Raw genomic sequence first — 57,671 nt, 5'->3', positions numbered from 1 at the left:
CAGGTGGCGGCCGGAGCCTGGATCGAGCCCGCCCGGTGCGGCACCCCGGTGTCCGGGTCGATGTCGAACCAGGTCACGTCGCCCGAGCGCTCGTTGGCGGCGTAGAGTCTGCGCCCGGCCGGGTCCAGGGCCAGGTCGCGCGGCCAGTGCCCACCGCAGGGGACGGTGGTGACCAGCTCCATACCCGCGCCGTGCGGCTCCAGGGCCAGTACGGCGATGCTGTCGTGTCCGCGGTTGGCCGCCCAGGCCCAGCGGCCGTCGGCGGAGACCACCAGTTCCGAGGGGTGGTTCCCCCCTTCCGCTCCGGAGCCCGCCGGCAGCGTGCCGGCCTCCCCCGCGGGTTCCAGAACACCGCTCGCCCGGTCCCAGCGGCAGCAGACCACGGTGGAGACCAGTTCGTTGACGACGTACGCCCGGTCGCCGCGCGGGTGGAAGGCCAGGTGCCGGGGTCCGCTGCCGGGCCGCAGCGGTGTCCGCCCGTGCGGGCGGAGCGCGGCGGCGGCGTGGTCGAGCCGGTAGACCCACACCGTGTCGGCGCCGAGGTCGACCGCCAGCAGCCAGCGCCACGAGGCGTCGGCGACCACGGCGTGGGCGTGCGGCCCCTCCTGCCGCCCGCGCACCGGTCCGCGGCCGCTGTGGGACAGTACGGCCGGCTGCGCGCCGAGGGTTCCGTCGGGCCGCAGCGGCAGCGAACTGACGCTTCCCGAGGTGTAGTTGGCGGTGATCAGCTGTCCGGCCGCGCAGGTCAGGTGGGCGGGGCCGGCGCCTTCGACGGACACCGGCGCCCCGGCGGGGCTCGGCCGGTCGGGGTCGGCCAGGGACAGCGCGGCGGCGCGGCCGTCCTCGGTCTCGCTCACCGCGTAGAGCATCCCCCCGCCCGGCCCCGGCACGAGGTAGGAGGGGTCGGGCACCGCGTCCGTGTGGTGCAGCACCGTCAGCGCCCCGGTGTCCGGGTCGACGGCGGCCGTGGTGATGCCGCGCCCGCCCGCCGAGGTGTAGGACCCGATGTACGCCCGCCGTCCGCCGCCCGCACCGTCCACTGCGCCGCCCCTCTCCTGGTCTTCCCCGCCGAAACGCCGCCCGGCCCCCGGGCGCCGGGGTGACCGTAGCATTGGCCTGGACCAGACTGGGAGGGCTCCCAGCATTCCGGTCCGGCTCTGCCCCGGCCCGGCGACGCGGTCAGCCCAGGAAGGACAGCCGCACCCGCCGGTCGGGGTTGTCGCCGTTGGTGTCCACCAGGCAGACCGACTGCCAGGTGCCCAGCTCCAGCCGCCCGCCGATCACCGGCAGGGTGGCGTGCGGCGGGACGAGGGCCGGCAGGACGTGGTCGCGGCCGTGGCCGGGGCTGCCGTGCCGGTGGCTCCACCGGCCGTCGGCGGGCAGCAGGTCGCGCAGCGCGGCGAGCAGGTCGTCGTCGCTGCCCGCCCCGGTCTCGATGACCGCGATGCCGGCCGTGGCGTGCGGGACGAAGACGTTGAGCAGCCCGTCGCGGCCGCCGGCGACTTCGGCCAGGAATCCCTCGCATTCGCGGGTGAGGTCGGCGACGGTCTCGTCCGAGCCGGTGGTGATGTGAAGGGTACGGGTGCTGAAGTGATCGCTCATGCTTCCATCCTGGGGCCTGTCCCCGCCCGGGGAAGCATCCGGCCCCGCCCGTGGTTGGCCGGGGTATGGAGTTCTCCGAGGTGGATGTCGTGGTCGTGGGCGCCGGGCAGGCGGGGCTGTCGAGCGCCTACCACCTGCGGCGCGCCGGGTACGAGCCCGGCCGGGACTTCGTCGTCCTGGACCGCTCCCCGCGTCCCGGCGGGGCCTGGCAGTTCCGCTGGCCCACCCTGACCTACGGCCGGGTGCACGGGATGCACTCCCTGCCCGGCATGGAGCTGGCCGGCGCCGATCCCCAGCGTCCCTCCTCCGAGGTGATCGGCGGGTACTTCGCCGACTACGAGCGTGCCTTCGGCCTGCGGGTACGGCGCCCGGTGCGGGTGCGCGCGGTGCGCGAGGCCGGGGACGGACGGCTGCTGGTGGAGACCGACGCCGGGGTGTGGGCCGCCCGGGCGCTGATCAACGCCACCGGGACCTGGGACCGCCCCTACTGGCCCCGGGTGCGCGGTCAGGAGTCCTTCGCCGGCCGCCAGTTCCACACCTCCCGCTATCCCGGGCCGGGCCTCTTCGCGGGCGAGCGCGTGGTGGTCGTGGGCGGCGGCACCTCCGCCGTGCAGCATCTGCTGGAGATCGCACCGGTCGCCGCCGCCACGGCCTGGGTGACCCGCCGCGAGCCGGTCTTCACCGAGGGGCCGTTCGACGCCGAGCGCGGACGTGCGGCGGTCGCCCTGGTGGAGGAGCGCGTGCGCGACGGGCTGCCGCCGCGCAGCGTGGTCTCCGTGACGGGGCTGCCCATGACCGAGGAGATGCGGCGCGCCCGGGACAGCGGAGTGCTGCGGCGCCTGCCGATGTTCGACCGGATCACCCCCGGCGGTGTGGAGTGGGACGACGGGCGCTTCATCGCGGCGGACGGCATCGTGTGGGCCACCGGTTTCCGCCCCGCGATCGGCCATCTGGCGCCGCTGCGGCTGCGCGAGCCCGGCGGCGGCATCCGCATGGACGGCACCCGCGTGGTGCGCGATCCGCGGATCCACCTGGTCGGCTACGGCCCCTCGGCGAGCACCGTCGGCGCGAGCCGCGCGGGCCGGGCCGCGGTCCGTGCGGTGCGGGACATCCTCGGCCGCTCCCCGGAAGGCGAACGTACATCCGGGGAACCACCTGTGGGCGTGACGGCGAGGGGAACGGCTGCGCGGTGACCGCGGGACACGCGGCGCTCACGTTGTGCGATTGGCGCGCCGTGGAGCGTCACCACCCCCCCACCCCGGAGCCCCACCGGGAGACGGAGGCATCCGTCCCGGCATGCACAAGGGGAAAGTTCCCGACGGACCTCGTCACCGGTCTGCTCGCCGGCCTCGTCCACTTCGTCGGCCGGCTCGTCCGACCCGACCGGGGGCGACGACCGGAGACGGATCCGGTGGGGCCGGTGGGGCCGCGGTTCAGTGGCGCGGCGCGGAGATGCTGGAGTCCCGGACGACCAGTTCGGGCTGGAGCACGATCCGCTGGTGCCGGTGCCCGGCGGCCGCCTCCCCGGTCTCCTCGATGAGCAGGTCGGCGGCCGCGCGCCCCATCCGGAAGGCGGGCTGCCGCACCGAGGTCAGGGGTACGGCCGCCGCCGCGGCGAACTCGATGTCGTCGTAGCCGACCAGGGCGATCTCCCCCGGCACCGACACCCCGGCCGCGAACAGCGCCTGGAGCACCCCCAGCGCGAGCAGGTCGTTGGCGCAGAACACCGCCGTCGGCCTGGGCGTCATCCCCAGCAGTCTGGCGCCGGCGTCCCGCCCGGCCGCCACGTCCAGCCGTTCGCCCTCGATCCGCCGCAGCGCGGTGTGGGGCAGCCCCGCCTCGCTCAGGGCCGCCAGCGCGCCGGTGTGCCGGTCGCGGCACTGCGACAGATGCATCGGGCCGCTCACGTAGACCAGTTCCCGGTGCCCCTGGGCCAGCAGGTGCCGGGCGGCCAGCGATCCGCCCGTGACGTCATCGACGGAGACCGAGCAGCCCTCGTCGGCGCTGTCCAGCACCCGGTCCACCACGACGTAGGGGATGTCGTGGCGGCGGAAGTCGGCCAGGTTCCGGCCGGAGGTGTCGACCGGGGTGACCAGGACGCCGCGCACCCGCTGCTCGGCGAAGAGGGAGAGGTAGTCGGCCTCCTCCGCGGGGCTCTGCGCGCTGTTGCACAGCATCACCCCGAGCCCCTCCTCCCGCGCCGCCCGCTCGGCGCCGGAGGCGACGTCGGCGAAGAAGGGGTTGGCCATGTCCAGCACCAGCAGGGCGATGATCCGGCTGCGGCCCGCCCGCAGGTGCCGCGCCGACTCGCTGCGCACATAGCCGAGTTGCGCTATCACCGCCTGCACCCGGGTCCTGGTCTCCTCGGCGACCATCTCCGGCCGGTTGATGACGTTGGAGACGGTGCCCACCGACACCCCCGCCTGACGTGCCACGTCCTTGATCCCCACCATGCGCGCCACGAGCCCGACCGTCTCCCGTTTCCTGCTGTCCGCGGCGCCCGGCCCGGGGCCGCGCGCCCATGCTACGCACCCGCTCCGGGGCCGGGGGCTCAGCACAACCCGCGGCGCCACCACGGGCGTCACCGCCGTCAGTCGAGGTGGAAGACCTCGGTGAGGGGGCGCATGGCCTCGTCCGGCCGCGCGCCGTCCGGGGACTCGAAGAAGCCGGACATCTCCGCCTGCCAGCGGGCGTTGACGTCCGTGGCCTCCATGGCGGCCCTGGCCGCGGCGAAGTCCTCGGTCTCCAGATAGCCGACGAGGAGTCCGTCCTCGCGCAGGAAGAGCGAGTAGTTGCGCCAGCCGCTCCGGCTCAGGGCGCGGAGCATCTCCGGCCAGACGGCGGCGTGCCGCTCGCGGTACTCCGCCAGCCGGTCGGCGCGGACCTTCAGCAGAAAGCAGACGCGCTGCACGCGTTCCTCCTCGTGGGAAGCCGTGGACGACCGTGAGCACCTCCGTGAAAGGTTTCATGGAGGTGCTCACGGACGGTAGGGGCACTCCCCGGCCTCCGTCAACGGCCCGCGGGTGGAAAAATTCGAATGTCCGGGGAGTTCTGCGCCTCTGGACCTCGCCCGCCCCCCGCCCCTTGACACCCTCATCGGAACCCCCATAGCTTTCCGGCGATGAAACGATTCACGAAGCCGTCCGGACCTCGGGAGCTCTGACGCATGACCGCCGTGTCCGCCGTGAAGGCGGCCCTCAGGAAACAGGCCATCGAGACGCCCTCGTGGGCCTACGGCAACTCCGGAACACGTTTCAAGGTCTTCGCGCAGCCCGGTGTCCCGCGCACCCCCCGGGAGAAGCTCGACGACGCGGCCCGGGTGCACGCGCACACCGGCGTCGCGCCGACCGTGGCCCTGCACATCCCCTGGGACCGGGTCGACGACTACGCCGGGCTGGCGCGGTACGCGAAGGAGCGCGGCCTGTCCCTCGGCGCGATCAACTCCAACGTCTTCCAGGACGACGACTACCGGCTCGGCAGCGTCTGCCACCCCGACGCGGCCGTACGGCGCAAGGCGCTGGACCATCTGCTGGAGTGCGTCGACATCATGGACGCCACCGGCTCGCGCGATCTGAAGCTGTGGTTCGCCGACGGCACCAACTACCCGGGCCAGGACGACATACGCGCCCGCCAGGAGCGGCTGGCCGAGGCGCTCGCCGCGGTGTACGAGCGCCTCGGCGGGGGGCAGCGGATGCTGCTGGAGTACAAGTTCTTCGAGCCGGCCTTCTACACCACCGACGTCCCCGACTGGGGCACCGCCTACGCCCACTGCCTGAGACTGGGCGAGAAGGCGCAGGTGGTGGTGGACACCGGTCACCACGCGCCGGGCACCAACATCGAGTTCATCGTGGCCGTGCTGCTGCGCGAGGGGAAGCTGGGCGGTTTCGACTTCAACTCCCGCTTCTACGCCGACGACGACCTGATGGTCGGCTCGGCCGACCCCTTCCAGCTCTTCCGGATCATGTACGAGGTGGTGCGCGGCGGCGGTTACGGGCCGCGGACCGCCTTCATGCTCGACCAGTGCCACAACATCGAGGCGAAGATCCCCGCGATCATCCGCTCGGTGATGAACGTCCAGGAGGCCACCGCCAAGGCCCTGCTGGTCGACCGCGAGGCGCTGTCGGCGGCCCAGGCGTGCGGCGACGTGCTGGCCGCCAACGCCGTGCTGATGGACGCCTACAACACCGACGTACGGCCGCTGCTGGCCGAGGTCCGCGAGGAGATGGGCCTGGACCCGGACCCGGTCGCGGCCTACCACCGCTCGGGATGGGCCGAGCGGATCACCGAGGACCGCAAGGGCGGCCGCCAGGCCGGCTGGGGAGCGTGAGGGACATGGACGGCGACCGCAGGACGGAGCGGGAGACCATCGAGGCGCTGCTGGCGCGCTCGCACCGGCTGGGATCCGATCCGCGCAACACCAACTACGCGGGCGGCAACACCTCCGCCAAGGGCACCGGCACCGACCCCGTGACCGGAGGCGGGACCGAACTGCTGTGGGTCAAGGGCTCCGGCGGAGACCTGGGCACGCTGACCGCCGGCGGGCTGGCGGCCCTGCGCCTGGACCGGCTGCGCGCGCTGAAGGACGTGTATCCGGGGGTGGAGCGCGAGGACGAGATGGTCGCCGCGTTCGACCACTGCCTGCACGGCCGGGGCGGCGCGGCCCCCTCCATCGACACCGCGATGCACGGTCTGGTGGACGCCTCCCACGTCGACCACCTCCACCCCGACTCCGGCATCGCGCTCGCCTGCGCCGCCGACGGCGAGAGGCTGACGGCCGAGTGCTTCGGCGACACCGTCGTCTGGGTTCCGTGGCGGCGTCCGGGCTTCCAGCTCGGGCTGGACATCGCCGCGGTCAAGGAGGCCAACCCGCAGGCGATCGGCTGCGTCCTGGGCGGGCACGGCATCACCGCGTGGGGCGACACCTCGAACGAGTGCGAGGCCAGCTCGCTGCACATCATCCGCACCGCCGAGGCGTTCCTCGCCGAGCGCGGCCGGCCCGAGCCGTTCGGCCCGGTCCTGGAGGGCTACGGGCCGCTGGAGGAGGACGAGCGCCGGGCGCGCGCCGCCGCGCTGGCGCCGTACGTGCGCGCCGTCGCCTCGGCCGACCGGCCGCAGGTCGGGCACTTCACCGACACCGGCGTCGTGCTGGACTTCCTCTCCCGCGCGGAGCATCCGCGTCTGGCGGCCCTGGGCACCTCCTGCCCGGACCACTTCCTGCGCACCAAGGTCCGCCCCCTGGTCCTGGACCTGCCGGCGACCGCGCCGCTGGAGGACGCCGTCGCCCGGCTGAAGGAGCTGCACGCCGAGTACCGCGCGGAGTACCGGGCGTACTACGAGCGGCACGCGACCGCCGGCTCCCCCGCGATGCGCGGGGCGGACCCGGCGATCGTCCTGGTGCCGGGGGTGGGGATGTTCTCCTTCGGCAAGGACAAGCAGACCGCGCGGGTGGCGGGCGAGTTCTACGTCAACGCGATCAACGTGATGCGCGGGGCCGAGGCCGTCTCCTCCTACTCCCCCATCGAGGAGAGCGAGAAGTTCCGCATCGAGTACTGGGAGCTGGAGGAGGCCAAGCTGCGGCGGATGCCGGAGCCGAAGGCCCTGGCCACCCGGATCGCGCTGGTCACCGGCGCCGGGTCGGGCATCGGGCGGGCCATCGCGCACCGGCTGGCCGCCGAGGGCGCGTGCGTGGTGGTCGCCGACCTCGACGCGGAGAGGGCCTCCGCCGTCGCCGGGGAGCTGGGCGGCCCCGACAAGGCGGTGGCGGTGACGGTGGACGTCACCGACGAGGAGCAGATCGCCCGGGCGTTCGCGGCGGCCGTCCTCGCCTTCGGCGGCGTGGACCTGGTGGTCAACAACGCGGGCATCTCCATCTCCAAGCCCCTGCTGGAGACGACCGCGAGGGACTGGGACCTCCAGCACGCCATCATGGCCCGCGGCTCCTTCCTGGTCTCCCGCGAGGCCGCCCGGGTGATGACCGCGCAAGGACTGGGCGGCGACATCGTCTACATCGCCTCCAAGAACGGGGTCTTCGCGGGCCCCAACAACATCGCCTACGGCGCCACCAAGGCCGACCAGTCCCACCAGGTGCGGCTGCTCGCCGCCGAACTGGGCGAGGCGGGCATCCGCGTCAACGGCGTCAACCCCGACGGCGTGGTGCGCGGCTCCGGCATCTTCGCCGGCGGCTGGGGGGCGCGGCGTGCCGCGGTGTACGGGGTGCCGGAGGAGAAGCTCGGCGAGTTCTACGCCCGGCGCACCCTCCTCAAGCGCGAGGTGCTGCCCGAGCACGTGGCGAACGCGGTGTTCGCCCTCACCGGCGGCGAGCTGAGCCACACCACCGGACTGCACATCCCCGTCGACGCGGGCGTGGCCGCCGCCTTCCTGCGCTGACGCCCCCCAGATCCCCCGCCCGGCCACCGCGGTCGCCGGGCGGGCCCAACCCACCGTCCCGCGAGGTCCACCGTGCCCCCTGCCCCACCACCGCGCTCCCCCCTGTCCTTCGCCGCCGTCGACCTGGGCGCCTCCAGCGGGCGCGCCATGGTGGGCACGGCCGGGCCGGGCGTTCTGGAGCTGCGCGAGGCGCACCGTTTCCCCAACCGTCCCGTCCGCGTCGGCGGCACCCTGCACTGGGACGTCCTCGGCCTGTACCGGGGTGTGCTGGACGGGCTGCGGGAGGCGGGCCGGGCCGCGCCCGGGGGACGTCTGGCCTCGGTCGGCGTCGACTCCTGGGCCGTGGACTACGGGTTGCTGGACGCCTCGGGCGCGCTGCTGGGCAATCCGGTGCACTACCGCGACGGCCGTACGGCGGGGGCCGCGGGGCGGGCCGCGGCCGTGCTGCCGCCCGAGGAGCTGTACGCCGCCACGGGCCTGCAGTACCAGCCGTTCAACACCCTCCACCAGTTGGTGGCGGCCCGCGGTACGCCCGCGCTGGCCGCCGCCCGGCGCCTGCTGCTGATCCCGGACCTGGTGGCGTACTGGCTGACGGGCGAGGCGGGCACCGAGCTGACCAACGCCTCCACCACCCAGCTGGTCGACCCGCGCACCGGCGACTGGGCGCGGCCGGTGGCGAAGGCGTTCGGCGTCGACCTGTCGCTGTTCCCGCCGCTGCGGCGGCCGGGGGATCCGGCGGGCGAGCTGCTGGGCGAGGTGCTGGAGGAGTGCGGGCTGGCCGGGCCGGTGCCGGTGACGGCCGTCGGCTCGCACGACACCGCCTCCGCCGTGGCCGGGGTCCCCGCACAGAGCGGGCGGGCGTTCGCGTACATCGCCACGGGCACCTGGTCGCTGGCCGGTGTGGAGCTGGAGGCGCCGGTGCTCACCGAGCAGTCGCGCGCCGCGAACTTCACCAACGAACTGGGCGTGGACGGCACGGTCCGCTATCTGCGCAACATCATGGGCCTGTGGCTCCTCCAGGAGTGTCTGCGCTCCTGGGAGGCCGAGGGGCTCGCGCCGGACCTGGCGGTGCTGCTGCGCGAGGCGGCGAAGGCGCCCGCGCTGCGCTCGGTGGTGGACGCCGGCGATCCGGCCTTCCTGGCGCCGGGGCGGATGCCCGCGCGGATCGCCGAGGCGTGCCGGCGCACCGGCCTGCCGGTCCCCCGCGATCCGGCCGAGACGGTCCGCTGCGTACTGGACTCCCTGGCCCTGGCCCACCGCCGGGCGGTCGCCGACGCCCAGCGGCTGTCGGGGCGGGAGGTGGAGGTGGTGCACATCGTCGGCGGCGGGGCGCGCAACGAGCTGCTGTGCCGGCTGACGGCCGACGCCTGCGGGCTGCCGGTGGTGGCGGGCCCGGCCGAGGCGGCGGCCTTCGGCAGCGTGCTGGTCCAGGCGCGCGCGGCCGGCGCCGTGCGCGGCGACCTGGCGGCGCTGCGCTCCCTGCTGCGCGCCACCCATCCGCTGCGGCACCATGAGCCCATGGGTGACCGGGCAGCCTGGCGTCGGGCGGAGGCCGCGGTATGCGGGTAGCGCTGTTCGTGACGTGTGTGACCGACACGCTCTACCCGGGCACCGGGCGGGCCACTCTGGCCGTGCTGGAGCGGCTGGGGGTGGAGGTGGACTTCCCCCTCGCCCAGAGCTGCTGCGGGCAGCCCCAGTTCAACACCGGCTACCGGCGCGAGACCGAGCCGCTGGTGCGCCGCTTCGCCGAGGTCTTCCGCGGCTACGACCACATCGTCACCCCGTCCGGTTCGTGCGCGGCGATGGTGCGCGAGAACCATCCGCGGATCGCCGCCCGGGCCTTCGGGGGCCGGAGGGCGGACGAGGTGGCCGGTGCGGCTTCCAGGACGTACGAGCTGAGCGAGTTCCTGGTGGACGTGCTGGGGGTGACGGACGTGGGCGCGTACTACCCGCACACGGTGACCTACCACCCCACCTGCCACGGCCTGCGGACGCTGGGGCTGGGCGACCGGCCCCGGCGGCTGCTGGAGAACGTGCGCGGCCTGGAGCTGGTGGAGCTGCCGGGCGCGCGGGAGTGCTGCGGTTTCGGCGGGACGTTCGCGGTGAAGAACGCGGCGGTGTCGGCGGCGATGGGCGCGGACAAGGCGCGCGGCATCGAGGGAACGGGGGCGGAGGCGGTGTGCGCGGTGGACAACTCCTGTCTGATGCACATCGGCGGCACCCTGGCCCGGCGGGGTTCGGCCGTCCGGCCCGTCCACCTCGCCGAGATCCTGGCCTCGACGGACGGCGGCACGGCGACCGACGGCACGGCGGGCGGCACGGCGGGCGGCACGCGGGAGGCGGCGCGATGAGCGGTGGGACGTTCCTGGGCATGCCCGCCTTCCCCGAGGCCGCCGCCGCGGCCGTCCGTGACACGCGGCTGCGCGGCAACCTGCGCCACGCCACCGGCACCATCCGCGCCAAGCGCGCGCGGGCCGTCGCCGAACTGCCGGACTGGGCCGGGCTGCGTGCCGCCGGCGCGGCGATCAAGGACCGCACCCTGCGCCACCTCGACCACTACCTGGAGCGGCTGGAGGAGGCCGTGACCGCCGCGGGCGGCACCGTCCACTGGGCCGCCGACGCCGCCGAGGCCAACCGGATCGTCACTCAGCTGGTCCGAGCCACCGGCGAGAGCGAGGTGGTCAAGGTCAAGTCGATGGCCACCCAGGAGATCGGCCTGAACCAGGCCCTGGAGGCGGCCGGGATCCGCGCCTACGAGACCGACCTGGCCGAGCTGATCGTCCAGCTCGGCGACGACCTGCCCTCGCACATCCTCGTCCCCGCCATCCACCGCAACCGCGGCGAGATCCGTGACATCTTTCGCTCCGAGATGGGGCGTTGGGGCCGCCCCGCGCCCGAGGATCTGAGCGAGGAGCCGGCCGAGCTGGCCGAGGCCGCCCGGCTGCACCTGCGGGAGAAGTTCCTGCGCGCGAAGGTAGGGATCTCGGGCGCCAACTTCATGGTGGCCGAGACCGGCACACTGGTGGTGGTGGAGTCCGAGGGCAACGGGCGGATGTGCCTGACCCTGCCCGAGACACTGATCTCGGTGGTCGGCATCGAGAAGGTGGTGCCCACCTGGCGCGATCTGGAGGTCTTCCTCCAACTGCTGCCCCGATCCTCCACCGCCGAGCGGATGAACCCCTACACCTCGATGTGGACGGGGGCCGCGGATGCCGAGGGCGCCGACGGCCCGCGCGACTTCCACCTGGTGCTGCTGGACAACGGCCGCACCGACGCGCTGGCCGACACCGTGGGCCGCCAGGCGCTGCGCTGCATCCGCTGCTCGGCCTGCCTGAACGTCTGCCCGGTCTACGAGCGGGCGGGCGGGCACGCCTACGGCTCGGCCTATCCGGGCCCGATCGGCGCGATCCTCACCCCCCAGCTGCGCGGCACGGTCACGGAGCTGGACGCCTCGCTGCCGTACGCGTCCTCGCTGTGCGGGGCCTGCTACGAGGTCTGCCCGGTGGCCATCGACATCCCCCAGGTCCTGGTCCATCTGCGCGAACGCGTCGTGGAGGGCGGCGAGGCGACGGTGCGCGGACGGCGCACCACCATCCGCCCCGCCCGCGGCCACGCCGCCGAGCGCGCGGCGATGCGGGCGGCCCGCTGGGTCTTCGAGCATCCGGCGGCGCTGCGGGCCGGCCAGCGGCTGGCCTCCCGCACCAGGCGGCTGCACCCGCGCCGCCTGCCGGGACCGGGCCGGGCCTGGACGGCGAGCCGAGAGCTGCCCGAAGTGCCCGCCGAGTCCTTCCGCGACTGGTGGCTGCGCGAACGGGGGAACGGGAGCGGGGGGCGGAAGGGCCGGGAAGATCAAACAGATCAAACAGGGCAGGCAGAGCAGACGGAGCGGGCAGGGCGGGCAGAGGGGGGAGGCGACCGATGAGCGACCGCGAGACGGTGCTGGGGCGGATCCGCGGCGCCCTGCGGGACGTACCGCGCTCCGAGACGCCGGACGACGTCCCCGTCCCCCGGGAGTACGCGCGCGCCCGTCTCCCGTCCGGGACCGGGGCGGCCGGGGCGCTCACCGGGCTACTGGCCGAGAACCTGGCGGACTACCGCGCCGTGGTGCACCGCACCGGCGAAGACGGCCTGCCCCTGCTGCTGTGCCGTCTGCTGGCGACGCGCGGCAGCGCCACGGTGCTGGTGCCGCCCGGTCTGCCGCCGCACTGGCTGAAGGCCGCCGACCCCGTCCGTGTCCACGACCGCGCCGCCTCCACCGCACGCGAACTGGACTCGGTGGACAGCGTGGTGACCGGGTGCGCGGTGGCGATCGCGGAGACCGGCACGATCGTGCTGGACGGCGGCCCCGGGCAGGGACGCCGACGCATCACCCTGATCCCCGACCACCACATCTGCGTGGTGCGCGCCCCCGGGCAGGTGGTGGCGTCGGTGCCCGAGGCACTGGAGAGGCTCGCCCCGGCCCGTCCGCTGACCTGGATCTCCGGCCCGTCGGCCACCAGCGACATCGAGCTGGACCGGGTGGAGGGCGTCCACGGCCCGCGCACCCTGGAGGTGGTCCTCGTCGAGGATCCGGCCCCCGAAGGAGGCGGCGCGGGGTGAGCACCGGGCGGGCGCGACCGGGGCTGCTCCGTCGGGGCGCCGTCATTGCTCTGTACCTCTGTCACCGTGCGTGGCCTCTTGTCGCTCAGCACGCCCGCGGCTAGCTTCCCCGCATGCCTTCCCGCCGATCCCTCCTCGCCGGCGGCGCGGCAGCCGCGCTGGCCGCCCCGCTTCTGCCCCCCGCCACCGCCGCCGCCACCGCCGCGGGCGGCAGCCGCTCCGGCGGCCGGGGCGTCGTCCCCGGCGCCGACGTCGCGGCCGCCCGCGACTGGTCCATGCTGCGCGGCCGCAGGGTCGGGGTGATCAGCAATCCCACCGGCGTACTGCGCGACACCGGCCACATCGTGGACTCCATGGCCGCGCGCAGCGAGCTGGAGATCGTCGGGGTGTTCGGCCCCGAGCACGGTTTCCGGGGCAGCGCGCAGGCGGGCGGATCCGAGCCGGAGTTCACCGACCCGCGTACCGGCCTGACGGTGTACGACGCGTACGGGGCGGGCGCGGCGAAGCTGGCCGAGCTGTTCACCAGGGCCGGGGCGGACACGATCGTCTTCGACATCCAGGATGTCGGCGTCCGCTTCTACACCTACATCTGGACCATGTACAACGCGATGGTCGCCGCCCGCTCCACCGGCGCCCGCTTCGTCGTGCTGGACCGTCCCAACCCGATCGGGCGGCGGGCCGACGGCCCGCTGATGACCGAGGAGTTCACCTCGGGCGTCGGCGCCGAGGTGATCATCCAGCAGCACGGGATGACGGTGGGCGAACTGGCCCGCTACTTCAACGGCGAGCTGCTGCCGAAGGAGGGCGGGGGCGGGGAGCCGGCGGAGCTGGAGGTCGTGCCGGTGCGCGGCTGGGACCCGTACTCCACCGCGCACGGCAGCGGCCTGCCCTGGGTGCCGCCCTCCCCGAACATGCCGACCGCGGACACCGCCGTGGTCTACGCCGGGACCGGTTACTTCGAGGGCACCAACCTCTCGGAGGGGCGCGGCACCACCCGACCGTTCGAGTTCGTCGGCGCGCCGTACCTGGACCACCGCTACGGCGACCGGCTGAATGCGCGGAAACTGCCGGGGGTGCGGTTCCGCGAGGGCTACTTCGTGCCGACGTTCGGCAAGCACACCGGCACCACCTGCGCGGGCGTCCAGATCCACGTCACCGACCCGCTCCGCTACGAGCCGATCCCCACGGCGGTGGCGATGCTGGTGGAGGCGCGCCGCCACCCCGACTTCGCCTGGCGCCAGGACTCCTGGGACACCGGGCGCCCGTTCTGGATCGACAAGCTCTCCGGCTCACCCCGGCTGCGGGAGATGATCGACGCGGGCAAGGACGTGGAGGAGATCACGGCCGCCTGGCGGGAGGAGGTGCGCGCCTTCGAACGGGCGCGCCGCCCGTACCTGCTCTACCGCTGAGAGCCGCCGGTGCCGGCGGCCAGGGCGGCGCAGTCGATCTCGCCGTCCGCGCCGGTGCCCTCGCAGCGGAACACCTCCCGGGGCGGTTCGTCGAGGTCGGTGATGTCGCCGACCTTCAGAAAGGAGATCGTCCGGCCCATCGGCTCCCCTCCGCCACGGTGGAACCTGATTTGGCCCGTGGCGCCGGAGAACGGCCTCTCGCCGTTCAGACGAAGCACCTCGGTGTGGACCGTCACCGGGCCGACCAGCCGCGGGTCCCACGTCTCGCCGGGGACCCGGACACGCTCGGTCAGCGACTCGACGGCCTCCAGCAGCAGGAGGGCCGAGTCGTGGGCGAGCCCGACGCGCTCGCCCACCGGCTCCTCCGGGGCCTCTCCTTCCGGGCCGGTGCAGCGCGGTGTCTCCAGAGGACGGTCCCCAAGGGTCGTGCTGACCAGTTGGAGGAACTTGGCCGCCCTTCCGTCCCGCCCCTCCCGGGCCCGGGAGCGCAGGGCCTCGCAGGTGGCCAGGGGGGCCTTGGAGGCGAAGACGAGCGGCAGGCCGGCCGGCGCGCTCCTGCGCAGCGACGGGTTGGCCATGTAGCGGTTGACCGAGTCGTCGGCCACCAGGAGGCGCGGCTGCTCCTCGCAGGTGGCCAGGCCCCTGAGGAAGTCGTGGAACTCCGACCACCGTCCGGCGAAGAACAGCATCCCCGGGTAGCCGCACTCCTCCCTCCGCAGCCCCTTGGCCATGAAGTCCTCGACGTACTCGACGCCCTCGACCTTCTTCCTCACCTCCTCCACCAGGGTGGAGACATAGATGTCGTCCTCCCGGCTGGAGCGCTCGCCGACGGTGTAGTAGACGCGCGCCTTCCGGATGCCCCGGCTCCTCGCGTACTCGGCGACCATGGTGGCCTGGTCCCTGTTGGGGGTGGCGATCTGCAGGTAGAGCGAGGACCCCTGGTACATGCCCTCACCGGAGAGGGTCGGTGCTATCGCGGGGATCCCCTCCTGGTTGAGCCTCTTCAGGGCCCGGAATGTGCTCTTGCGGCTCTCCACCAGCCCCACGACACCGATGACGGGGGCCTCTCCCCCGCCGCGCGCCAGGTCCGCGATCATGTCGATCACCGGGGCGGCATGCCTCATCTGGAAACCGGCGTTGGCGACCACGACGTGCATCAGCGGTACGTCGGCGGCGGAGGCCGGCTGCTTGATCCCCCGGTACTGGGCCACGGCCAGTCCTTCGAGTTCCTGGCGCTCGGCCGCGTACGCCTCCTCGTCGTCATTGGTGTTGCGGCCCGTCAGCGTTCCCAGGTAGACGACCGTGACGTAGGGGCGGCGCCGGTCGCTCTTCTCCCATCCCCTGCGCGCCCTCCGGTTCTGCTCGAAGATCTTCTCCTGGACCCGCTGGAGCTTCTCCTGGCCCGGCTCGTCGTTGAACCGGAAGGCGTCGCTGTCGCTGTAGCCGACGCACTCGCCGCCCGCGCTCCGGACGGACACCTGACCGGAGAAGGGCCGGTGCAGGCAGTCCGGTCCGCCCAGCCACTGCCGCGACCATCCCAGGAGCGGCACCAGCAGGGCCAGGCACAGCGCGGCGGCGAAGGTGCGGTGGGTGTACCACCGCGGTGCACCGGGTGCGATCACCGGCGGTCCGCCGCCGTCCTCGCCGCCGTCCTGCGCCGGCATGCCGGAGATCTCCACCGGCAGGAGCCAGGCCGTGTCGTCCGCGGCCGGCCTTCCCGGGCCCGGCCCCCGCTCCCGTGCGGTCCCGCCGCCCTTCCCGACTTCCTCCGGCCGGACGGGAACGAGCGCGGAAGTCTCCGGGGCGCCGGTGTTCCACGGCTGCCTCCGACGGGCGTAGACGGCCAGCAGCGGGTCCCACCACCCCGTCTCGCAGCGCACTTCGCCGACCAGTCTGAGCAGGCGCTCGCCCGCGTCCCCCGGCCCGGCCCCCTTCACCAGTACGACGGGGTAGACCGTCCGCCGCCAGCACCGCACACGCCAGGACAGGCGGGGGTACGCCCGCCGGAGGTCCTGCAGGAAGGCATGGACCAGCAGCTTGTCGATCTCCTCCCGCCGCTCGCCGTTGCGCTCCAAGGCCAGGATCCACCCGGCGAAGGCCAGGAAACCCCCCGAGCTCCTCGGCACCAGGTACTCCTGGCGCATGAACCATCGGTAGGGACGGCCGATCCCGGGGAACCGCCCGGACACCGCCAGTTGGAACAGAGCCGCGGGGATCCCCTGCCGCAGAAGCCACCACACAAGCTGCCACACGGCCCCGATCTGGCCGACGAGACCGCCCTGGTCCACCGCCTGGCCCTCCTGAACGGGAGTCCGGCGGCTGCGCAGCCGGGCGGCGGCCTCGGCACGGCCGCCGCCACCGCCCCCCTCGCCGTTCCACGGCCCCAGCAGGCACCGCAGCACCTCGTAGTGCCGGAAGCCGAGGTGTCCGGCACCGAAGCTCCGCACCGACAGCAGTTCGTGCACCCTGTCCAGCAGCACGCGGACGCCGTCCGCGCCGGACGGCTCCCCCGTGTCCGCCCGCGCATGGGGAACCTGCCGCCCGTCGGTGGTCCTCAGCCGCTTCTCCAGGGAGTCGAGGACGGCGGTGGCGCCCTCGCCCCCGAGCCACACCAGAGGGAGGTCACGGTCCCTCCGGGGCCGCCGGAGCAGAGAGCCGATCCACTCCAGGAAGTAGCCCGTGCCACGCGGCGAACACGCCCCGGACGGCCGCCCACCGCCCTGGGTGGCTCCGCCACCGCCCGACGCAGCCGCACCGCTCCCGCTTCCCACGCCCATGCCCGTATCCACCCCCGTGATCCGGCCAGTCGGCGCTCCGACCGCCCCGAGCGCCGGGGCACAGTCTGCCGAAAGGTCTGACGCGATATCAGGGTCTCGCGGAAAAACGTTCCGGCCGTGCTTCCCGCCGACCGTCCGCCGGCGGGGCAGTGGTCACATCGCCGCGGCGAAGGCCTCGTAGGCCCGCCGGTCGAACAGGACGAAGCGGATCTCCTCGAACGCCCTGGCCTCCTCCTCCCGCCCGGCCTCCTCCCGCACCGCGCGCAGCGCGGTGCGGGCCCCGTCCTCCGGCGGCCAGCCGTAGGCGCCCGTGGAGACCGCGGGGAAGGCGATGGTGCGGGCGCCCAGCTCGCGGGCCACCCGCAGGGACTCCCGGTAGCAGGAGGCGAGCAGTTCCGAGCGGTCCTCGTCCCGGCTGAAGACCGGTCCCACGGTGTGGATCACCCAGCGCGCGGGCAGCCGCCCGGCCGTGGTGGCCACCGCCTGTCCGGTCGGCAGGCCCCTGCCGTAGCGGGAGGCACGCAGGGCCCGGCACTCGGCGAGGATCTCCGGGCCTCCCCTGCGGTGGATCGCCCCGTCGACGCCTCCGCCGCCCAGCAGGGAGGAGTTGGCGGCGTTCACCACCGCGTCGACGCGCTGCTCGGTGATGTCGCCCCGAACCGGTCGAATCCGTGTCATGCGGTCCTCCTCTCGGCGGCGGGCGTCCCTGTCGGCGCGCTCGCGGTGAGTTCGGGGTGGGACCGGAGCGCACTCGGGCGGTGGGTTCACCGGTCGGCGTCGGCGAGTAAACCCATGCGGTGAGCGGTTCGCGCGGCCATGGTCCGGTTGGAGCAGTTCAACTTGGACAATATACGGCTGACGTGCCGCTTCGCGCCGTGCTCGGTGATGTCCAGCCTGAGGCCGATCTCCTTGTTGCTGAGCCCCATCGCCAGCAGCACCAGGGTCTCGCGCTCCCGCGGCGAGAGTACGGGCTGCTGCAGGGGGAGCAGCGGTTCGCGCAGTGCGGAGAGAGCGATGCGCCCCAGCACCGGGGGGAAGGGCATCTCACCCCGGGAGAGGGCGTCCAGGGCCCTGCTCAGCGAGTCCTCGCTGAGTTCCTCGGTCATCATGAAGCCGTCGGCGGGGTACCGGGCGGCGCGTTCCAGAAACGTCGGGTCGGAGTCGCCGAGGATGACGAGGGAGGTGGCGCCCTCGGCACGGATCGCGCAGAGCGCCTCCTCCGTCGCGTCGTCGGGGCCGCGGCAGACGAGGACGACGAGTTCGGCGGAGCGTCTGCGCACCTCCGCGGCGGCGCTCGCGCCGTCCGGGACGGACACGACCTCCGCGACGTCGTCCGTCTCGGTCAGGAGCGCCTCGATACCTCTGCGCAGCACCTTCGGCCCGCCGGCCACCAGTACGTGCAGAGAAGTCACCGGGCACAGGGAACACACTGCTGTAGATCTCATCTGACCCCCATATACACAGATGGAGCAAACGCCCACGGCCGGCGGAGCGCTGGGGCCGGCCGTGGGCGACATGGGACGCGGCGGCGCCGTCCGGCTGTCCGGTGACGGCACGGCTCGCGGTCAGGTCAGCGGACGCGAGGGCGGCGACAGCGGCGACCCCCGGTGTTCCCTCCGGTGTCTGCGGCTTCTGTGCATCGGGAACTCCCCCGTTCGCCAGGAGTTGGGACCGGCACAGGTTCGTACCTGCGTCGGCCGGTAACGGTCTAACTTGTTACCCGAACGCGGAGGATCGAACAATAATCTTTCCGCGGTCCGCAACAGGCGTGTCGGGGGCGGCCAGCCCCCGCAGCGGAGCACGCAGTTTCACCAGCATCTCCTCGTACTCGGCGGCCGGATCCGAGTCGAGCACGACGGCCCCTCCCGCGCCGACGTCCAGGCAACCGCCGTGCGCCACGGCGGTGCGGATGACGATGTTCAGATCGGCCGCCCCGGTGAGACCGATGAAACCGAGGGCCCCGGAGTACACACCGCGCGGACGGTCCTCGAGACGGCCGATGATCTCCATGGTCCGGAGCTTGGGGGCGCCGGTCATGGACCCCCCGGGGAAGCAGGCGCGGACGGCCCGCACCGGACCGACGCCGGGCAGGAGCCGGCCCCGCACGGTGGTGACGAGCTGGTGCACGGTGGTGTAGGACTCCACGTTCATGAAGGAGGGCACGTCCACACTGCCGATTCCGCAGACCCGCCCCAGGTCGTTGCGGAGCAGATCCACGATCATCAGGTTCTCCGCGCGGGTCTTGGGCGAGGAGGCGAGCTCGTCCCCGGCCCGGGCGTCCTCGGCCGGGTCCCGGTGGCGCGGTGCGGTGCCCTTTATCGGCCTCGCCTCCGCCACGCCGTCCTCGCCGATCTTCAGGAAGCGCTCCGGGGACGAGCACAGCACGCGGGTGTCGCCGGCCTGGAGGTAGGCGGCGTACGGCGCGGGGTTGAGCGCCCGCTGGCGCAGGTAGAGGGCGAACGCGTCGCCGCGGAAGGGGATCCTCGCCTCGGTGGTCAGGCAGATCTCGTAGCTCTCGCCCGCGTGCAGCTCGTCCAGGCAGGCGCGGACACGTTCCAGGTACACCCCGCGGGGTGCCTCCAGCCACGCCTCGGGGTCCACCCCGTTGGCCGGTTCGGCCGGTTCGGCGCTCCGGTCGCCGTCCGGCCGGCGCCAGTTCGGTGCCCGCCGGGCGGCCTCGGCGAGCCATCGCCTCGCGTCCGCGAGCTCCGCGGGCTCATCAAGGCTCGCGGCGACCAGCCAGGTGTCGTTCTCCTCGTGGTCGACGACCAGGAACCGGGTGGCCGTCATCCACACCGCGTCCGGCGTGGACGAGGAACGGGCGTTGGGCGAACCGCAGTCGGCCTTCACCTCGTAGCCGAGGTAACCGACGTAGCCGCCCTTGAGACCGAAGGGGAGTTCGGGGGCGTGGGGGGCGGGGCGTTCGCGCGTCCGCCGGTCCAGGACGTCGAAGATGCCGCCGGGCAGCCGGCACCGGTGGCGCCCGTCCGCGTCGAGCACCTCCACGTGCCCGGTGCCCACGGCGTAGCGGAGCACCTCGCCCGACGGGCCGTCCGGGTGGCCGACGAAGGAGAAGCGGGCCGTCTCGGAGGAGGTCCGGCTGCTGTCGAGCCAGAAGGCGTACGGGCGGTCGGCGCACAGCTCCCGGAACGCCGTGCCGGCGTCGACGGCGTACGGCAGACGCGCGTGGTGCAGTGTCCATCGCGGACGCCCGTCCGAGAGGGTGCGGGGCTTTCCCGGGGCTCGGGCCGGAAGAGGCGAAGGGACCGGGCGGGATGACGGAACCGGAAGAGGCGAAGGGGACCGGTGGGCCGTCGCCAGTTCCCGGAAGTTCTCCAGCAGTTCGGCACCGTACTCGGTGGCTATGGACTCCGGGTGGAACTGCGCCCCCCACCAGGGGCGGAACCGGTGGTGGAAACCCATGAGCACACCGTCCTCGGCCCAGGCGTCGGCCTCGACGTCGTCGGGCAGACCGGTGACGCACAGCGAGTGGTAGCGGACGGCCGTGAACCCCTGCGGAAGCCCCGCGAACAGCCCCTCACCCCGGTGCTCCACCCGGGTCAGGTGCCCGTGCCGGGGACGGGGGGCGGGGACGACACGGGCACCGGCCAGCCGGGCGAGTCCCTGGTGGCCCAGGCACACGCCGAGCGTCGGCAGACCGCTCTCCCGCACCACGTCCAGGGCGCGCCCGGTGTCACGCGCACGCTGCGGGCGTCCCGGGCCCGGGGACACCGCGATCGCGTCGAAGCGGCCGGCGAGGGACGCCGTCAGCCGCGGATCGTCGTTGGCCAGTACGTGCGGCGGCGTGCCGTAGGTGCGGGCGAGAAGCTGGTAGAGGTTGAAGGTGTAGGAGTCGTGGTTGTCTACGAGCAGTGTGCGCACAGGCCGCTTCCTCCGCTTCGGCGCATGACGGTCACTCGGCCGGGCCCGGCCTGTTCCCCCCGGTCCGGCGCAGGACGAACCGGCGCAACTTGCCGGTGGGGGTACGCGGCAGTTCGGGGACGAAGACCACGGACCGGGGCACCTTGTAGCGGGCCACCCGGCCGGTCAGCCGCCCGAGGAGTTCCTCCGCGCCGGGCGGCCGGACCGATCCGCCCTCCCGGGGGACGACGAAGGCCCGCAGCCTGGTCGCCCCGCGCTCGTCGGGGCACGCGGCCACCGCCGCCTCCAGCACTCCGGGGTGTTCCTGCAGTATCCGCTCGATCTCGTGCGGGGCCACGGTGATGCCGCCCACCATCTCCAGGTCGTCGGCGCGCCCGCGGTGGACGTAGCTCCCGTCGGGCTCGCGGACCGCCAGGTCCCCCGTGTCCAGCCACCCGTCCACGACCGTCTCCGAGGTCTGCCGCGGTTTGTTCAGGTAACCGGCCATCAGGGTCGGCCCCGCCACCCACAACCGCCCCTCGGCGCCCTCGGGCACATCGCGCCCGTCCTTGTCGGTCAGGCGCAGCCGGTAGCCGTCGACGGGACGTCCGAGGGTGCCGACGCGGTCGGCCTCGACGGTGTTGGCGCAGAAGGCGTGCCCGGCCTCCGTCGAGCCGATCTGCTCCAGGACCGGGGCCCCCAGGAGCCCGCTCGCGCGTTCGGCCAGGGACGGGCTCAGCGACTCGCCGGCGGACACCGCGGCACGGACCGTCCGCAGGGACGCGGGATCGCCCTCCGCGACCAGCTGGGCGTAGGAGGTGGGCACGCCGTACAGCAGCGTGACACCGTGGCGGGAACACGCCTCGCGGACATCGGCGGGGGTGGGCCGCCGGGGCAGGAGTACGGCGCTGCCGCCGGAGAAGAGCGGGAAGACGAAGGCGTTGCCGAAACCGTAGGCGAAGAAGAGCCGGGAGATCGACAGGGTGACGTCCCGCTCCGCGGCCCGCAGCGCCCCCCATCCGGTGGAGCGGTGGTAGTGGAAGGGATCCCGGTGCCGGTGCACCGCCCCCTTGGGCTCGCCCGTCGTACCCGAGGTGTACTGCACGTACAGGGGGGCGTCCGCCGGAAGGCGCGCGGGTTCCGCGCGGGGCGCCCGTGCCGCCTCGCGCAGCAGCTCCTCCCCGGTGAGGGCGGGGGCCGGGAAGCGGTCCGCGATTCCCTCGGGGCAGAGGACGAGGACGGGGTCGCTGTCGGCGGCCAGCCCGGCATGCTCACCAGGGGCGAGGTCGGGGTTGACGAGCACGGCGACGGCTCCCAGCCGGGCGGCACCCAGGAAGGCGACGATCCATGCGGAGCTGTCGTGCAGGGCGATCAGAACCCGGTCACCGCGCCGCACCGAGTGGTGCGCCAGCACGGTCGCGGCGCGGGCGGCGGTGTCGTGGATCTCGCCGTGCGTCCAGGTCCGCCCGGGTTCGTGGAAGGCCGGGAGGAGCTGCCGGCCCCGGCGTTCGGCAAGGTCGGCGAGTTCGGCGGCGAGGTTCACAGCGGCCCTCCGGAGAACGGCCGGAGGGCTCCGGGCGTTCCGGTGACCCGCTCCGTGCCGCCGCCCGGCCCCCACCGCGCCGACGGGGAACCGAGGGTCCGCGGGCCGTACCAGAACTGCGTCATGGCGAATCACCGATTCCTGCGTGATCGAGAATTGAGAATGCGCGGAATCCAACAAGGACAACGGGACGGAAATTAGACATCCGGCCGTCCGCGGTCAAGTGCGCTTTCCGACTGCCCGACCGGCTACCGGTTGGCGCGAAGAAGTTCCTCACACATCGCATCCAGCTGAATACTCTCAGAATAAGACCAGGTGGGAGCGGGTGCTGTAACTGCCCATGTACCCGTTCGGGTACCTCTGGAATACCCTTTCGGGTGCCTTCCGGTGAGACTTTTGCGCCGTATTGAAAGAGGCTCCTCGCTATGCCAACGTAAACCGCATGCCGGACGGACTCCCCCTTGGAAAAGATGCGACGGAAACCCTGCACGGCAGTCGGCCCGATGTCCTGGAACTGGAACGGGCCGAAAACGCGGTGCGGGCCTGCACGGACACGGTCGGCGCCGTCTGCGCGCTGCGGACACACCACGGAGGCGGCCTCACGCTCCTGCTGGAGGCCGGCCCCGGGCTCGAGGAGCGCGACTGGGCGACGTGCACACGTGCCGCGGTCAGGACCATGGTGGCCGAGTGCGGACTGGCACCGGAGACCGTGGGTCTGGTCCGCGCAGGGGCACTCGCCGCGCCGGCCGGAGGGGAACCGGCGAACGCTTCCGCACGGCGGCGGGAGGTGCTGCGTCGCTACCGGTCCGGTGAACTCGAACTGCTCCACCGCCACGACGCGGTGGACCCCGCCCGGCCCTCCGGCTCCTCCTCCACCGGCACCACCGGCACCACCGGCACCACCGACGTCGGCGACGCCGCCGGGCGTCCCGTTCCCGCCGGGGCGCCGGCCCCGCGGTCAGGCGGCCTGCCCGCGCTGACCCTGGAGTCGATGCGCGAGGACGTCGCGCGCTCCGTGGGCGTCACCCCCTCCGCCATCGGCGACGAGGACGACCTCGTCTACCACGGGCTGGACTCCATCCGGCTCATGCAGCTCGTCAACCAGTGGCAACTCGACTCCCTGTCGCTGAAGTTCGCCGACTTCGCCGAGCGTCCTGTTCTCGCCGCCTGGTGGAAGCTGGTCACCGATCGGCGCGAACGGCCGGCCGGCGGGGAGGCCGGCCGGCCGGCGGACGGGTCGGCGGTCGACGAGAGCGAGCCCTTCGCCCTGACACCCGTGCAGCACGCGTACTGGATCGGACGACGCGACGACCAGGTGCTCGGTGGCGTGGCATGCCACTTCTACGTGGAGTTCGACGGCGACCCGCGCGCCCCGGTGGACCCCGGGCTCCTGGAGGGTTCCGTACGGGAGCTGATGCGCCGCCACGCGATGCTGCGGGCCAGGTTCCTGGACGACGGGACCCAGCAGGTGCCGGAGGATCCCGCCTGGCCCGGCCTCACGGTGCACGACCTGCGCGGAGCCGGCGAGGCCGAGGTGGAACGCCATCTGGCCGAGGAGCGGGAGCGCCTCGCGCACCGCCGTCTGGACGTCGACGGCGGTGTGGTGTTCGACGTGCGGCTGTCGCTGCTGCCCGGGGACCGCCACCGCATGCACGTCAACGTGGACCTGCTGGTGGCGGACGTGCTCAGCATCCAGATCCTCTTCCGCGACCTGTCGCGCATCTACCGGGCGGGCGGGGACGCCGACCGGGCCGGGCTGCCGGAACTCGGCTACGGTTTCCCCACCTACCTCGCCCGGGTGGAGGACCGGCGCAGCGCCGACCGGGAACGGGCCCGGGAGTACTGGCACGCCCGCCTCCCCGATCTGCCCGGCGGTCCCCAGCTCCCGGTCTCCGTCGAGCCCTCGTCGATCGCGGCTCCGCGCTTCGTCCGGCGCGACCACCGGCTGGACGCACGGGAGCGGGCCGCGCTGGAGGAACTCGCGCGCCGACACGGGGTCACCGTCCCCGTGCTGCTGGCGACGGCCTACGCCGAGGTCCTCGGCGCCTGGAGCACGGAACCGCGCTTCCTGCTGAACGTCCCGCTGTTCGACCGCTCCGTGCTGGACCCCCACGTCGAGCACCTGGTGGCGGACTTCACCAACCTCGTACCGCTGGAGGTGGACCTGGACTCCGAGACCGGGTTCGGGCAGCGGGCACTGGAACTACAGGCCCGCCTGCGATCCGACATGGCCCATTCCGAGTACACCGGGGTGGAGGTCCTCCGCGATCTGGCGCGGTCGCGCACGGACGGGGCCCCTCCTCCCTCGGTGGTGTTCACCAGCGCCGTCGGCATGGGCGACCTGGTCGGCCAGGAGACGCAGGAGGCGTTCGGCCGGCTCGGCTGGATGCTGTCGCAGACGCCGCAGGTGTGGCTGGACCACCAGGTGATCGAGCAGGACGGCGGCCTGCTGCTGGTGTGGGACGCGGTCGAGGAACTCTTCCCGCCCGGCGTCCTGGACGCCATGTTCACCACCTACACCCGCCTGCTCGACCACCTCGGCGACCACGACTGGAACACCCCCCTGCCCCCACTGCTCCCACCCGAGCAGCGCCTCGTCCGCGCCACCGCCAACGACACCACCGGCCCCCTGCCCGACACCCTCCTGCACGACGGCTTCTTCACCCACGCCGCCCGCACCCCCCACCGCACCGCCCTGCTCACCCCCGACGGCCACACCACCTACCACGACCTCGCCGACCAGGCCCTGCGCATCGCCACAACCCTGCTGGACCGCGGCACCACCCCGGGCGAACCGATCGCCGTCACCCTCCCCAAGGGACCCGACCAGATCGCCGCCGTCCTCGGCATCCTGGCCGCCGGAGCCGCCTACGTCCCCGTCGGCGTCGACCAGCCACCCGAACGCCGCAAACGGATCTACCAACGCGCCGGAGTACGCACCGTGCTGACGGGAGAGACCGCGGACGAACAGCCCGGAGAACCGGCGACGGTGCCCCTGGCCGACTGCGCCGCCTCCGCCCCGCTGGACGCACCCCTGCCCCAGGACCCCGACACCCTGGCCTATGTGATCTTCACATCGGGATCCACCGGCGAACCCAAGGGCGTGGCCGTCTCCCACCGCGCCGCCATGAACACCATCACCGACCTCAACGACCGCTGCCACGTCACCGCCGACGACCGCGTCCTGGCCCTGTCCGCCCTGGACTTCGATCTCTCCGTCTACGACACCTTCGGCCTGCTCACCGCCGGCGGCACCCTCATCCTCCCCCACCACGACCACCGCACCGACCCCGACCACTGGCACCACCTCGCCCACACCCACCACCCCACCATCTGGAACACCGTCCCAGCCCTGCTGGACATGCTCCTGACCACCACCACCGACGACCACCCCCTACCCCCCACCCTCCGCCTCGCCCTCGTCTCCGGCGACTGGATCCCCCTCGACCTCCACCCCCGCCTCACCCACCACCTCCCCCACTGCACCCTCATCGCCCTCGGCGGCGCCACCGAAGCCGGCATCTGGTCCAACCACCACCACATCACCACCATCCCCCCGCACTGGACCTCCATCCCCTACGGCCGCCCCCTGCGCAACCAGCACTACCGCGTCGTCAACCACCACGGACACGACGCCCCCGACTGGGTCCCCGGCGAACTGTGGATCGGCGGCCACAGCCTCGCCCTCGGCTACCACAACGACCCCCACACCACCGACCGCAAATTCCCCCACACCCACCACACCCGCTGGTACCGCACCGGAGACCTCGGACGCTACTGGCCCGACGGCACCCTCGAATTCCTCGGCCGCACCGACCACCAAATCAAGATCAACGGCCACCGCATCGAACTCGGCGAAATCGAAACCGCCCTCACCCAACACCCCCACATCACCACCGCCACCGCCCTCAAAACCCCCCACACCCACCAACTCGCAGCCGCCGTCACCCCGGACCCGGAGGCGGCCGGGGACGACTCAGTGCTCGAGGACCTGGAGGACTTCCTCGCCCAGAGGCTGCCCTCCTACGCCATCCCGCAGGTCTGCCTCGTCCTGGACGCCATGCCGCTGACCCCCAACGGCAAGATCGACCGGCGGACGGTGGCCGACCTGTTCTCCGAGGAGCGGTCCGGCGGCGGTTCGCAGCCGCCGCGGGGTCCCGCCGAGGAGGCCGTGGCGGCCGTGTGGGAGGAACTGCTGAACGTCTCCGGCATCCACCGGGACGACAACTTCTTCTCCCTCGGCGGCGACAGCCTCATCGCCACCCGCATGGCCCAGGCGCTGCGTGAGCGCCACGGCGTCGAGGTCACTCTCCGGCAACTCTTCTCGGCTCCGACCGTCGCCGAGACCGCCGCACTGATCGACAGCTTCGAGGAGGGCTCCCTGTGACCCTGTCAGCAGACACTGCCCGTACACCGGAGACCCTGGTGGCGGATCTGCGCGAACGCGGAGTCCAGTTGTGGGAGGACGGGGGACGGCTGAGGTTCAGGGCCCCCCGCGGCGTTCTCACCGACGAGTGGCGCGAGGCGCTGGCCGCCCGCAAGGAGGCCGTCCTGGCGTGCCTGCGGGCGGAGTCGCCGCCGGTCGTCCGCGATCTTGAGCACCGGTACGACCCGTTCCCCCTCACCGACGTGCAGTCCGCGTACCTGCTGGGCCGGCGCGAGGCCTTCGCCTACGGAGGGGTGGGCTGCCAGGTCTACGCGGAGATGGAGTACGCCGAACTCGACCCCGCACGGCTGGAGTCGGCCTGGAACCGGCTCGTCGAGCGGCACGACATGCTGCGCGCGGTGATCTCCCTGGACGGCCACCAACGGGTCCTCCCGGAGGTGCCCGACTACCGGATCGAGGTGACGGACGTACGCGGCGCCTCCCCCGCGGAAGCCCACAGGGCCAGGGCCGAGGTGCGTGCCGCGATGGACCACAGCGTCCACGACCCCGAGCGGTGGCCGCTGTTCGCGCTGCGCGTGACCCTGACCGACGCCTGCGCGGTGCTGCACGTGTCGGTCGACTTCCTGATCGCGGACTACCTCAGCGTGCGGACGCTGATGCGCGAGCTGCGGATGCTCTACGACGGCCTGACGCCGCCCCCGCTCGACATCACCTTCCGCGACTACCTGAGCGCGGCCGCGCGCCGCCGGGAGAGCCCCGCCTACGAGCGTGACCGCCAGTACTGGACACGCCGGCTGGACGAGCTGCCCACCGCCCCGGAACTCCCCGTGCGCGAGGGGGCCGAGTACCTGCCCGGGCGCTTTCACCGGCTGTCCTCGGCCCTCTCCCCGGAGCAGTGGCAGGCGGTCCGCCGGGCCTCCGCCCGGTGGAACCTCACACCGTCCGCGACGGTACTGGCCGCGCTCGCCGAGGTGATCGGCCGGTGGAGCGCGAAGCCGCGGTTCTGCCTCAACCTCACCCTGCTCAACCGGGAGCCGCTGCACCCGCAGGTGGACCGGCTCGTCGGCGACTTCACCACCGTCAGCCCGCTGGCGGTGGACACCGCCCCCCTCTCGCCGTTCGGGGAGCGCGCCCGCGCGCTGCAGCAGCGGATGTGGGAGGACATGGACCACCGGCTCCACAGCGGGGTGGAGGTGATGCGGGAGCTGGCGCGGCGGCGCGGATCCGCCGCGGCGCTGCTGCCCGTGGTCTTCACCAGTACCCTCGGGGCCGCCGGGGACGCCGGCGGCTCCGGGGAGGCCGCCGCGCAGGACGACCCGGCCGAGCGCCCCGTCCACGGGATCAGCCAGACGCCGCAGGTGTGGATCGACGCGCAGGCGGTGGAGTCGGACGGCTGCCTGGACCTGCGCTGGGACGTGCGCGAGGGGGTCCTGCTCCCGGGCGTGGCGGAGGAGATGTTCGACGCGCTGGTGGCACTGCTGCGCCGGCTGGGCGACGACGCGGCCGTCTGGGAGGAGCCCTCCCCGGTCCCGCTGCCGCAGGATCAGCAGCGGCGCCGGGACGCGGCGAACGACACCGCGGCCCCCCTGCCGGACGCGCTGCTCCACGACGACCTGGTGGCCGCCGCGCGGGCGTACCCCGACCGGCCGGCGGTCGTCTCCCGCGGGCGGACCCTGAGTTACGGCGAACTGCTCGACCGGGCGGAGGCGGTGGCCGCACGGCTGCGGGAGGCCGGGTGCACGCCCGGGGAGGTGGTCGGCCTGGTCATGGACAAGGGCTGGGAACAGGTGGCCGGGGCCCTGGGAACCCTGCTGGCCGGCTGCGCCTACCTGCCGCTCGACGCCTCCCAGCCGCGGCTGCGCCGCGACCGGATCCTCGACGACGCCGCGGTCCGCCACGTGCTGGTCCAGTCGTGGTCCCTGCCGGTGGACGACTGCGGTCGGCACGCCGTCGCGGTGGACACACTCGACGTCCGCGGACGGGACGGCGAAGGCGCCGGGGCCCCGCCCGCCGGCCCGGACGACCTGGCGTACGTCGTCTACACCTCCGGATCGACCGGTGCGCCCAAGGGGGTGATGGTCTCGCACCGGGCGGCCCTCAACACGCTGCGGGACGTCAACCGGCGGTTCGACGTCACCGCGGAGGACCGTGTGCTCGGCCTGGCGGGCATGGGCTTCGACCTGTCGGTGTACGACGTGTTCGGCGTGCTGGGCGCCGGCGGCACCCTCGTGCTGCCCGACCCGGAGCGGCGCGCCGACCCCTCGCACTGGGCGCAGCTGCTCGCCGAGCACCGGGTGACCGTGTGGAACTCCGTCCCCGCCCAGCTCCAGTTGCTGGAGGACTACCTCGCCGTCGAGCCCGTCGCCGGTCTGGACGCACTGCGGCTGGCCCTGCTCAGCGGCGACTGGATCCCCGTGACCCTGCCCGACCGGGTCCGCCGCCGCCTGCCCGGCCTGCGGCCGGTGAGTCTCGGCGGCGCGACCGAGGCGGCCGTGTGGTCCATCGCCCACCCCGTCGGCGAGGTGGATCCGGCCTGGCGCAGCATCCCGTACGGCAAGCCGCTGGCCAACCAGACCTTCCACGTCCTGGACCCGTGGCTGCGGCCCTGCCCGGAGCACGTGCCCGGCGAGCTGTACATCGGCGGGGCCGGCCTCGCCCTGGGATACCTGGGCGACGCGGAGAGGACCGCCGAGCGGTTCGTGCACCACCCCCGCACCGGTGAGCGGCTGTACCGCACCGGGGACAGGGGGGTGTACGGCGATGACGGCGTCATCGAGTTCCTCGGCCGGCAGGACCGCCAGGTCAAGATCCGGGGTCACCGGATCGAGCTGGCCGAGACCGAGGCGGCCCTCTCCTCCCACCCGGCCGTGGTGTCGGCCCACGCGCTGGTCGACGGCGACGGGCCGCTGGAGCGCCGCCTGCTGGCGTACGCCCGGCTGGCCACCGGGGCGCGGCCGGTACCGGACCGCGGCACCGAGCGGTTCCTGGCGGCGGCCTCGGCCCGCGGGGACGCCGCGGTCCGGGACGTCGACCCCGCCGAGCTGGCGGAGTTCATGCGGCGGCTGGACCGGGCCGGCCTGCTGGCCATGCTGCACGCCTTCAACCGGCAGGGCCTGTTCCGGTCGCCCGGCGACCGCCACACCGTGCCCGAGGTGCTGGAGGCGACGGCGGCGGCGCCCTGCCACCACCGGCTGGTGCGCCGCTGGCTGAAGTCCCTCACCGAGGAGGGCCTGCTCACCCGCCACGGCGACGCCTACGCGGCGGCCGGGCCCGTCGGCGGGGAGGACCTGGACGCGGCGTGGCGCGAGGTGGACGCGCTCCAGCGCGAGGAGTGGTACAAGGCCGACCTCATCGGCTACTTCCGCACCTGCGCCGAGCGACTGCCCGAACTGCTGCGCGACGAGATCGATCCGCTGCCGCTGCTCTTCCCCGAGGGAGGGCTGGACCTCTCCTACGCCGCCTACCGCGACAACGTCCTCAGCCGCTACGTCAACCACGCCGTCGTCGGGCTGGTCCGCGAGCTGGCCGCGTCGCACGAGGGGCCACTGCGGCTGCTGGAGGTGGGCGCGGGCGTCGGCGGGACCAGCACCGTGCTCGTCCCGGAGATCGCCGACACCGATGTGCGCTACCTCTTCACCGACGTGTCGCAGTTCTTCCTGGGCGAGGCCCGGCGACGTTTCGGCGACCGTGTCGACTACGGCCTGTTCGACATCAACGGCGACGCGCGGGAGCAGGGCCGGCTCCCGAACTCGCAGGACGTGGTGCTGTGCGCCAACGTCCTGCACAACGCCCGGCATGTGGGCACCGTCCTGGCGCGGCTGCGCGAACTGCTGGCTCCCGGGGGGTGGCTGGTCTTCATCGAGACCACGCGGGAGAACGTGCAGATCATGACCTCGATGGAGTTCATGATGCCCGACAGGGATCCGGCCAAGTGGGACTACGAGGACCTGCGCCGGGGGCGGGACCAGACCTTCCTCGACTCCGGGCAGTGGCGGCGCCTGCTCCGGGAGGCCGGCGCGGACACCGTCCTGGAACTGCCGCACGCCGACGGCGTGACGGCACCGCTGGGGCAGCGCGTCTTCGCGGCCCGTTTCAAGGCGGACCGGATCCCCGTGCGCCCCGAGGACGTGCTGGAGCACGCCGCCCGGCGCGTCCCGGAGTACATGCTGCCCGCACGGCTCGAACTCCTCGACGACCTGCCGCTGACCGCCAACGGCAAGACCGACACCGCGGTGCTGCGCGGCTGGGCACAACGGCACCGCGCCCCCGACGGCACCGAACTGCCCGGCGGAGCGGAGCACCTGGACGACCTGGAGCGGCGCGTCGCCGCCGTGTGGGCCGACCTGCTGCGGCTGCCCCGGGTGGGGCGCGACGACGACTTCTACCGGCTGGGCGGGGACTCGCTGCTGGTGGCGCGGCTGGCGGGGCGTGTCCGCGAGGAGATCCCCGAGGCGGCCGGGCTGCTGTACGACACGGTGCTGCGCGCCGTGCTGAGCCGTCCGACGGTGGCCGCCCTGGCGGAGTTCCTGCGCGACTCCCGCGAGCACACCGAAGGCGCCGGCGGGGACGGCCCGGCCGACTCGCCGCTGGTCCCGCTCGGCGGCGCCGGTCCCTCCGGGTCCGGCGCGGAGGGACCGGAGGGAGCCGGGGACGCGGCGATGCGCGTGCTGGTCCACGACGGGATGGGCACGCTGGCCGCCTACCGGCCGCTGATACCGCTGCTGGACGGACCGGGCCCGCTGGTGGGGCTCGCCGTCCCCGCGCACGAGCCGTACGCGCGGGAGGATCCCGAGGACCTCATCGTGCGGCGTGCGGCCCACTACACGCGCTGCCTGCTGGAGACCGGGCACACCCGCTTCCAGGTCGTCGGCTACTGCATGGGCGGGCTGCTGGCCACGGAGGTCGCCCGGCAGCTGGCCGAGTCGGGGGCGCTGGTGGAGAACCTGACCATCGTGAGCAGTTACGCACTGCCCCACACCATTGAGGACGAACTGGTGCTGGAGTACGTCTTCGCGCGGCTGCTGAACGCCGACACCGAGGAGCTCGGCTATCCCGACGACGCCGCGACCGCGCACGTCTTCCGGGCGGTGCTGGAGCGCACACCCGGCCGGGTGCCCTCCGGATCCCCGGACTCCCTGACCGGGGACCTCGTGGTGGAGGAGGCGGCACGCAGGTTCGCCGCGCTGCGGAAGGTGCCGCAGCGGGAGCGGCTCGCCGCGATCGGCCGCGCGGCACGCGGCGACGGCGAGAGCGGGGGCGGGGGCGGCGAGAGCGGGGGCGACGGATTCCCGATGGACCTGGAGGCGGTCTACTCCCTGTACCGCACGAGCATGACGGCGGTCACCCGGCACCGGGCCATGCCGTACGCGGGCGATGTCGTCCTGCTGCGCGAGGACGAGGCGACCGGCTTCCTGCCCTGGCTGCGGGCGGACATGACGGAGTTCTGGGGGGAACTGTGCCTGGGTGAGCTCGAGATCGTCGACGTGCCCGGCGACCACTTCTCCTGTATGCGCCCGCCGCACGTCGGCCGTGTCGCGCGCGAGCTGGACCGGCTGCACCGGGGAGGCGGCCGGTGACCGCCGTGCTCGGTCTGCTCGGCTCCGGTGGTGCCGTCGGAGGACATCTCGCCCCTCTGCTGGCGGACAGTGGCGCCCGGGTGCTGCTGGGCGGCCGCGACCGGGCGCGGCTGGAGCGGTCGCCCGGTCATGAGCGGGTGGTGGTCGACGTGGACGACCCGCACGGTCTGGAACGGTTCGCCAGGAGGTGCGACGTGGTCGTGGACTGCACGGGGCCCGCCCGGCGCACGGCGCCCCGGGTGCTGCGCGCCGCGCTGGCCGGGGGCGCGCACTACGTGGGCGCGTCGGGCGAGGAACTGCTCGACGCGCCGGAGTCCGAGGAGTTCGGGGAACCGGACGGAGGGCTGTGCGCGGTGCTGGGCGCGGGGATGGTGCCCGGTCTCTCGGCACTGCTGCCCCGCGCGCTGGCCACCGGCCTCGACCGGCCGAAGCGGCTGGTCGCGTACGTCGGCGGCCGGGACCGCTTCACCTGGGCATCGGCACAGGACTACGTGGCCGGCGCCCGGGACGGCGGCGGGCGCTCCCTCGGCGCGTGGTCCGGCGGGCGCCGGGTGCCCGGCGCCCTGGCCCCGCTCACCGACGCGGAGCTGCCCTTCTTCCCCGGGCCCGTCACGGCGTACCCGTTCCTCAGCGCCGAGACGGAGCGGCTGGCCCGGGACCTGGGGCTGGCCGAGGCCCACTGGTACAACGTCTTCGACGGCGGGCACGCGCTGCGCGCGCTGTCCTCCCCCTCGGACGGAGACCTGCGGGAGGCGGCCGGGCGGCTGGTCCGCGCCGCGGAACTGGACCTGTTCGGCCGCACGCCGTACCAGCTCATGGTCTTCCGGCTGGAGGGGGAGCGCGACGGCCGCCCCCACCGCCGGACCCTGGTGCTGCGGGCCGACGACAGCTACGCGCTCACCGCCGCGTTCACCGCGTTCGTCGTCCGGTGTGTACTGGCCGGGGAGGTGACGCCCGGTCCGCTTCCGGCGGACGAGGCCGTCGACGCCCGTACGGCTTTGGACCGGCTGGCCGCCATGCCGGGGATCGGCCGCCCGCGGATCATCGAGGACACCCCGCCGGCGGAGGAAGAGGAAGAGGACGCCCCGCCGGTGGAGGAGGGAGTGCTGTGACGGCGAACGTGGTGGTCTGCGGGACCGGGTTCGGCCGGGTCTACCTGCGTGCGCTGGAGGCCGGCGGCCCGGACGCGCCGCGGGGAGCCGGGGACCTGCGGCTGACCGGTGTCCTCGCCCGCGGCAGCGAGCGGTCGCGGGCCTGCGCCGAACGCGCGGGCGTGCCCCTGTACACCGATCCCGGGCAGTTGCCGGCCGACACCGACATCGCCGTGGTCGCGGTGTACGCCGGAGTGAACGGCGGGCCCGGGAGCGAGCTGGCCCGGCAGTTGATGGAGCGGGGCGTCCACGTCCTGCAGGAGGGGCCGCTGCACCACGACGAGTTGGCGCAGTCGCTGCGTGTGGCGCGCCGGGCGGGGGTGGTCTTCCGGGTCAGTACCCACTACGTGCGGGTCGAGCCGGTGCGGAGGTTCATCGCCGCGGCCCGCAGGCTCGCCGCCCGCCGGCCGGTGCTCTACGCCGACGCGGCCTGCGGACTCCAGGTCTTCTACCACCTGTTCGACATCCTGCGGCTGGCCCTGGGCGGACTGCGGCCGTGGTCCTTCGACGACGCGCGGCCCACCCCGGTGTTCCACACCCTGACCGGGACGGTGCGCGACGTACCGCTGACCCTGCGCGTGCAGAACCAGCTGAACCCGTCGGATCCGGACAACCACGCCCATCTGCTGCACCGGATCACGCTCGGTACGGACGGCGGCAGTCTGACGTTGTCCGACACCCACGGGCCGCTGCTGTGGAGCCCGCGCCCCCACTTCCCGTCCGGGGAGCGGTCGCTGACGCGGCTGGAGGAGGCGGCGGCCGACCATCTCGACCATGCCGCGACCACCCCGCTGGGCGATGCCGCGGCCCCCAGCTACCGGGAGGTCGTGGGGAGACTGTGGCCGGACGCCGCGCTGCGCGCGCTGACGGAACTGCACGAGGCCGTGCGCGAGGGGCGCCATCCGCTGGCCGAGGGGCACGCCCAACTCGCCGTCTCGCACGCCTGGCGGGACGCCGCCGTGCGGCTGGGCCCGCCGGAACTGACCGACGGGGCGGCCGTGAGGCCGATCGGCGCCGGGGAACTGGCCGGGGAACCGGAGGTGCCGCGATGCGCCTGAACCGGACGACGCGGATCGTCACCGGCCCCGACCGGGGCGAGGAGGAGCGGCGGCGCTGGCTGCGCCCGCTGGACGGACAGGGTTCCGGCTCCCGGTCCGGTTCCGGTTCCGGTTCCGGACAGCGGATCAGGCTGGTCTGCTTCCCCCACGCGGGGGGCGCCGCGGGCTCCTTCCGGCCCTTCGCGCCGCTGCTCCCCGGCGGCGTCGAGCTGCTGGCGGTGCAGTACCCCGGACGCCACGACCGCACCGGGGAGCCGTGCGCGACCCGGATGGAGGAGTTGGCGGGTCCCCTCGCCGCGGCCCTGGCCCCCGTCTCCGGGGACGGTCTGGTGCTGCTGGGGCACAGCATGGGGGCCGCGGTCGCGGCGGAGGTCGCCGCACGGCTGGAGGAGCACACCGGAAGGCCGTTGCTGCGGCTGTTCGTTTCCGGTCGCCCCGCCCCGGGGACCCGTGACCCCGTGTCGGTGCACGAGGGAGGGGACGAAGCCCTGCTGGCGGATCTGAGGCGACTGGGCGGCACGGACGAGGCGCTGTTCTCGGACCCGGCGCTGCGGAGTCTCGTCCTGCCGTCGCTGCGGGCGGACTACCGGCTGATCGAGACCTACCGGCCGCCGGAGGGCCGCCGGCTGCGCACCCCGCTCACCGCGCTGACCGGGGACAGTGACCCCGAGGTGACTCCCGAGGAGGCACAGGCGTGGCGGTCCCGCTCGTCGGGCCCGTTCCGTCTGCACGTCTTCCCCGGAGGCCACTTCTACCTGCTGGAGCGCCCTGTGGCGGTGCTGGGAGCCGTACTGGCGGACCTGGGCCGCGGAGCCCCGGCGGGTCTGGAGTGGCCGTCCACCCCCTGAGAACGGCGCCGTGGCCGCCGCGAGTCGGTGGGGACGGCGAGGGGCCGGGGGGGAACAATGAAAAGAAGCGGGACAGAAGCGAAGAAGAAAGGAACAAGCCAAAAATGACCGAAATCGACCGAAACACCATGGAGAAGGAACTCTTCGCCCTGGAGGAAGCGGGCTGGGAGGCCATCTCCTCCGCGAACGGCGACTTCTACCGGCGACTCGTCACCCCGGAAACCCTCGTGGTCGAGCACGACGGAGTGGCCACGGGCGACGACCTGGTGGCCGAGATCGACGGCAACGAGTCACCGTTCGAGAACTTCAGGCTGGACGACCGCCGCCTCGTCCCGCTGTCGCCGGACTCCGCCGTCGTCACCTACCGGGCCACCGCCGACGTCACCGGAAGGGGCACCTTCAGGTTGTACATGTCCAGCGTCTGGGTACGCCGGGAGGAAGGCTGGAAGCTGATGTTCCATCAGCAGACCCCCGCCTCCCAGCAGGAGGGGTGAGAAAGGCCGGCGGACTCGCGAGGGAAATGACCGACGGGCGGGAGGAAGACGATTGCCTGGGGCCGGAATCGAGGTCGAGGGACTCCGCAAACGCTACGGGGAGAAGACCGCGCTGGAGGATGTGACGTTCTCGGTGGCCCCGGGCACCCTGCTCGGTCTGCTGGGGCACAACGGTGCGGGGAAGACCACCGCCATCGACTGCCTGACCACCCTGCTGCGTCCCGACGGCGGGCACGCGCGGGTGGCGGGGCACGACGTGGTGGCCGAGCCGGAGGAGGTGCGCCGTTCCATCGCGCTCACCGGCCAGTTCGCCGCGCTGGACGAGGTGCTGACCGGGCGGGAGAACCTGGTCCTCTTCGGGCGCCTGCTGCGGCTCGGCTCCCGGAACGCCGCCCGGCGGGCCGACGAGCTCCTGGAGCGGTTCCGCCTGTCGGACGCCGGCGGCCGGCCGGTCAGGGAGTACTCCGGCGGCATGCGCAGGCGGCTGGACCTGGCGGCCGGCCTCGTCGTCGACCGCCCCGTGCTCTTCCTCGACGAGCCCACCACCGGACTCGACCCCCGCAGCCGCGAGGAGGTGTGGAGCGTCGTGGAGGAACTCCGGCAGGGAGGCACCACGACACTGCTGACCACCCAGTACCTGGAGGAGGCCGACCGGCTGGCGGACCGGGTGGTGGTGCTCGGATCGGGGCGGGTCACGGCCGAGGGCACACCCGGCGAGCTCAAGGACCGGGTCGGCGGCCGGGTCTGCGAGGTGAAGGTGGCTCCGGAACGGCACGAGGAGGCCGCGGCGGCGCTGCGGAGGTCCCTGGAGGAGGTGTCGGGGCAGAACGGCACCCTGGTGGTACCGGCGCCTCGCACCTCGGTGGTGACGCAGGTGCTCGGCCTCCTGGAGCGCGAGGGCGTGGACCCGGAGAACGTCACCCTCCGCAAGCCGAGTCTGAACGAGGTGTTCTTCGCCCTCACCGACCCCGGGGCCGTCCCCGGCCCTGCGGAGGAAAGCCGTACATGACGACGACGAAGGAACGCCCCCGTGCCGGGGCGTCGACCGAACACGGCGCCGGCAACCTCGCCGCACAGGGCCTGGTGCTGGCCGCACGGAACCTGCGGCGCGGCGCGAACGCGCAGTCGGTGGTGGTCTACGCGGTCTTCCCGCTGGTCTTCGTCTTCGGCTTCCTGATGCTCTTCGGCAGGGTCTTCGAGGAGCGGGGGCTGGACTACGCCCAGTTCCTCACCCCCGCGATCGTCGTCCAGTGGATGTTCACCGTCGCCAACACCTCGGGGGTGGCCACGGCCTCCGACCGGGAATCGGGGATGCTGTCCCGGTGCCGGTGGATGCCCGTCAACCGGGGCGCGTTCGTCGCGGGGCGGCTGGTCTCGGACGTCGTCTGGGTGCTGGTGGCCGTCGTGGTCATCGGCGCGGCGGGCCATCTGGCGGGCTTCCGCTTCCAGGGCCCGGTCCTCGCGGTCGCCGGCTTCGTAGCACTGGCCGTCGCGTTCGCCCTGACCCTGACGGCGGCCACCACGGCCGTCGGCCTGGTCTCGGCGGGTCCCGAGGCGGCCTCGGCGACGCTGAACCTGCCGTATCTGGTCCTGATCCTGCTGTCGACGGCCTTCGTGCCCGCCTCGGCCTTCCCGGACTGGCTGGAGCCCGCCGTCAGGGCGTCACCGGTCTCCTCGGTCATCGACGCCCTTCGATCACTGGCGTCCGCCTCGCCGTCGGCCGGGGAGGTGTGGCCGGCCCTGGCCTGGATCGCCGGTCTGCTGGCCGTCGGCGTGTGGGCGGCCACCAAGGCGTTCGGGAGGGCGCGATGACGGTCGTGTTCGAAGCGTCGGTGCTCGCCGGGCGCAACATCAGGCGGTTCCTGCGCAGCCCGCAACTGCTGGGCGATGCGCTGGCGTTCCCCCTGATCCTGCTGGTGGCGCTGTACGTGATGTTCCAGGAGGTGGTCGGCGGCGCCGGGGACGAGCCCTACATCGCCCGGCTGACCCCGGGGATCGCCCTGTTCAGCGTGGCGTACAGCTGCACCGGGACGGCGGTCGGGTTCTACGGCGACCTGCGCGGCGGCTTCCAGGACCGGCTGCGCACTCTGCCCATCGGGCGCTCCGCGGGGCTGCTGGGCCGTGTCACCGGCGATCTGGTCAAGTTCGTCCTGGTGACGGCGGTCACGGTACTGGTGGGCTTTCTGCTCGGTTTCCGTTTCGAACGCGGCGCGGTGGCCGCGGTGGGCTTCCTGCTCGTGGTGCTGGCGTTCGCCTCGATCTTCCTGTGGCTCGCGGTGGTGACCGCTCTGTCGGCCGGCAGCCGGGAGACGGCCTCGGGGCTGCTGAACGCCCCGGTCACACTGCTGCTGCTGCTGTCGACGACGCTGGTGCCGGCCGAGGCGTTCCCCGGGTTCGTGCAGCCGGTGGTGCGCGCGAACCCGCTGTCGTGCGCCCACGGCGCGCTGATGGGACTGTCCTCGGGCGGACCGGTGCTGGTGCCCGTGCTGCAGACGCTGGCCTGGGTCGTCGCGGCCACCGCCGTGCTGGTGCCGCTGGCGGTACGGCTCGGCAGGAGATGACGGCGCGGGCCGCCCCCGCCGCTCCCCCGGGCGCCGGCCCGCCGGGCCGGGAGGGAGCGGCGGAGGCGCCGGACGTCAGACGGGGAGGAGTTCGAGCAGTTCGTACCGCAGCTCCCCGTCCGGGTAGACGCCGACGGCACGGCGGCGCGGCACCGGCGACCATCCGTGCTCCCGGGCCACCCGTTCCAGCAGCTCGTCGTCGCCGAGGTCGGTGAAGCCCAGCAGCACTCTTCCGCCGGGATTGAGGTGATCGCGGACCCCGTCGAAGAACTTCCGGTGCGTGGCGTAACCGGGATCGCAGAACGCCAGGTCGAGCATGGCGTCCCGGTCCGTCTCCGGCCCCCGCGGGGCCGCCGGATCCCCGAAGGAGGCCTCCACGAAATTCGAATTCCAGAAGACCACGTCATAGCGGTCGTTCTCGGTGAGCGGCTCGAACATGTCGCCGCACAACACGGTGACCCGGTCGGAAACCCCGTGCCGTTCGGCGTTCTTCCGGGTGTTCTCGGCGGATACCGGACCGATGTCGATCGCGGTCACACGGTCACATCCCCGATGTGCGGCGGTCACCGCTATATATCCGGTGCCGCTGCCGATCTCGCAGAGGGAGCCGCCGACGGGATAGGGAACCCATTCCGCGTAGAGCAGGGCGGACGGTGTCAGATTCGGGGCGTACACACCGGGAAGGAGGTCCCATTCCTGGCCACCGAGACGGAATGTCCGGGGCTCGGTGATCTCCCGGTGGCGTTCCCTGAGACGGAGCACTCGTTCACGATCACGCGTTTCCACAGTCTTCCTCCTCCTTCTTTTCCGAAGGAAGCATACGCAAGAAGGGATGTCACGTTGAGAGTGGAAAGGATCCGGGAGAAGAATCCCGTTCAGGAGGGCACGGAGCAGCGGCGCGACCGGCTGATGAGGGAGGGAATGGGCGACGCGGACGCGGTGGGCGATCCGCTGGTCCGGTTCCGCGACTGGCACCGGGAGTGGGCCCGGACACGTCCCCACGACGCGGCGGCCGCGGTTCTGGCGACGGCGGACGCCGAGGGCAGGCCGACGGCGCGTTTCGTCGATCTCGCCCGCACCGACCACGGATTCGTCTTCTTCACCGGCCACCGCAGCCGCAAGGCCCTGGACCTGGCGGTGAACCCGTGTGCGCAACTGTGCTTCGGCTGGCTCGAACTGGGCCGCCAGGTCCGTGCGGCGGGCCCGGTGGAGCGCCTGGACCCACTGGCCTGCGACGACCACTACACCCGGCTGCCGCGTACCGTGCAGCTCCTGGCCTGGGCCACCGACCAGCGGGCCGTGGTGTCCGGCTCCGATGCGGTGCGGGACGCCGTCGCGTCCGCCGCCGAGCGGTTCGCGGGTCAGGAGGTACCGCGGCCCGAGGGGTGGGGTGGTTTCCGCCTGGTCCCCGAGAACGTCGAGTTCTGGCAGGACCGCGCCGACCACGTACCCGACCGACTGCGCTATCAGCTCACCGACGGCGGCTGGTCGCGGCAGTGGATAGCGCCGTGACCCCCACGGCGCCGGCCGGGGTCAGGAGGGCACGGCAGCAGCCGCCGTGGCCCGATGGGGACGAACTCGCTCAGGTGGAGGACGAGTTGGCCGCCCGTCCCGGTCTGGTCACCGAGGGCGAGTGCACGGCGCTGCTGGCCGCTCTGGCGCGTGCCGCGCGTGGTGAGGCACTGGTGCTGCAGGCCGGCGACTGCGCCGAGCGGTTCGCGGACGCGGCGCCGGCCGCCGTCGACCGGCGCGCGGAGTACCTCTACTCGCTGGCCGACGCGATGAGCACGGCGTCGGGGCTGCCGGTGGTGCCGCTGGGCCGGATGGCGGGCCAGTACGCCAAACCCCGCTCCGCCAATTCCGAGACCCGCGCGGACGGCGTACGGCTGCCCGTCTACCGGGGCGACGCCGTGAACGGGCCCGAGGCCGAGCCGCCGGCCCGCTCCTGCGATCCGCGGCGGCTGCTCGCCGCGTACGACCATGCCGCCGCCGTCCTCGGCCGGGTGCGCGCCACCTGGCACGGCCGGCCGGCGGGCAGGCGGCTGTACGTCTCGCACGAAGGGCTGCTGTGCGCCTACGAGTCCCCCCTGGAGCGCCGGGGAGCGGGCGGGGTCCACGCCTCCTCGGCGCACTCGGTGTGGATCGGTGACCGTACCCGGGCCCTGGACGGCTGGCACGTGGAGTGGGCGGCGGGACTGGGCAATCCCGTCGGCGTCAAGCTCGGGCCCTCGGTCACCCCGGCCGAGGCGGTACGGCTCAGCCGTGCCCTCAACCCGGCGGGCGTGGAGGGGAAACTGCTGTTCATCGTCCGCCTGGGCGCCGGTCCCGCGCGCAGGCTGCTGCCCGGCCTGGTCGCCGAGGTGGCCCGCCGGGGCGCACCGGTGGTGTGGCTGTGCGATCCCCTGCACGGCAACACCTGGCGGCTGCGCTCGGGGCGGAAGACCCGGCCCATGGAGGCGGTACGGGACGAGGTCTCGGTGTTCACCCGGATCGTGCGCGCCCACCGGCAGTGGCCCGCCGGACTGCATCTGGAGACGACCCCCGAGGACGTCACCGAGTGCGTCTCCGCACAGGACCACACGCCCGTTCCGTCCTTGCGTGTCGCCTTCCCCCGCTACACCAGCGCTTGCGACCCTCGGCTCAATCCCGGGCAGACGGCCGATGTCCTGGCCCGGTTCACCCAATCGCTGTGAAGCACCCGCCCGAGGAGACGATGTGAAGTTCCAGGGTTTCCCCGACCGCGCGTTCGAGTTCTACGCCGGTCTGGAGAAGGACAACTCGAAGGAGTACTGGCACAGCCTCAAGGACGTCTACGACACGTGTGTGCGCACGCCCGTGGAGGCCCTGGCCGAGGCACTCGAGGAACGGTACGGCCCCGTGAAGGTGTGGCGGCCCCAGCGCGACGTCCGCTTCTCGAACGACAAGTCGCCGTACAAGACCTACCAGGGGATCACCGCCGGCTCGACGGACAGCATCGGGTACTACGCGCAGCTGTCCGCGGAGGGGCTGCGGCTGGGCGCCGGGTTCCACGGCGGCACCGAGCAGCTCGGCCGCTACCGGGAGGCGCTGGACGACGACCGGCACGGACCGGAGCTGGAGCGGATCGTGCGGAAGCTGGAGCGGAACGGCTGGAGCCTGGTGGGGGAACGGCTCAAGACGCGGCCCCGCGGCTTCCCCGCCGACCACCCCCGGCTGGAGCTGCTGCGGTACCGCTCGCTCGGCGCGGAGCGGCTGCATCCGCCGGCCGAACTGCACGACCCAAAGGCGCTGGACCTGGTGAGGAAGGGCTGGTCCGGGCTCAAACCGCTGACCGACTGGCTGGAGACCCGGGTGTCCGGGGAAGGGAGGCCGTGATGCTGGAGGGATGTGTGCCCTGGCCCGAGGAGTTCGCGCACCGGTACCGGGAGGCGGGCCACTGGCGCGGTGAGCTGCTGGGGGACCTGGTGCGCCCGTGGGCACGGCGCGATCCGGCGCGCACCGCGCTGGTCGGCGGCGGGGTGCGGTGGTCCTACGCCGAACTGGACCGGCGCGCGGACCGGCTGGCCGCCGGGCTGGCCGCCCGGGGGATGGCCCCGCGGGAGCGGGTGGTGGTGCAGCTTCCCAACGTGCCGGAACTCGTGGTGCTGTGCCTGGCTCTCTTCCGGCTCGGCGCGCTGCCGGTGTTCGCGCTGCCCGCGCACCGCGAGAGCGAACTGCGCCATCTGCTGGAGGCGTCCGCCGCCTCCTGGCTGGTGGTTCCGGACCGCTACCTCGGCGAGGACCACCGGGTCCTGGCGCGGCGGGTCGAAGAGGTCGGAGGAGTCGGGCGCGAACGGGTGCTGGTGGCCGGGGACGCCGAGGAGTTCACGGCCCTGGGCGACGCCGACGCGGACCCGGCCCCCCTGCCTCCCCCGGACCCCGGCGACGTGGCGCTGTTCCTGCTGTCGGGCGGGACCACCGGGCTGCCCAAACTCATTCCGCGCACACACCAGGACTACGTCTACAACCTGCGCGTCACCGCCCAGAACGCCCGGCTCGGCCCCGGCGACGCGTACCTGGCGGTGCTGCCCGTGGCGCACAACTACGCCCTGGGCTGCCCCGGTGCGCTGGGCACCCTGCACACGGGCGGCAAGGTGGTCCTCGCTCCCACCCCGAGCATCGACGACACCTTCCCCCTCGTCGAGCGCGAACGGGTCACCGTCACCGGCCTCGTGCCCCCGCTGGCCCTGCTGTGGAAGGATGCCGCCGCGGCCCTGTCCGCCGACCTGTCCAGCCTGCGCCTGGTCCAGGTCGGCGGTGCGAAGTTCGGCGCCGAGGCGGCACGGGCCTTCGGGCCGGCGCTGGGATGCTCGCTGCAGCAGTCCTTCGGCATGGCCGAGGGGCTGCTGTGCCAGTCCGCCCCGGACGATCCGCCGGAGGTCGTCGCCACGACACAGGGCAGGCCGCTCTCGCCCGCCGACGAGATACGTGTCGTGGACTCCCGGGGGGCGGACGTCGCGCCCGGCGAGCCGGGCGAGTTGCTGACCCGCGGCCCCTACACCATCCGCGGCTACTACCGGGCCGAGGAGCACAACGCGGTCGCCTTCACCCCGGACGGCTTCTTCCGGACCGGCGACCTCGTCCGGCTCCTGCCCGGGGGACACCTGGTGGTCGAGGGCCGGATCAAGGACCAGATCAACCGGGGCGGCGACAAGATAGCCGCCGAGGAGTTGGAGAACCATCTGCTCGCCCACCCGCGGATCCACGACTGCGCGGTGGTGGCGACGCCGGACGCGCTGCTCGGCGAGCGGGTGTGCGCCTTCGTCGTGCCGCGCGGGGAACACGCCCCCGACCGTGCGGAGGTGACGCGGTTCCTGCGGGAGCGGGGGGTGGCCGCCTTCAAGCTGCCGGACCGGGTGGAGCGGGCCGGCTCACTGCCCCGTACCGCCGTCGGCAAGGTGGACAAGAACACGCTGCGGTCGGCGGCGCGGCGGACGTCCGAAGCGGGAGGCGCCGCGTGATCGTGGTGGGTGCGGGGCCGGTCGGGCTGACGGCGGCGCTCGCGCTGCGTGCCCGCGGCCGGGAGGTGACGCTGCTGGAGGCCGATCCCGAGGACAGGCGGCGGCCGGGCAGCAGGGCGCTGTTCGTGCACGGCGGGACCCTGCGTCTGCTGGACCGCGTCGCGCCGGGCCTGGGGGCCCGCATCGCCGCGTACGGCGTGGTGTGGCCGGAGCGCAGGACCCTCTACCGCGGCCGGGAGGTCTACGCCCGGACCTACCCCCCGCGTCCGGCGGGCGGGAGGCTCCCGCCGTTCACCAGCCTGCGCCAGGTGGACACCGAGCGGTTCCTGCTGGAGGCCTGCGCGGCGGCCGGGGTGCGCATCGTGTGGGACGCGCCCGTCCGCGACGTCCGTTCCGCGTCCGGCGGTGTGACCGTCTCGGCGGAGGACGGGAGGTCCTGGCGGGCCCCGTACGTGATCGCCGCCGACGGGGCGCGGTCGGCGGTACGCAGATCCCTGGGCATCGCCATGGAGGGGCCGAGGCCGCCGGGGTTCCACGTCGTGGTGGACCTCGCGGACGGCGGCCGGGCCCCGTTGCCGTCGGCCAGGATCTTCCACTACGAGCATCCCGGGGCGGCGGGGCGCAGCGTGATGCTGGTGCCGTTCGCCGGCGGCCTCCAGGTGGACCTGCAGTGCCGTGAGCGCGACGACCCCGACTTCTTCGCCACGCCCGAGGGGGTGCGGGAGTGGCTGCCGCACGTGCTGCCCGCGCCGTGCTCCGAGCATCTGCTGTGGGTCGCGCGCTACCGGTTCCGTCTGGTGGTGGCCGACGCCTTCACCGACGTGCGGCGGCGGGTGCTCCTGGCCGGAGAGGCCGCCCACCTGTTCCCGCCCTTCGGCGCCCGCGGCATGAACAGCGGCATGGCCGACGCCGTGGCGGCGGCCGACGCCGTGGCCGACGCGGAGGCCGCACGGGATCGGGACCCGGTGCAACGGTTCGCCGAGGAGCGACGGGCCGCCGCGCTCCACAACCGGGCCGCCGCGGGCGAGGCGCTGCGGCACCTGCGTCCGGGAGGGGCACGGCGGCTGCGCCAGCGGGTGTCCGCCGCGCTGGCGCCCCGGGTGCCCTCCCTCGGGCGGTGGCTGGAGACGGCTCCCTACGGGCCGAGGTCCGGGCCGACGGCGAGGAGCAGGTACTGAACCCCCGTCCGGCCCGCTCCGGCGCGGTGGCCCGGGATCACGGCACGAGCCGGGCCGCCCACGCCAGGCCGCCGAGCAGATGGCCCCGGAAGGCGGGATCGGCGTAGGCCTCGGGGCTGTGGCCGAGGGCGGTGTAGAACGAGCGCCCCCCGGTGTTCTCGTGGCACCACGCCAGCGGGTGGTCCTCCCCCATCCCGCCGCCCTCGTAGGTGGACTCGTCGGCGCGGACCAGCACCCGCACCCGGCCGCGCGGACTGGCCCGGAAGTCGTACCACTCGTCGGTGAACGGCCAGGCGGCGCCCAGGTGCGCGGTGGCCGGGTGGTCGCGGTCCTCCACCACCGCCACGCCCGGCTGGAGTTCGGGATGCCGCTCGAAACGGGCGCCGAGCAGTTCGCCGTACCAGGGCCAGTCGTACTCGGTGGTGGCCGCGGCGTGCACACCGACGAAGGCGCCGCCGGCGGCCGCGTACTCCCGCAGCGCCTCGCGGCTTTCGGGGGTCAGCACCTCGCCGCTGGTGGAGAGGGAGACCACCGCGCGGCAGCCGTCCAGCGCGGCGGTGAGGACACCGGGGTCCTCGGTGGCCTCGACGGTGAGGCCCAGGCCGCCGCCGAGATCGCGGAAGGCCTCGACCCCGTGCGGGATGGAGTCGTGCCGGTAGCCGGTGGTCCGGGTGAAGACGAGGATCCGTTCAGCGTTCATGGCTCCATGATCCCCCGCCCCGGTACCGCGCCGGACTACGCTCGTCGGCATGCCAGCACGTATCAAGGACCTGGTCGTGGACGCCGCGGACCACCAGGCGCTCGCCGACTGGTGGTGTGCCGCACTGGGGTACGAGCGCCGCAGGCCGCTGGGCCAGCCTCCCCCGCCGGCGGAGTGGGCGGTGGCCATCCACCATCCGCAGGACGCCGGGCCGGTGATCTGGTTCACCCCGGTGCCGGATCCCGCGGCCGGCCGGAACCGGGTGCGCTTCGACGTGTGGGGCGACACCGGCGAGTTCCTCGCACTGGGGGCCACCATGGTGCGGCGGCATGACGAGGACACCGGGTGGGACGTCCTGGCCGACCCGGAGGGCAACGAGTTCGGCGTGTTCGCCCCGCGTTCCCCGGGGCTCCATCTCTCGGGCGGGAGGACCACCCTGTGACGGGCGCCGCCGACTCCATACCCGGTTCGCCCGGCCCCGTACGAAGGCTCATCGACACGGTGGCGTGGGTGCATCTGCGCGACGGCGTGATCCTGGGCGCCCGTACGCGCGGCAAGGATCTCTTCTACATCCCGGGCGGCAAGCGCCATGCCGGGGAGAGCGACGAGCAGACCCTGCTGCGGGAGGTCGAGGAGGAGTTGACCGTGGCGATCGTGCCGGGCACGGTCGCCCATGTGGGCACGTACGAGGCCCCGGTGGACGCGGACAGCCCTCAGGTGGTGGTGCGGATGGCCTGCTACACCGGCGACTACCGCGGCACGCTCGCCGCCGCCGGCGAGATCGAGGAGATCCGCCTGCTGTCGTACGCCGACCGCGATCTGGTACCGCCGGTGGACCAGCTGGTCTTCGACGAACTGCACGCCGCGGGGAGGCTGTCGTGACCGCTCCCGCCGCGGAACCGCGCGAGACCGTGCCCGGCGACCTGCCCCCCTCTTCCGCTTCCGGCTCGCCCCGGAGGCCAACACGCGCTGGTGCTGCGCTGACGGTGGCTCAGGCGGGGGCGGTCTCGACCGCTCCGGGGCCGGATCCGGCCGGACCCGCCGTCTTGGGGCCCGCCGTCTCCGGTCCGGCCGGATCGGGCCCCGCCGCCCGGGACCCCGCCGAATCGGGGAGGACGGCGTCGCGCCGCAGCAGGGCCGCGTAGCGCCCGTCGCGCGCGATGAGCTCGTCGTGGGTGCCGCGCTCGGCGATCCGGCCGCCGTCGAGGACGACGATCTGGTCGGCGTCGCGGATGGTCGACAGACGGTGGGCGATCGTCAGCGTGGTGCGGCCCGCGGCCAGCGCGTCGACGGCCCGCTGGACCGCCTGCTCGGTGCGGGTGTCCAGGGCGCTGGTGGCCTCGTCGAGGATGAGGACGGGCGGGTCGCGCAGAATGGTGCGGGCGAGGGCCAGGCGCTGCTTCTCGCCTCCGGAGAAGCGGTATCCGCGCTCGCCGACGAGGGTGTCGTAGCCCTCGGGCAGCGAGGCGATGTGCTCGTGGATCTGGGCGGCGCGGGCCGCGGCCTCGATCTCGGCGTCGGTGGCACCGGGGCGGGCGAAGCGGAGGTTGTCGGCGACGGACGCGTGGAAGAGGTAGGTCTCCTGCGACACCACGCCCACCGTCCGGGCCAGGGAGTCGAAGTCCAGCTCCCGTACGTCGACGCCGTCGATGGTGACCCGGCCTCCGGTGACGTCGTACAGCCGGGGCACCAGATAGCTCAGTGTGCTCTTGCCGGATCCGGTGGCGCCGACGACGGCGAGGCTGCTGCCCGCCGGGACGGTCAGATCGATGCCGCCGAGCGTGGGGGTGGCCGAGTCGGGGTCGTAGGAGAAGCTGACGTCCTCGAAGCGGACCTCGCCGCGTGCCCGCCCCAGCCTCACGGGCCGGGCGGGCTCGGTGATGTCCACCGGCAGGTCCAGGTACTCGAAGATGCGCTGGAAGAGCGCGAGCGAGGTCTGCACCTGCACGCCGGTGCTCAGCAGGGAGACGGTCGGGCGCAGCAGGCCCTGCTGGAGGGTGACGAAGGCGACCAGGGTGCCGATGGAGAAGGCCGGGCCGCCGAGGTGGAGGAGCAGCCCGGCCGCCCAGTACAGCAGCGCCGGGATGGCCGCCATGATGATGCCGATGACCGACATCCGCCAGCGTCCGGCCATGTTGGAGCGGATCTCCAGGTCCGCCAGCCGTTCCGACTCCTCGGAGAAGGAGCGGGTGAGGGAGTCGGCGCGGCCCATGGTGCGGCCCAGCAGGATGCCGCTGACCGACAGCGACTCGGTCACCATCGCCGACATCGCCGCCATCTGCTTCTGCCGCCGGGTGGCGATCTTCTTGCGCTCCCGGCCCACCCTGCGGCTTATCCAGACGAACAGCGGCATCAGCAGCAGGGAGACGAGGGTGAGCCGCCAGTCCAGCACCAGCATGGCCACGATCGTCGCCACCACGCTGGTGAGGTTGGAGACCAGGGAAGTCGCGGTGGAGGTGACCGTGGCCTGCATTCCCCCGATGTCGTTGGCGATGCGGGACTGGACCTCGCCGGTGCGGGTGCGGGTGAAGAACGCCAGGGGCATCCGCTGGAGCTTGGCGTAGACCCCGGTGCGCAGGTCGTGCATGACGTGCTGGCCGACGGTGGTGCTGATCAGCGTCTGGAGGACGTTGAAGACGCTGGTCAGCACCGCCGTGGCGATCATGCCGAGGGCGAGCAGGGACAGCAGGCCGGTGCGCTGCTCGGGGATGGCCACGTCGAGGATCTCGCGCAGCAGGAACGGCGAGGCGACCGACACCAGCGAGGAGGCGCCGACCAGCAGTCCGACCACGGCCAGCCGCCCGCGGTAGGGGCGGAAGAGGCGCAGGATGCGGCGGATCTGGGCGGGCGGCTGCGGCTCGTCCTTCTCCCTCCGCGGTGGGGTCCAGTCGGGTTCGTCGCGGTGCAATGCACTCCTTCGGCGGTCGGCGGGGGCGGCGGGCCCGCCCGGCGGGCGGCCGGCCCCGGCTCACCAGCCTACGGTCGCCCGCCCGCCCGGTGCCCGTCCGCGCCACCCGCCCGGGCGCCGCCGTGCCCGGACGGCGGCCCACCGGACGGCGGCCCCCGTCCGGTGGGCTTCCGGCCGGGCGGGCTTCCGGTCAGGAGGCGAGACTCCGCCTGTCGCCCATCACGATGACCGGGTGCTGTGCCGGGTCGAGGGTACGCAGCAGGTACTCCATCGCGGCCCTGGAGAGGCTGACGCAGCCGGAGGTTCCGCTGCCGTGGTCCATGTGCAGCCAAATACCACCGCCCTTCTCCCGGCCCAGGGGGCGGGTCGGGTCGTTGGGCGGGGTGCCCCTGACGCGGTTGTAGTCGATGGCGATGACGTAGTCGAAATCGTGCCGGTACGCCTCGGGCCAGTGGCGCGGCGCGGCGAAGGCGGCGGAGCGGGTGTACGGCAGCTTCGCCCCGGGATCGGGGAGGACGCCGCCGGCGTCGGAGAGGGTGAAGACGCCGACCGGGCTGCGTTTGTCGTTCTCGCGGTGGTCCGGTGTCCAGCCCCGCCTGCCGTTGTGGGCGGGCCAGCGGCGCTCGCGTGTCCAGGTCTCGCCGTGCCTGGTGTAGAGGACGACCGTGGCGTCCTCGGAGTCCTCGCCCGCGCCGTGGACGGCGACGACCTGCCGGGTCGAGCCGGGGATCTCGAAGTGGAGGCGCTCACCGACGCCGGGGATGCGGCGGGAATCGGCGCCGGGCGGGGAGGGCGGCCACGACGCCTCCTGCCGGGGCCGGGAGGAGGAAGAGGAAGGGGAGGAACCGGCTCCGGCCGCGCCCCCGCCGCCGCAGCCCGCGAGCAGAAGGAACGCCGTCGCGGCGGCGCAGATCACCGGCGCCGTGCGCCGGACGCCGGGTCCCAACCGTGTACCGGGCCTGCTCATGCCGTACATCGTCCCACCCCCGCGCGGAAAACCCTTTGCCCTCCCGCCGGAGATGACGGAAGGCTTGCACGGCCTCCTCCGCTTGTCCGACATCGAGACCGTTTCCGGGACGTCATGCGCATTCGCGATCTTCCATATCCCGATCCCGGCGACCCCGACGTACGGTCCGGGTCCCGCCTCATGCTCTGGCTGTGGCGCTCACAGCTGGGCGGCCAGCTGAAGGCGCTGGCCTGGGGGACGCTCCACATGGCGGCGGTCGCCTCCTTCCCCCTGGCCGTGGGCATGGCCGTACAGGCCGCCACCGAGCGCTCCGGGGACCGGCTGGTCCTCGCGGGCGCCCTGACGGTGGCGCTGGGGCTGGCGGTCACCGTCGGCGACACCATGCTGCACCGCGCCGCCGTCACCAACTGGATCACCGCCGCGGCCCGGGTGCAGCAGTTGCTGGCCCGGCGGACCGCCGCGCTGGGGGCCGCGCTGACCCGGCGGGTGGCGGCAGGCGAGGTGGTGGCCGTCTCCACCGGGGACATCGAGAAGATCGGCTGGTTCGTCGAGGCCGTCTCCCGCTTCGGCGCCGCTTCGCTGACCACGGCCGGGGTGTGCGCGGCCCTGGTGGTGTACGAGCCCCTGCTGGGCGCCGTGGTGACGCTGGGCGTGCTGGCGCTGGTGGCGGCCGTACTGCCGCTGCTGCCGCCGGCGACCCGCCGGGCGGACGCGCAGCGGGCGAAGGCCGGGCGGGCCACCGAGCTGGCCGCCGACACCGTGGCCGGGCTGCGGGTGCTGCGCGGCATCGGAGGCGAGGAGCTGTTCCTCGGCAGGTACCGCAGGGCCTCGCAGGAGGTGCGGCGGGCGGCGGTGCGGACCGCGCGGATGTGGTCGCTGATCGACGCCGTGCAGGTGGTGCTGCCGGGGGTGCTGCTGATCGCGGTGGTCTGGCTGGGGGCGCGGCTGGCGCTGGAGGGCACGGTCGCCGTGGGCGAACTGGTGACGGTGTACGGCGCGGTGACCTTCCTGCTCTTCCCGCTGCGGCTCTTCCAGGAGATCGCCATGGCCTACTCCTTCTCCCGCCCCTCGGCCGAGCGGGCCGCCCGGGTCCTGGCGCTGAGCCGCGGGACGCGGACGGACGCCGCGGTGGCGCGCGACGGCGCGCGGGTGCTGCCGGACGGCGACCTGTACGACCCGGTGAGCGGGCTGCTCGCCCCGGCCGGAAGCCTGACCGCGGTGGTGTGCGGCGACCCCGACGAGGCCGGCCGGCTCGCCGAACGTCTGGGCGGGCACGGCACCGGACCCGGAACCGGGGCACCGTCGGTGCTGCTGGGCGGGGTCGCCCTGGACGAGGTGCCGCTGGAGACGGCCCGTACCGCCGTACTGGTCCAGGACAAGGACCCGGTGCTGCTGTCGGGCACCCTGGAGGAACTGCTCGACGTGCCGTCGTCCGGCGCGGTCGCGCCCGGGCGGGCGCTGGAGGCGGCCCGGTGCGGCGATGTGCTCGCCGCACTGGCGCGCGCCGGGGGCGCCCCGGGCGGCGACCCGATGCGGGCCCGGATCACCGAGCGCGGCAGGTCGCTGTCGGGCGGCCAGCGCCAGCGGCTGGCACTGGCCCGGTCGCTGGTCGCCGATCCGCGGGTGCTGGTGCTGGACGAGCCGACCAGCGCCGTCGACTCGCACACCGAGGCACGTGTCGCCGACGCGCTGCGCCGGCTGCGGGCCGGCCGCACCACGGTGGTGTTCTCCTCCAGCCCACTGCTGCTGGACCGGGCCGACCGGGTGGTGTTCGTCTCCGGCGGCGAGGCCGCCGCGGTGGGCACCCACCGGGAGCTGCTGGCGGACGAGCCGGGGTACCGCGCGGTGGTCACCCGTGGGACCGGTGGCGATGACGACGGCGCCGACACGGCCGACACGGCCGACGAGGACGAACTCGCGGCCGACGCGGCCGGGAGCCGGGGGCCGCGGCACGAGTGGATGGAGGAGAGCGCATGATCGGCGTCGCACCGCCCGCCCATGATCCCGCCGCGTCCGAGGCGGCCGCGATTCTGCCGGTCGGCGCGCCGGATACCGTGCGCGCCTACGTCGGCGAACTGGTCCGGCGGCACCGCGGGGCCTTCGCCGTGCTGGTGTCGGTGAACGCCGTCGCGGTGCTGGCCTCCATGGCCGGCCCCTATCTGCTGGGGCGGGTGGTGGAGGACCTCGCGGCGGGGGCCCGCGATCTGCGCCTGGAGCGCACCGTCGTCCTGTTCGCCGCGGCCCTGGTCGTCCAGACGGTCTTCGTCCAGCAGGTACGGCTGCGCGGAGCGGTGCTGGGCGAGCGGATGCTGGCGGATCTGCGCGAGGACTTCCTGGTCCGCTCGGTGCGGCTGCCGCCGGGTGTGCTGGAGCGGGCCGGTACGGGCGACCTGCTGTCCAGGATCACCACCGACATCGACCGGCTGGCGGGCGCCATGCGCGAGGCGGTGCCCCAGTTGTCGATCGGCGTCGTCTGGGCCGCGCTGCTGCTGGGCGCGCTCACGGCCACCGCGCCGCCGCTGGCGCTGTCCGTCGTGATCGCCCTGCCGCTGCTGCTGGCGGGCTGCCGCTGGTACTACCGGCGGGCGCCCGGCGCCTACCACTGTGAGGCGGCGGGCTACGCCGCCGTCGCCGCCGCCCTGGCCGAGACCGTGGACGCCGGGCGGACGGTGGAGGCCCACCGGCTGGGCCCGCGCCGGATCGCCCTGTCCGAGCACCGCATCGGCCGGTGGACGGCATGGGAGCGGTACACACTGTGGTTGCGCACCGTCCTCTTCCCCGTCGTCAACGGCACCCATGTGCTGATCCTCGGCTCGGTGCTGATGCTCGGCGGCTTCTTCGTGCTGCGGGGCTGGATCTCGGTCGGCGAGCTGACGACGGGCGCGCTGCTGGCACAGATGCTGGTCGAACCGATCGGCCTGATCCTGCGCTGGTACGACGAGCTCCAGACCGCCCAGGTGTCCCTGGCCCGGCTGGTCGGGGTACGGGAAATCGAGCCGGAGTCCGGCGACGGCACGCTGCTCCCGGACGGCCGCGAGGTGCGGGCCGGCCAGGTGCGGTTCGGTTACGGCGCGGGCGGCGACGTACTGCACGGGGTGTCGCTGGACGTCACGCCCGGTACACGGGTCGCGCTGGTGGGGCCGTCGGGTGCGGGCAAGTCCACGCTGGGCCGGCTGCTGGCGGGGATCTACGCGCCGCGGGCGGGCGAGGTCACGCTCGGCGGGGCCGAGCTGTCCCGGATGCCCGCGGAACGTGTACGCGAACACGTGGCGCTGGTCAATCAGGAGCACCACGTCTTCGTCGGTTCGCTGCGCGACAACCTGCTGCTGGCGAACGCGGACGCCGGCGACGCCGAGCTGTGGGCGGCCCTCGCCGCGGTGGACGCCGCCGGCTGGGCCCGGAAGCTGGCCGACGGCCTGGACAGCGAGGTCGGCTCGGGCGGGGAGGCGATCACCCCGGCCCAGGCCCAGCAGATCGCACTGGCCCGGCTGGTGCTGGCCGATCCGCACACCCTGGTGCTGGACGAGGCGACGTCCCTGCTGGACCCGCGTGCCGCCCGGCATCTGGAGCACTCCCTGGCGCGGGTGCTCAGGGGGCGCACCGTGGTGGCGATCGCGCACCGGCTGCACACCGCGCATGACGCGGATGTGATCGCGGTCGTGGAGGACGGCCGGATCAGCGAGCTGGGAAGCCACGGTGAGCTGGTCGCCGCCGACGGCGCCTACGCCGCGCTGTGGCGGTCCTGGCACGGCTGATCCGGGCCCCCTTCCTCCTCCGCGGCCCGGGGCGCCCCGGGCCGCGGAGGAGGAAGGGGGCGGGCCGTGCGGCCGGGGACGGCTCGGCCGAGGGGGGCTCAGCCCAGGAAGCCCACGGCCCACAGCCCGCTCAGCCCGCCGGCCAGCATGAAGCCGGGCATCAGGACCTGCACCTCGACCCAGCTGCCCGCCTTGAACCGCATGGGCTTGGGTGTGCCCAGCGGGTACCAGCGCTTGCTTCCCACGGGTATCGGCCACAGCACCGGGCAGCCGGAGACGGTGATGGCGTCGCCGAGGTCGTGGACCAGGGCGCCCAGCACGATCGGCAGTCCCAGCCACAGGTACTCCTGGCCGGGCGCGGTGAACAGCCAGTCCGCCCCGTTCCCGGGCTTGTTCAGGATGTCCGCCAGGATCCAGGCGCTGGTCGCCCCCAGCAGCCACACCAGAACGTCGCTGGAGACCCGCGCCGCCCGCCACAGCAGGCCCTCGACTGCCAGCACCATGTGGACGAAGAGGATGCCCAGCACCGCCCAGCGTCCGCCGAGTATCGCGAAGGCCGAGAAACCGGCGCCCATCGCCACCGCCCACAGCCAGGTGTGGGTGAGGGTGCGGTGGCCTCCCGCTCGGCGCGGGTCGCCGGACTTGCGGGTGGCCTTGTAGACCGCGCACGAGAGTTTCTCGATCACCATGCACAGCCATCTGGAGAGCGGGCCGAAGGCGCGGGAGATCGTCGCCGACTTGTGGTCCAGGTCGGGCGCGAGGGCAGCGCCCGCGCAGATCAGGGCACCGACCACCAGGACCGGCCACGGCATCGGCCGGTCCAGGGCGTCCGCCGCCGCTCCCACCCCCAGCCACGCCGCCGCCCCCGACAGTGAATGCGCCGGTCCCATCATGTGCGTCCCCACCCCATCGCGCTCGCTCCTGCGTTGTGCCGGTGGCACAGCGTAGTGCCGATGATCTTCGTGCGGTCGGCCGGTTCCCACCGCGGGCGCCGCGGCAGGCAGTATGGAGGGCGTGACCCTTATCGATCAGATGCCGAGCACCGCAGATCCCGACACTCTCTACGAAGCCTTCTCCGGCTGGGCCGAGGGACGGGGCATCACGCTCTATCCCGCCCAGGAGGAGGCGCTGATCGAAGTGGTCTCCGGGGCGAACGTCATCCTGTCCACGCCGACCGGGTCCGGCAAGAGCCTGGTCGCGGCCGGGGCGCACTTCGCCGCGCTCGCCCAGGACAAGGTCACCTTCTACACCGCCCCCATCAAGGCCCTGGTGTCGGAGAAGTTCTTCGACCTGTGCAAGATCTTCGGCACCGAGAACGTCGGCATGCTCACCGGCGACGCCTCGGTCAACGCCGACGCGCCCGTCATCTGCTGCACCGCCGAGGTGCTCGCCTCCATCGCGCTGCGCGACGGAGCGGACGCCGACATCGGCCAGGTCGTGATGGACGAGTTCCACTTCTACGCCGAACCGGACCGCGGCTGGGCCTGGCAGATCCCGCTGCTGGAGCTGCCCCGGGCGCAGTTCGTCCTGATGTCGGCGACGCTCGGCGACGTGAGCAGGTTCGAAAAGGACCTGACGCGGCGCACCGGGCGTCCGACCGCCGTGGTGCGCTCCGCCACCCGGCCGGTGCCGCTGAGTTACGAATACCGCACGACCGGCCTGACCGAGACGCTGACCGAACTGCTCGAGACCCACCAGGCTCCGGTCTACATCGTGCACTTCACCCAGGCCCAGGCGGTGGAGCGCGCCCAGGCGCTGATGAGCATCAACATGTGCTCGCGCGCCGAGAAGGACGAGATCGCCAAGCTGATCGGCAACTTCCGCTTCACCACCAAGTTCGGGCGGAACCTCTCGCGCTACGTCCGGCACGGCATCGGGGTGCACCACGCCGGAATGCTGCCGAAGTACCGGCGGCTGGTGGAGAGGCTGGCCCAGGCGGGCCTGCTGAAGGTGATCTGCGGTACCGACACCCTCGGGGTGGGCGTCAACGTGCCCATCCGCACGGTGCTGTTCACCGCGCTGACCAAGTACGACGGCAACCGGGTGCGGGTGCTGCGGGCACGGGAGTTCCACCAGATCGCGGGCCGCGCCGGCCGGGCCGGTTTCGACACCGCGGGCCTGGTCGTGGCCCAGGCTCCCGAGCACGTCGTCGAGAACGAGAAGGCCCTCGCCAAGGCGGGCGACGACCCGAAGAAGCGCCGTAAGGTGGTGCGGAAGAAGGCCCCGGAGGGCTTCGTCAACTGGAGCGGGCAGACCTTCGAGAAGCTGATCGCCTCCGATCCGGAGCCGCTCACCTCCCGTTTCAGGGTGACCCACGCGATGCTGCTGTCCGTCATCGCCCGGCCCGGTGACGCCTTCGCCGCGATGCGCAAGCTGCTGGAGGACAACCACGAGGACCGGCGCAGCCAGCTGCGCCACATCCGGCGGGCGATCGCCATCTACCGCTCCCTCCTGGACGGCGGGGTCGTCGAGCGGCTGGACGCACCCGACGCCGAGGGGCGCCGTATCCGGCTGACCGTGGACCTCCAGCAGGACTTCGCGCTCAACCAGCCGCTGTCGACCTTCGCTCTCGCCGCGTTCGAGCTGCTGGACCCCGAGTCCCCCTCGTACGCGCTGGACATGGTCTCCGTGGTGGAGTCCACGCTGGACGACCCGCGGCAGATCCTGGCCGCCCAGCAGAACAAGGCCAGGGGCGAGGCCGTCGCACAGATGAAGGCCGACGGCGTCGAGTACGAGGAACGCATGGAGCGGCTGGCGGACATCGGCTACCCCAAGCCGCTGGAGGAGTTGCTCTTCCACGCCTACGGCGTCTACCGCAAGAGCCATCCGTGGGTCGGCGACCATCCCCTGTCCCCCAAATCCGTGATCCGTGACATGTACGAACGGGCCATGACCTTCGGGGAGTTCGTCTCCCACTACGAGCTGGCCCGCACCGAGGGCATCGTGCTGCGCTATCTGGCCAGCGCCTACAAGGCGCTGGAGCACACCGTGCCCGACGACCGGAAGTCCGAGGACTTCCAGGACATCGTCGAGTGGCTGGGCGAGATGGTGCGCCAGGTCGACTCCAGCCTGCTGGACGAGTGGGAGCAGCTGGCCAACCCCGAGGACGAGACCGCCGAGGAGGCCCAGGACCGCGCCGACCAGGTCAAGCCCGTCACCGCCAACGCCCGTGCCTTCCGCGTGCTGGTGCGCAACGCGATGTTCCGGCGGGTGGAGCTGGCCGCCCTGGACAAGGTCGAGGAGCTGGGCGAGCTGGACGCCGAGGCCGGCTGGGACGCCGACGCCTGGGCCGAGGCCATGGACGCGTACTGGGAGGAGTACGACGACCTGGGCACCGGTCCGGACGCCCGCGGCCCGAAGCTGCTGCGGATCGAGGAGCGTCCCGAGGAAGGCCTGTGGCGGGTGCGGCAGACGTTCGCCGATCCCGGCGGCGACCACGACTGGGGGATCACCGCGGAGGTCGACCTCACCGCCTCCGACGAGGAGGGCCGGGCGGTGCTCAAGGTCATCGACGTGGGACAGCTCTGACGGCGGCCGCGGGAGCGCGCGGGGACGGGTCCACGGCCGGCGGGGGCGACTGACGGGCTTCGTGACACGGGAGGAAATCTCCCAAAGGGAGCGGAACCGGTCCCCCTCCTCCAGCTCTTCCGGCTCCTCCGGCTTCTGCGTTCCCGGCCGGCCGGTGCTCCCGCTCCGGCCGGCACCGGGAACGGGCCGATCGCGCCGTGCTCAGCGCCAGCGTCAGGCCCAGCCGGTGCCGGAGAACCTCATCCTCGCCGTCGGCCGTGAGCAACCCCCGCACGACCCTCCTGGCCGCGAGGGACTCCGGCCGGGCGGTGGTCAGCTCCGGCCGCAGTTCCGCCAGGCGGGCCCGCTCGGCCGGATCCGGTACGGCCTCCTCCAGTACCTCCGGTGTGAGCACCGCGGCGTGGGCGGCGGCCGCCGCCCACGGATCGTCCGTCCGGCGGACCGCCTGGGCGATCCGCCGGTTGCGCCAGTGGCGCGGACGCCAGTCCTCGCCCTCGGCCAGGACGCGCAGCAGCCCCTCGGGCAGCGGGCCGCGCAGCAGCGCCGGCCGGCACTCGGCGACGTCCCGCAGCTCGCTGGCGAGGTAGAGCCAGACCACCGCCCGGTACCGGTTGAGGGAGAAACGCACCGGCCCGAAGCAGCCGGCCCGGGCCAGCCGCGTGAAGCGCACCGCGGTGACACCCAGCAGCCCGGCGCCCTCCCGTGCACCGACCAGACGCAACCGCTCACGCAAAGTGGCCGGAAACCCCTCCTCGGCGCGCACCCGGGCCAGTTCGGCCACCGGCACCCGGCGGTGACGGCTCTCGCGCCGCGACGCCACCGTCGACAGCGCGCCCAGCTCCACGGCCAGTTCCAGCTCCCTCGGCCTGATTCCCAGCATCCGGTGCGCCTCACCCATCGGCACGGCCTCCACCGCGTCCGTCTCCCGTGTACCGGTTTTCTCCGCCCGTACCAGTCCGACCGGCATGGTGATCCCCCTGAGCATCTCGACGACTACCGTGTGCGACGAAGGTAGTCCGCTGTCGATCCACTCCGGGGAACCTGTGGAAAACCTGGAGAAAGCCCTGGTGGGACTGTGTCCGGGGTAAGGCCTGCGATGGCCCGGCGGGGCGGCCGGCCCCGGGCCGCCGCTCAGCGGTCGTTGCGCATGGCCACTCCCAGGTGCTCGCCGACCCGGTTCACCAGCAGGGTCGTCTCGTAGGCGATCTGGCCCAGATCGGCCTCCGCCTCGGCGAGCACGCACAGACAGCTGCCGTCTCCGGCGGCCGTCACGAAGAGCATCCCCTCGTCGAACTCGATCATCGTCTGCCGCGCTCGGCCCACATGGAAGTGCTCCCCCGTGCCTCTGGCCAGGCTGTGCAGCCCGGACGCGACGGCGGCCAGGTGTTCGGCCTCGCTCCGCT

Annotated in this window: 43 protein-coding genes (2 of these 43 cut by a window edge); 27 read left to right on the top strand and 16 right to left on the bottom strand. The window is 73.4% G+C overall.

Going from position 1 to position 57,671, the window contains the following annotated elements:
- Both BM237_RS14835 and BM237_RS14830 read right to left on the bottom strand, forming a co-directional pair.
- Window positions 1-1,040 carry the 5' portion of a lactonase family protein gene (locus BM237_RS14835; RefSeq protein WP_093850111.1) on the bottom strand. It extends 16 nt beyond the left edge of the window, so 1,040 of the gene's 1,056 nt are visible here — the first part of the coding sequence; it begins with the start codon at window positions 1,038-1,040; its stop codon lies off the left edge, out of view.
- Between the two features lie 139 nt (window positions 1,041-1,179).
- Window positions 1,180-1,602 (bottom strand): secondary thiamine-phosphate synthase enzyme YjbQ, encoded by a 423-nt coding sequence (locus BM237_RS14830; protein WP_093850110.1) that lies wholly within the window; start codon window positions 1,600-1,602, stop codon window positions 1,180-1,182.
- A gap of 65 nt (window positions 1,603-1,667) precedes the next feature.
- On the opposite strand from BM237_RS14830, the gene BM237_RS14825 reads away from it, so the two are divergent.
- The gene (locus BM237_RS14825; RefSeq protein WP_093850109.1) at window positions 1,668-2,795 is read left to right on the top strand and encodes an FAD-dependent oxidoreductase; all 1,128 of its coding nucleotides are present in this window, start codon (window positions 1,668-1,670) and stop codon (window positions 2,793-2,795) included.
- A 240-nt stretch (window positions 2,796-3,035) separates the two neighbouring features.
- Here BM237_RS14825 and BM237_RS14820 read toward each other — a convergent pair whose 3' ends face one another.
- Both BM237_RS14820 and BM237_RS14815 read right to left on the bottom strand, forming a co-directional pair.
- Window positions 3,036-4,055, bottom strand: coding sequence for a LacI family DNA-binding transcriptional regulator (locus BM237_RS14820; RefSeq protein WP_093850108.1), 1,020 nt, complete (start codon window positions 4,053-4,055; stop codon window positions 3,036-3,038).
- Between the two features lie 137 nt (window positions 4,056-4,192).
- Window positions 4,193-4,513: an L-rhamnose mutarotase gene (locus BM237_RS14815; RefSeq protein WP_093850107.1), complete on the bottom strand. Its 321-nt coding sequence runs from the start codon at window positions 4,511-4,513 to the stop codon at window positions 4,193-4,195.
- A gap of 255 nt (window positions 4,514-4,768) precedes the next feature.
- Here BM237_RS14815 and rhaI point away from each other — a divergent pair, with 255 nt between their 5' ends.
- The 7 genes from rhaI (at window position 4,769) to BM237_RS14780 (ending at window position 13,997) form a co-directional block, all read left to right on the top strand.
- Window positions 4,769-5,929, top strand: a complete 1,161-nt coding sequence (gene rhaI / locus BM237_RS14810; protein WP_093850106.1) for an L-rhamnose isomerase — start codon at window positions 4,769-4,771, stop codon at window positions 5,927-5,929.
- Window positions 5,930-5,934: 5 nt separating this feature from the next.
- Complete coding sequence (locus tag BM237_RS14805) at window positions 5,935-7,989, top strand: bifunctional aldolase/short-chain dehydrogenase (RefSeq protein ID WP_093850105.1); 2,055 nt, start codon at window positions 5,935-5,937, stop codon at window positions 7,987-7,989.
- A 72-nt stretch (window positions 7,990-8,061) separates the two neighbouring features.
- The gene (locus BM237_RS14800) at window positions 8,062-9,558 is read left to right on the top strand and encodes a rhamnulokinase (RefSeq protein WP_281253924.1); all 1,497 of its coding nucleotides are present in this window, start codon (window positions 8,062-8,064) and stop codon (window positions 9,556-9,558) included.
- The gene (locus tag BM237_RS14795; RefSeq protein ID WP_093850104.1) at window positions 9,549-10,340 is read left to right on the top strand and encodes a (Fe-S)-binding protein; all 792 of its coding nucleotides are present in this window, start codon (window positions 9,549-9,551) and stop codon (window positions 10,338-10,340) included. Before BM237_RS14800 ends, BM237_RS14795 begins: the two co-directional genes overlap by 10 nt.
- Window positions 10,337-11,911, top strand: a complete 1,575-nt coding sequence (locus tag BM237_RS14790; RefSeq protein WP_093850103.1) for a lactate utilization protein B — start codon at window positions 10,337-10,339, stop codon at window positions 11,909-11,911. Before BM237_RS14795 ends, BM237_RS14790 begins: the two co-directional genes overlap by 4 nt.
- Window positions 11,908-12,588 (top strand): LutC/YkgG family protein, encoded by a 681-nt coding sequence (locus BM237_RS14785; protein ID WP_093850102.1) that lies wholly within the window; start codon window positions 11,908-11,910, stop codon window positions 12,586-12,588. The genes BM237_RS14790 and BM237_RS14785 overlap by 4 nt, the downstream gene beginning before the upstream one ends.
- Before the next feature lie 113 nt (window positions 12,589-12,701).
- Window positions 12,702-13,997: an exo-beta-N-acetylmuramidase NamZ family protein gene (locus tag BM237_RS14780; protein ID WP_093850101.1), complete on the top strand. Its 1,296-nt coding sequence runs from the start codon at window positions 12,702-12,704 to the stop codon at window positions 13,995-13,997.
- Here BM237_RS14780 and BM237_RS14775 read toward each other — a convergent pair.
- From BM237_RS14775 to BM237_RS14755, 5 genes are all read right to left on the bottom strand, one after another.
- The gene (locus BM237_RS14775) at window positions 13,988-16,609 is read right to left on the bottom strand and encodes a hypothetical protein (RefSeq protein WP_093850100.1); all 2,622 of its coding nucleotides are present in this window, start codon (window positions 16,607-16,609) and stop codon (window positions 13,988-13,990) included. The genes BM237_RS14780 and BM237_RS14775 overlap by 10 nt on opposite strands.
- A 318-nt stretch (window positions 16,610-16,927) precedes the next feature.
- Window positions 16,928-17,452: an O-acetyl-ADP-ribose deacetylase gene (locus BM237_RS14770; RefSeq protein WP_093850099.1), complete on the bottom strand. Its 525-nt coding sequence runs from the start codon at window positions 17,450-17,452 to the stop codon at window positions 16,928-16,930.
- A gap of 86 nt (window positions 17,453-17,538) precedes the next feature.
- Window positions 17,539-18,186 (bottom strand): LuxR C-terminal-related transcriptional regulator, encoded by a 648-nt coding sequence (locus tag BM237_RS29585; RefSeq protein ID WP_240957832.1) that lies wholly within the window; start codon window positions 18,184-18,186, stop codon window positions 17,539-17,541.
- A 304-nt stretch (window positions 18,187-18,490) separates the two neighbouring features.
- On the bottom strand, window positions 18,491-20,656 hold the full coding sequence (gene pabB, locus BM237_RS14760) for an aminodeoxychorismate synthase component I (protein WP_093850098.1): 2,166 nt from the start codon (window positions 20,654-20,656) through the stop codon (window positions 18,491-18,493).
- A gap of 31 nt (window positions 20,657-20,687) precedes the next feature.
- Complete coding sequence (locus tag BM237_RS14755) at window positions 20,688-22,178, bottom strand: AMP-binding protein (protein WP_107415233.1); 1,491 nt, start codon at window positions 22,176-22,178, stop codon at window positions 20,688-20,690.
- A 442-nt stretch (window positions 22,179-22,620) separates the two neighbouring features.
- Here BM237_RS14755 and BM237_RS14750 point away from each other — a divergent pair, with 442 nt between their 5' ends.
- The 9 genes from BM237_RS14750 (at window position 22,621) to BM237_RS14710 (ending at window position 38,253) form a co-directional block, all read left to right on the top strand.
- A complete protein-coding gene (locus BM237_RS14750) occupies window positions 22,621-26,565 on the top strand; it encodes a non-ribosomal peptide synthetase (protein ID WP_175541013.1) in 3,945 nt (1,314 codons plus the stop codon).
- Entirely contained in the window at window positions 26,562-32,141 is a 5,580-nt protein-coding gene (locus BM237_RS14745; protein ID WP_245793628.1) for a non-ribosomal peptide synthetase, read from the top strand. The genes BM237_RS14750 and BM237_RS14745 overlap by 4 nt, the downstream gene beginning before the upstream one ends.
- A complete protein-coding gene (locus BM237_RS14740; protein WP_175541012.1) occupies window positions 32,138-33,253 on the top strand; it encodes a saccharopine dehydrogenase NADP-binding domain-containing protein in 1,116 nt (371 codons plus the stop codon). The genes BM237_RS14745 and BM237_RS14740 overlap by 4 nt, the downstream gene beginning before the upstream one ends.
- The gene (locus BM237_RS14735) at window positions 33,250-34,350 is read left to right on the top strand and encodes a Gfo/Idh/MocA family oxidoreductase (RefSeq protein WP_093850095.1); all 1,101 of its coding nucleotides are present in this window, start codon (window positions 33,250-33,252) and stop codon (window positions 34,348-34,350) included. The genes BM237_RS14740 and BM237_RS14735 overlap by 4 nt, the downstream gene beginning before the upstream one ends.
- Window positions 34,341-35,198 (top strand): thioesterase II family protein, encoded by an 858-nt coding sequence (locus BM237_RS14730; protein ID WP_093850094.1) that lies wholly within the window; start codon window positions 34,341-34,343, stop codon window positions 35,196-35,198. The genes BM237_RS14735 and BM237_RS14730 overlap by 10 nt, the downstream gene beginning before the upstream one ends.
- Window positions 35,199-35,302: 104 nt before the next feature.
- Window positions 35,303-35,692, top strand: coding sequence for a nuclear transport factor 2 family protein (locus tag BM237_RS14725; RefSeq protein ID WP_093850093.1), 390 nt, complete (start codon window positions 35,303-35,305; stop codon window positions 35,690-35,692).
- 52 nt (window positions 35,693-35,744) lie between these two features.
- Entirely contained in the window at window positions 35,745-36,701 is a 957-nt protein-coding gene (locus BM237_RS14720; protein ID WP_093850092.1) for an ATP-binding cassette domain-containing protein, read from the top strand.
- Entirely contained in the window at window positions 36,698-37,504 is an 807-nt protein-coding gene (locus BM237_RS14715) for an ABC transporter permease (protein ID WP_093850091.1), read from the top strand. The genes BM237_RS14720 and BM237_RS14715 overlap by 4 nt, the downstream gene beginning before the upstream one ends.
- Window positions 37,501-38,253, top strand: a complete 753-nt coding sequence (locus BM237_RS14710; RefSeq protein ID WP_093850090.1) for an ABC transporter permease — start codon at window positions 37,501-37,503, stop codon at window positions 38,251-38,253. The genes BM237_RS14715 and BM237_RS14710 overlap by 4 nt, the downstream gene beginning before the upstream one ends.
- A 75-nt stretch (window positions 38,254-38,328) precedes the next feature.
- On the opposite strand, the gene BM237_RS14705 is transcribed toward BM237_RS14710, so the two are convergent.
- Complete coding sequence (locus tag BM237_RS14705; protein WP_217655869.1) at window positions 38,329-38,928, bottom strand: methyltransferase domain-containing protein; 600 nt, start codon at window positions 38,926-38,928, stop codon at window positions 38,329-38,331.
- A gap of 171 nt (window positions 38,929-39,099) precedes the next feature.
- Here BM237_RS14705 and BM237_RS14700 point away from each other — a divergent pair, with 171 nt between their 5' ends.
- The 5 genes from BM237_RS14700 to BM237_RS29945 are packed head-to-tail and all read left to right on the top strand — an operon-like array spanning window position 39,100 to window position 44,410.
- Entirely contained in the window at window positions 39,100-39,765 is a 666-nt protein-coding gene (locus BM237_RS14700) for a pyridoxine/pyridoxamine 5'-phosphate oxidase (RefSeq protein WP_245793643.1), read from the top strand.
- The gene (locus BM237_RS14695) at window positions 39,762-40,946 is read left to right on the top strand and encodes a 3-deoxy-7-phosphoheptulonate synthase (protein ID WP_093850088.1); all 1,185 of its coding nucleotides are present in this window, start codon (window positions 39,762-39,764) and stop codon (window positions 40,944-40,946) included. The genes BM237_RS14700 and BM237_RS14695 overlap by 4 nt, the downstream gene beginning before the upstream one ends.
- A 22-nt stretch (window positions 40,947-40,968) precedes the next feature.
- The gene (locus BM237_RS14690; protein WP_093850087.1) at window positions 40,969-41,607 is read left to right on the top strand and encodes a DUF2461 domain-containing protein; all 639 of its coding nucleotides are present in this window, start codon (window positions 40,969-40,971) and stop codon (window positions 41,605-41,607) included.
- Window positions 41,607-43,232: a (2,3-dihydroxybenzoyl)adenylate synthase gene (locus tag BM237_RS29950; RefSeq protein ID WP_245793627.1), complete on the top strand. Its 1,626-nt coding sequence runs from the start codon at window positions 41,607-41,609 to the stop codon at window positions 43,230-43,232. The genes BM237_RS14690 and BM237_RS29950 overlap by 1 nt, the downstream gene beginning before the upstream one ends.
- A complete protein-coding gene (locus BM237_RS29945) occupies window positions 43,229-44,410 on the top strand; it encodes an FAD-dependent monooxygenase (RefSeq protein WP_240957837.1) in 1,182 nt (393 codons plus the stop codon). Before BM237_RS29950 ends, BM237_RS29945 begins: the two co-directional genes overlap by 4 nt.
- A 37-nt stretch (window positions 44,411-44,447) precedes the next feature.
- On the opposite strand, the gene BM237_RS14680 is transcribed toward BM237_RS29945, so the two are convergent.
- Window positions 44,448-45,110: a ThuA domain-containing protein gene (locus BM237_RS14680; RefSeq protein WP_093850086.1), complete on the bottom strand. Its 663-nt coding sequence runs from the start codon at window positions 45,108-45,110 to the stop codon at window positions 44,448-44,450.
- Window positions 45,111-45,159: 49 nt separating this feature from the next.
- Here BM237_RS14680 and BM237_RS14675 point away from each other — a divergent pair, with 49 nt between their 5' ends.
- Entirely contained in the window at window positions 45,160-45,552 is a 393-nt protein-coding gene (locus BM237_RS14675; protein ID WP_093850085.1) for a VOC family protein, read from the top strand.
- Complete coding sequence (locus BM237_RS14670) at window positions 45,549-45,992, top strand: NUDIX hydrolase (RefSeq protein WP_240957840.1); 444 nt, start codon at window positions 45,549-45,551, stop codon at window positions 45,990-45,992. Before BM237_RS14675 ends, BM237_RS14670 begins: the two co-directional genes overlap by 4 nt.
- Before the next feature lie 109 nt (window positions 45,993-46,101).
- Here BM237_RS14670 and BM237_RS14665 read toward each other — a convergent pair whose 3' ends face one another.
- The gene (locus BM237_RS14665; RefSeq protein ID WP_093850084.1) at window positions 46,102-48,018 is read right to left on the bottom strand and encodes an ABC transporter ATP-binding protein; all 1,917 of its coding nucleotides are present in this window, start codon (window positions 48,016-48,018) and stop codon (window positions 46,102-46,104) included.
- 190 nt (window positions 48,019-48,208) lie between these two features.
- Window positions 48,209-48,985 carry a L,D-transpeptidase family protein gene (locus BM237_RS14660; protein WP_093850234.1) on the bottom strand — a complete coding sequence of 259 codons (777 nt, stop codon included), beginning with the start codon at window positions 48,983-48,985 and terminating at the stop codon, window positions 48,209-48,211.
- 114 nt (window positions 48,986-49,099) lie between these two features.
- Between BM237_RS14660 and BM237_RS14655 the strand changes: the two genes are divergently transcribed.
- Window positions 49,100-50,962 carry an ABC transporter transmembrane domain-containing protein gene (locus BM237_RS14655; protein ID WP_093850083.1) on the top strand — a complete coding sequence of 621 codons (1,863 nt, stop codon included), beginning with the start codon at window positions 49,100-49,102 and terminating at the stop codon, window positions 50,960-50,962.
- Window positions 50,959-52,740, top strand: a complete 1,782-nt coding sequence (locus tag BM237_RS14650) for an ABC transporter ATP-binding protein (RefSeq protein WP_093850082.1) — start codon at window positions 50,959-50,961, stop codon at window positions 52,738-52,740. The genes BM237_RS14655 and BM237_RS14650 overlap by 4 nt, the downstream gene beginning before the upstream one ends.
- 98 nt (window positions 52,741-52,838) lie before the next feature.
- Here the strand turns inward: BM237_RS14650 and BM237_RS14645 are convergent, their stop codons facing one another.
- The gene (locus BM237_RS14645) at window positions 52,839-53,633 is read right to left on the bottom strand and encodes a metal-dependent hydrolase (protein WP_093850081.1); all 795 of its coding nucleotides are present in this window, start codon (window positions 53,631-53,633) and stop codon (window positions 52,839-52,841) included.
- A gap of 121 nt (window positions 53,634-53,754) precedes the next feature.
- On the opposite strand from BM237_RS14645, the gene BM237_RS14640 reads away from it, so the two are divergent.
- Window positions 53,755-56,268, top strand: coding sequence for a DEAD/DEAH box helicase (locus BM237_RS14640; RefSeq protein WP_093850233.1), 2,514 nt, complete (start codon window positions 53,755-53,757; stop codon window positions 56,266-56,268).
- Here BM237_RS14640 and BM237_RS14635 read toward each other — a convergent pair.
- A complete protein-coding gene (locus BM237_RS14635; protein ID WP_139238112.1) occupies window positions 56,246-57,235 on the bottom strand; it encodes a DUF6397 family protein in 990 nt (329 codons plus the stop codon). The genes BM237_RS14640 and BM237_RS14635 overlap by 23 nt on opposite strands.
- Window positions 57,236-57,399: 164 nt before the next feature.
- Window positions 57,400-57,671: the 3' portion of a roadblock/LC7 domain-containing protein gene (locus tag BM237_RS14630; RefSeq protein ID WP_093850079.1), read on the bottom strand. The gene runs 121 nt beyond the window's last position; the window shows 272 of its 393 coding nt (coding positions 122-393); the start codon falls outside the window, past its right edge; it ends in the stop codon at window positions 57,400-57,402.

It is taken from the genome of Streptomyces mangrovi (genome assembly GCF_900114215.1).
Taxonomy (GTDB): Bacteria; Actinomycetota; Actinomycetes; order Streptomycetales; family Streptomycetaceae; genus Streptomyces; species Streptomyces barkulensis.
Note: the sequence above shows the minus strand (reverse complement) of the source record. Positions and strands in the feature narration are given on the sequence as shown.

Coding starts and splice junctions, on each gene's coding strand:
- BM237_RS14660 (WP_093850234.1), bottom strand. CDS start 48,985: ATGAGCAGGCCCGGTACACGGTTGGGACCCGGCGTCCGGCGCACGGCG.
- BM237_RS14805 (WP_093850105.1), top strand. CDS start 5,935: ATGGACGGCGACCGCAGGACGGAGCGGGAGACCATCGAGGCGCTGCTG.
- BM237_RS14715 (WP_093850091.1), top strand. CDS start 36,698: ATGACGACGACGAAGGAACGCCCCCGTGCCGGGGCGTCGACCGAACAC.
- BM237_RS14725 (WP_093850093.1), top strand. CDS start 35,303: ATGACCGAAATCGACCGAAACACCATGGAGAAGGAACTCTTCGCCCTG.
- BM237_RS14645 (WP_093850081.1), bottom strand. CDS start 53,633: ATGATGGGACCGGCGCATTCACTGTCGGGGGCGGCGGCGTGGCTGGGG.
- BM237_RS14675 (WP_093850085.1), top strand. CDS start 45,160: ATGCCAGCACGTATCAAGGACCTGGTCGTGGACGCCGCGGACCACCAG.
- BM237_RS14750 (WP_175541013.1), top strand. CDS start 22,621: ATGCCGGACGGACTCCCCCTTGGAAAAGATGCGACGGAAACCCTGCAC.
- BM237_RS14820 (WP_093850108.1), bottom strand. CDS start 4,055: ATGGTGGGGATCAAGGACGTGGCACGTCAGGCGGGGGTGTCGGTGGGC.
- BM237_RS14780 (WP_093850101.1), top strand. CDS start 12,702: ATGCCTTCCCGCCGATCCCTCCTCGCCGGCGGCGCGGCAGCCGCGCTG.
- BM237_RS14785 (WP_093850102.1), top strand. CDS start 11,908: ATGAGCGACCGCGAGACGGTGCTGGGGCGGATCCGCGGCGCCCTGCGG.
- BM237_RS14635 (WP_139238112.1), bottom strand. CDS start 57,235: ATGCCGGTCGGACTGGTACGGGCGGAGAAAACCGGTACACGGGAGACG.
- BM237_RS14795 (WP_093850104.1), top strand. CDS start 9,549: ATGCGGGTAGCGCTGTTCGTGACGTGTGTGACCGACACGCTCTACCCG.
- BM237_RS14790 (WP_093850103.1), top strand. CDS start 10,337: ATGAGCGGTGGGACGTTCCTGGGCATGCCCGCCTTCCCCGAGGCCGCC.
- BM237_RS14650 (WP_093850082.1), top strand. CDS start 50,959: ATGATCGGCGTCGCACCGCCCGCCCATGATCCCGCCGCGTCCGAGGCG.
- BM237_RS14830 (WP_093850110.1), bottom strand. CDS start 1,602: ATGAGCGATCACTTCAGCACCCGTACCCTTCACATCACCACCGGCTCG.
- BM237_RS14680 (WP_093850086.1), bottom strand. CDS start 45,110: ATGAACGCTGAACGGATCCTCGTCTTCACCCGGACCACCGGCTACCGG.
- BM237_RS29950 (WP_245793627.1), top strand. CDS start 41,607: ATGCTGGAGGGATGTGTGCCCTGGCCCGAGGAGTTCGCGCACCGGTAC.
- BM237_RS14770 (WP_093850099.1), bottom strand. CDS start 17,452: ATGACACGGATTCGACCGGTTCGGGGCGACATCACCGAGCAGCGCGTC.
- BM237_RS14655 (WP_093850083.1), top strand. CDS start 49,100: ATGCGCATTCGCGATCTTCCATATCCCGATCCCGGCGACCCCGACGTA.
- BM237_RS14825 (WP_093850109.1), top strand. CDS start 1,668: ATGGAGTTCTCCGAGGTGGATGTCGTGGTCGTGGGCGCCGGGCAGGCG.
- BM237_RS14730 (WP_093850094.1), top strand. CDS start 34,341: ATGCGCCTGAACCGGACGACGCGGATCGTCACCGGCCCCGACCGGGGC.
- BM237_RS14710 (WP_093850090.1), top strand. CDS start 37,501: ATGACGGTCGTGTTCGAAGCGTCGGTGCTCGCCGGGCGCAACATCAGG.
- rhaI (WP_093850106.1), top strand. CDS start 4,769: ATGACCGCCGTGTCCGCCGTGAAGGCGGCCCTCAGGAAACAGGCCATC.